We start from the raw sequence: 57,671 nt of genomic DNA, 5'->3' as shown, positions 1-57,671 counted from the left end.
TCTGTTGAAGTTACCGTGTGCAACGACGATGGACAAGTCAAGATCAGCTACCTGCAATAACATATGAATGTATAGACAGTACAGGGCTTGCCCTGTACTGTATTTTTTTAAATGCTTATATCGCTCTAAATCAAGCTGAAAACTTCCAGGCCGCTTGCTTGCCGTATAATGCCTTCTGGGGGCCAGGACGCATAACAGGGCGCGATCTGGCGCATTCTAACCGTGTGCAGAGCATCTGCGCTTAAATCGCGCCAGAGAGGAGGGCTTGATCCTGATGAGCAGAAGACGCCGTTCCATCATGTCAGAGAGCTTGAAATATGAGCTGGCCAAGGATCTGGGCTTTTATGATACGGTTCAAAAGGAAGGCTGGGGGAGCATCCGCGCCAAGGATGCCGGAAATATGGTCAAACGTGCAATTCAATTGGCAGAGCAAGCCGCTGCCAAATCGCCTCAGCAATAATCATGTTTCAAAGCTTATATGCAACACCAGGGCTAGGATGATCCGTTCCATGCAAGCTGCGGAATCATCTTAGCTTTTCTTGTGCCCATTTGTTATAATATGTGAAGTTGTAATTGATAACGAGCGGGTGAATAACGATGAAGATCTATGAAAAAGCTCCAGCCAAAATTAACTTGCTGCTGGATGTTCTCCGAAAAAGGGAGGACGGCTATCATGAAGTAGAGATGATAATGACAATGGTTGATCTGGCTGACCGGCTGGAGATGGAGGAACTGCCCCGGGACACCATTATTATTTCAAGTCAGGCGGGATACATTCCGTTGGATGAGAAAAATCTGGCGTTCCAGGCTGCGAGGCTTATCAAGGAAAGATATGATGTGCGCAAAGGCGTCTACATACATTTGGATAAGAAAATTCCGGTTGCAGCGGGCCTTGCAGGAGGCAGCTCCGATGCAGCAGCAGCGTTAAGGGGGCTCAACCGGCTGTGGAAGCTCGGAATATCGGATGAGGAGCTTTGCGAGCTGGGGGCAGAGCTTGGTTCAGATGTCCCTTTTTGTATTACGGGCAGGACTGCACTGGCAACAGGCCGGGGTGAGAAACTGCAGCGTATCGGCAATCCGCCTCAATGCTGGGTCGTGCTTGCGAAGCCGCCGATCAATGTATCTACTGCTGATGTGTACGGCAGGCTGCGCGCCTCTCAGCTGGCGAGCCATCCTTCCACCTCGGACATGCTGTCTGCCATCGAGAGAGGCTCCTTTGGCGACATGTGTGCATCTCTTGGCAATGTGCTTGAGTCTGTTACGCTTCCGCTCTATCCCGAAGTAGAGCAGCTCAAGGAAAGCATGCAGCGGCTCGGAGCGGACGGCGTGCTGATGTCCGGAAGCGGACCGACTGTATTTGGCCTTGTATCCAAGGAATCCAAGGTCGCCCGTATTTATAACGGGTTGCGCGGGTTCTGCAAAGAAGTATACGTGGTAAGAATGCTGACATGAAAATGACGTACTTCTTGTAAAAACCCGTATAAAAATGTTATATTGACATTATAATATTCGGGTTCTCTGGGGGAGAGGTAATGAAAAAGTTAAAGAGAAGTGCCAGGCTAGTTGAAATGACACAATACTTGTTAGCCCGCCCCCATACACTAATCTCGCTTACAGCTTTTGCTGACCGTTATCAGTCTGCCAAATCTTCGATTAGCGAAGACCTTGCCATCATTAAGGAAGTATTCGAAGATGAAGGCTTGGGGCAGCTGCATACTCTGGCAGGAGCAGCAGGCGGTGTAAAGTATATTCCGATGATGGAGAAGACTGCTTCACTCACGATTATAAAAGAGATTTGCCGCCACTTGGAACAGCCTGAAAGAGTGCTTCCCGGCGGTTATTTGTATATGACGGATATGCTGGGCCAACCTTCAATCATGAATGATGTGGGCCGGATGTTTGCTACAATATTTGCCGACCGCGAGATCGATGTCATTATGACGGTGGAGACGAAGGGAATACCTTTGGCTTATGCTACGGCAACCTATCTGAATCTTCCGGTCGTCATCGTCAGAAGAGACAATAAGGTCACCGAGGGGTCTGCTGTAAGCATCAATTATGTATCCGGGTCCAACAAGCGCATCCAAACGATGTCGCTGGCACGGCGGGCACTTAAGGAGCAATCCCGCGTGCTGATTATCGATGATTTCCTGAAAGCAGGAGGTACGGTTCAGGGAATGATGGACCTGCTGTATGAGTTTGATGCTACTGTGGCTGGGGTAGGCGTCTTCGTCGAATCCGGAGAGATTGGCAGCGAGGAGCGGCTGTTTGATGATTACGTATCCTTGGCCAAGTTGACCGCTGTAGATATGAAGACCAAGAACACTTCTGTTGTCCCGGGAAATTATTTTCTGTAGGCTGTAAAATTCACTTTTAAGGGGGATTTAATCATGTCAAATCTTAAGATCGTCGCTACAAATCAGGCGCCTGCTGCAATCGGCCCTTATTCCCAGGCAGTCCGGCTTGGCAATTTGCTGTTTACCTCAGGACAAATTCCGCTGGATGTGAATGGACAAGTCGTGGAAGGCGGCGTTGAGGAACAGACCCACCAGGTATTCCGCAATCTGAAAGCTGTGCTTGCGGCAGAGGGAGCTGAGCTGAAGAATGTTGTGAAGGCGACAGTTTTCATTAAAGATATGAATCAGTTCGGTGCAATTAATGAAGTGTATGCCTCCTACTTTGGAGAACACAAGCCAGCCCGTTCGACCGTTGAAGTTGCCAGGCTGCCGAAAGATGTTTCTGTCGAAATCGAACTGATCGTAGCGATACCTGTCGAATAGAATCGAAAAACCTTTGTATGGAAAAATAAATATAAAATTGGAACTTTATTTTCCAGAAAAAAGAAGGATATTGCGCTGCTTTGTGGAATTATACACCAAGTCTTTGATAGGCAAAGGTGGTGAACACAAGTGCAGATTACCGATGTCAGACTTCGCCGTGTGAACTCTGAGGGGAGAATGAAAGCGATCGCTTCCATTACTATTGACAATGAATTTGTTGTTCATGATATTCGTGTCATTGACGGCAACAATGGAATGTTTGTAGCGATGCCGAGCAAGCGGACTCCAGATGGAGAATTCCGTGATATCGCTCACCCGATCTCCTCAACCACCCGCGAAAAGATCCAGGCCGCTGTATTAGCTGAATACGAGCGCGCGGCTGTGGAGGAAGAAGAAGTAATTGAAGAAGGTGCATAATGTAACAGAACAAGCGAATGATGACTGCCGTATTCTGCAGATACGGCGGCATTCGCACCAATGGGCAATCTAATTCAAGTACTAGTATTAACATTATACTTTCAAAGATGTTAGAGAAGGGGAGCCCAGGCTCTCCTTTCTTTATTTTATAGCAATTGTGGTTCCGCAGCCTCCAAACTGCCTCAAGAATAGCTGTCTGGAGAAGAGGATGGCAGGAATTTAATAATTCAGCCAGGTGGCATATCCCGCTGGCATTGTCATGATTACGCTGGGCTGGTGGACATTTACACATGGCTGTGGATACGATATAGTAATCTCGACATAAGGTTTTTAGGAGGAGTCGCAATTGAAGAAGATGGCGATCGTTCTTGCCGCTGGCCAGGGCAAGCGCATGAAATCGAAATTGTATAAAGTGCTTCACCCGGTATGCGGAAAGCCGATGGTGAGCCACGTTCTGGATATGGTGCAAGAAGCAGGCTGTGAGCGGTCTGTTGTCATTGTGGGACATGGTGCGGAAAAGGTACAATCGGTACTCGGCAATCAGGCGGAATTCGTGCTTCAGTCCGAGCAGTTGGGAACCGGACACGCGGTTTTGCAGGCCAAGGACCTGCTTGCGAATGAAGAAGGCACGACAATCGTTATTTGCGGCGATACGCCTCTCGTATCCAAGGAGACGGTGCTGGCTATGCTGCAATTGCATGAAGGCAGTGCTTCAGCGGCTACTGTGCTTACGGCTGAGCTGCCTGATCCGTCCGGCTACGGACGCGTTATTCGCGGTGAACAGGGGCAGGTAGAGAAGATTGTCGAGCATAAGGACTGTAATATGCAGGAAGCGGCGGTTCGCGAGATCAATACCGGCACTTACTGCTTTAATAACCGCAAGCTGTTCGAAGCGCTCTCCAAGGTAACGAACAGCAATGCCCAAGGCGAATACTATCTGACCGATGTGATCGGCATTCTGCAGCAGCAGGGCGAAATCATTCAGGCTTATTGCGCCGCTGATCCTGCTGAGGCTATCGGTGTTAATGACCGTGTGGCGCTGGCTGAGGCTGAACGCAGCATGAGAGAGCGTATTGTGAGACGTCATCTGCTTGCAGGCGTAACTATTATTGATCCTGCGTCTGTATATATCGAAAGTGACATCATAATTGGAGCGGATACTGTTATTTATCCGGGTACCGTCTTACGCGGCAAGACGGTTATCGGCGAGGATTGCGTTATCGGGCCACAGGCGGATATATCCAATTGTGAGATTGCCTCCCGAACGGCGATCAAGCATTCTGTGCTGAACGATTCTGTCATAGGCTCCTCGTGCTCTATAGGTCCGTTCGCTTATTTGCGTCCAGGATCAAAGCTTGGCGATAATTGCAAGGTGGGCGACTTCGTTGAGCTGAAGAACGCATCGCTGGGTGATGGCAGCAAGGTGTCTCATCTCAGTTATGTAGGGGACGCTGCCGTCGGCAAGGATGTCAATATCGGTTGCGGAGCCATTACGGTCAATTATGACGGATTCAATAAATCGAAGACGGAGATTGGCGACGGAGCCTTCATCGGCAGCAATGTCAATCTGATTGCACCTGTCAAAATCGGCGACGGAGCCTACGTTGTGGCGGGCTCTACCATAACGCATGATGTGCCGGATAATGACCTGGCCATTGCCAGAGAGCGCCAGGTGAACAAGCCGGGCTATGCAGAGAAGATCCGTAATCGCGCCAAGGCGAAAAAAGAGCGTACTCAGCAATAATAGCATCCCTATGGTTTATTCAAGGCTTGTATGGGTAAAAATATAGGAAATCCCAAGCTTTATCATAAGGAGGTTTCCTAGCATGAGTACAATGCTGCAAGTCGAGAGGCGTCAAACCAAAACCAAGGGTGAGCTGCGCAAATTAAGACAAGAAGGAAAAATTCCGGGTGTTATATATGGAAAGCAAGTAAAAGAGGCAACTCCGCTGGCTGTGGACGAGAAACAGGTGATGCATATTTTGCGTCACCATCCAAATGCTGTTTTGGAGATTCAGGTGCCAAGCGGCGGAACGCAGCCGGTCATGCTCGGAGAATTGCAGCGTGATCCGCTTTCCAAGCAAGTCATCCATATTGATTTTCACCAGATTAGTATGACTGAAAAGGTCAAAACAGCCGTAAGGGTGGAATTGTCCGGCGATGCGCCAGGGGCCAGAGAAGGCGGTATTCTGCAAATTTTGCAGCATGAAATCGAAATTCAATGTCTGCCGAGCCGTATCCCGGAATCGGTTGTGGTGGATGTATCCAATTTGCAGATAGGTGAGAACGTACTGCTTGAAAATCTGGAGCTGCCGGAGGGCGTGGAGGCCAGAGCGGATTCCGATCTGGTGATTGTCACCATTCTCGCACCTCAGAAGGAGCTGTCTGAAGAAGAGGCAGTGGAAGAAGAGAAAGCTGTCGATGCTGCGGAAAAGCGTTCTGAGGAAGCCAAGATGGAGGACATTAGTACATCGGTGTAAAAGAGCAGCACAAACAGGAGCTGGCCCCTTAGTTGGAGGCTGGCTCTTTTTTTGAGATAAGCTATGTACTTCACTCACAGGGTGCCGCCTAGGGGTTCATCTCTCCAGGCGAACGACGTTGCCGCTGCCAAGGGTTCGCAGCTGTTGGTGCTTGTGCTGTCAGAAGCGGCAACGTCTCCTAAGATGAAGGAAATTAAAAACCCGGGCGGGAAACGAAGGTAAACTGGGTCCGGTCGTAGAAAATATGATTAACCTTGACATAATCCCCGCAGTATTGTTCAATGAACCCAATGTCCTTGTGACATCCAATGGAGTACACCTGAATCGGTATGCGATGGTCCATATGATCCTCAAAATGACGGTCGTCAAATAACATTTGTCCGTGCAGGTAAAGTTCTTCTTTTTGATCGAATTCGTATATAGGCATATTGGCCATGAATATCACCTCATATAGAAGACAAATTAAAAGGTCAAATCGTTGCATCAGAAAAAAATTTAAAGGAGAATTTTGGAGATGAAATGGATCGCAGGTCTCGGAAACCCCGGAATGTCGTATCAGGGGACGCGGCACAATGTAGGCTTTCTGGTAGTGGATGAGCTGGCCAAACGCTTTGACATCAAAGTCAACCAGAGCAAATGCAAGGCTTTAATGGGAGAAGGAAATGTGAATGGGACCAAGGTCGTCCTGATCAAACCGATGACCTATATGAATTTGTCAGGAGAATCGCTGCGCGCATTTATGGATTATTATAAAGCTGATTTGTCGGATGGCATCGTCGTCTATGATGATCTGGATACGGAGCTTGGACGGATCCGCCTCCGCTATCAGGGCAGTGCCGGCGGGCATAACGGCATCAAGTCCATTATCGCGCATACAGGGACTCAGACCTTCAATCGTGTCCGTATGGGGATTTCACGGCCGCAGCCTGGTGAAATTATATCCGACTATGTGCTCTCCAACTTCCCTAAGCGTGATCAGGTGCCGCTAGCTGAAATGATCAGCTACGCCTGCGACAGCATTGAATATGCGCTTACGCATCCGTTCGAGGAAACGATGGGCAAATATAACCGCTAATGTCTTTTAATCCTCCGAAAAATGGGCATACTGAAGGTATAACCTATCTGCAGGAGGAATAAAATGGCTGTAAACTATGTATGCCGTCATTGCAAAACAGATCTTGGCACCCTTTCCGGAGCTGCTGCATCGGAAGCGCGGCTTGGCTTTCATTTCTTGACCCCTGAGGAACGCAGCGATATAATAGCGTATAGCCAAAATGGAGATGTGACGGTCAAAGTCGTCTGCGATTATTGCAGTGAAGCCATTGAAGCAAACCCCGAGCTGCTGCTTGTGGTGAACCCGCTTCAATAGGCAGGGGAATAGTTGGATGCGTCAATCGTCCTGGCGAATGCAGAGTCTTTAGGGATTTAAAGTAGTACAGGTATTAGGTTTAACTATATATGGCTTTATTCACCGCGTAATACGAGCTTTGCCCGGAAAGAGAGGCAAAGCCGTTTTACGCTTGAACTATAAGATTCGATAAGCATCAGCTGCTTATAAAGAGCTTATATTTCACGTGAAACGACCGCTGCCCCTGTCCATGGCGAGGCAGCTGTTTACGCTTGGAACAGGAATGCATAGGTCGGTACAAGAAATGAGGTGCCACAAGGTTGAAAGCGTTAATTGAGGCTTTTGCAGCGGATCAGGACGTACAGAATATTATGACGGGGATTCGCAAGGGCATGAAGGAACAGATGGTATCGGGTCTGGCAGGATCGGCACGCCAGGTGATGTCCGCGGTTATTCGGAATGAGCTGGACCGGCCGCTGTTGATTATGACCCATAACATGTTTGCTGCCCAGAAGATTGCAGAGGATCTGCAAGAAAGCCTGTCCGTTGATCAAGTTTTGCTGTATCCCGCCAATGAGCTGGTGGCGGCCGAAGCGGCGATCTCAAGTCCAGAGACGCTCGCAGAGCGAATTAATGTTCTTGTTCGGCTGTCCCAGGGGTTCCGCGGGGTTGTTGTCATTCCTTTCTCCGGCGTGAGAAGGTATCTGCCAACCCGTGAGGTGATGGCAGAAGCGCAGATCGCGGTCAAGGTTGGCATGGAGCTGCCAATGGAGAGCTTCCTCGCCAAAATGGTGGAGCTAGGCTATGAGAGAGTGGACCGTGTAGAGTCCAAGGGAGAGATGAGTGTAAGGGGCGGTCTGGTAGACTTCTTCCCGCTCACTGAGCCGCATGGCTTCAGGCTGGAATGGTTCGATGATGAGATTGACTCGATCCGGACCTTCGATCCGGCGGATCAGCGGTCGATTGACAAGAAGGATGAATACGTGGTTCCGGTCTGCAAGGAGATTCTTGCGGACAAACGCCGCCAGCAGGCAGCTGCGAAGCACGCAGCCGAGCTGCTGGAACTTCAGCTTGAGAAGATGACCGACCGTGTGGCCAAGGATCGCATGCGGGAAGAGATCGGATCTGAGATCGGTAAGCTGGAGGAGCAGATCTATTTTTCCGAAATCTATAAATATATTTCCTTGCTGTATCCCGAACGGCAGACCATTCTGGATTACATGCCGGAAGATACGATTTTGATTATTGATGAACCGACACGCATTATTGAGACTGCACGCCAGTTGGAGCGCGATGAAGCAGAATGGGCAACCCATTTGCTTCAGAACGGCAAATCGCTTACGGGCTTTGTATTGTCCCGCAATACGGATGATATTTTATATGCGCGTACGTTCTCTACGGTATTCTTATCGCTCTTCCTTCGTCAGATTCCGCATACACAGCCGCAGAATATCGTAAACTTCACCTGCCGCGCCATGCAGAACTTCCATGGTCAAATGAATGTGCTGAAAGCCGAGATGGATCGTTGGAAAAAAGCGGGTGCAAACGTTATCATGCTAGCCGGAAATCCGGAGCGCATGGAGCGGATGCGAAGGGTGCTTCAGGATTATAATATTGAGCCGCCAACAATGCTGGAAGGCAACTTGCAGACCGGTTTTGAGCTGCCCTCTGTGCATCTGGTTGTCATCACCGAAGGCGAGATGTTTTCCCAGAAGCAGCGCAAGGTGCGCCGCCTGGACAAGAAGATCGATAATGCCGAGCGGATCAAGAGCTATACTGAGCTGAAGGTGGGCGATTACGTCGTTCACCAGAATCACGGGATTGGCAAATATTTAGGGATCGGCACATTGGAGATCGGCGGTATTCACAAAGACTACCTGCATATTATGTATGCGGCTGGCGACAAGCTGTCCGTGCCGATTGACCAGATTGACCTAATCCAGAAATATGTCGGGTCCGAGGACAAGGAGCCGAAGGTATACAAGCTGGGCGGCAACGAGTGGACGAGAGTCAAGAACAAGGTCAAATCGTCAGTACAGGATATTGCCGATGATCTGATCAAACTCTATGCCCAGCGTCAGGCTTCACCAGGCTACGGTTTCGGCAAGGATACACCGTACCAGCAGGAATTCGAAGAAATGTTCCCTTACGATGAGACAAGGGACCAGCTCCGGGCTATTGAAGAGATCAAGAAGGATATGGAGACGCCAAGACCAATGGACCGGCTGTTATGCGGTGATGTCGGCTATGGCAAAACGGAGGTTGCGGTGCGTGCGGCATTCAAGTCGGCCATAGAAGGCAAGCAGGTAGCTGTCCTGGTGCCGACGACGATTCTTGCCCAGCAGCATTATGAGACGTTCCGCGAACGGTTCTCCGGCTATCCGTTCAATATCCAGGTGCTCAGCCGTTTTCGTTCCCGCAAGGAGCAGAATGAGACCATGAAAGGTCTCAAGGCAGGTACTGTCGATGTCGTTATCGGAACGCATCGTCTGCTTTCGCAGGATGTCATCTTCAAGGATCTGGGCATACTGATTGTCGATGAGGAACAGCGCTTTGGGGTGTCTCACAAGGAGAAGCTGAAAAAGCTGAAGAACAATGTCGATGTGCTGACACTGACAGCGACGCCGATTCCGCGGACACTTCATATGTCAATGCTTGGCGTACGGGACTTGTCTGTTATCGAGACACCGCCTGAAAATCGCTTTCCGGTCCAGACCTACGTCGTAGAGTACAGCCCTTCTTTGGTGCGTGAAGCCATCGAACGGGAGCTGGCCCGCGGCGGACAGGTGTATTATTTGTACAACCGGGTACAGGGCATCTACCAGATGGCTGAACAGATCGGGGCGCTGGTGCCGGGCGCACGTGTTGCGGTGGGGCATGGGCAAATGTCCGAGCAGGAGTTGGAGAAGACAATTCTTGATTTCCTGGACGGCGAGTCCGACGTACTGGTAAGTACGAGCATTATCGAGACGGGTGTTGACATTCCGAATGTGAACACGCTTATTGTGCATGATGCGGATAAAATGGGCTTGTCCCAGCTGTATCAGCTCCGTGGACGGGTTGGACGCTCGAACCGGATTGCGTATGCGTATTTTACCTATCAGAAGGACAAAGTTTTGACAGAGGTAGCGGAAAAGCGGCTCCAGTCCATCAAGGAATTTACAGAGCTTGGCTCCGGCTTCAAAATCGCGATGCGCGATTTGTCCATACGTGGAGCGGGTAACCTGCTTGGCGCAGAGCAGCACGGCTTTATCGCCTCCGTCGGCTTCGATCTGTACTCACAGATGCTGGCAGAGGAGATTGCCAAACGCAAAACCGAGATGTATGGCGGAGAAGCGGAAGTGGTCAAGGAGATCCAGACGCAGATTGATATCAGCATGGACGCCTACCTCCCGTCTGATTATATTTATGATAGTATCCAGAAGATTGAGATTTACAAGAAGGTGGCTGTGGTCCGTTCCGTAGAAGAGAGCGAGGACCTTCGTGAAGAGCTTGTCGACCGCTTCGGCGATTTGCCTGCTGCTGTCCATAATCTGCTGACGGTAGCCAGACTCAAGGTGTACGGCAGACAATACGGCATTGAGCAGATCAGCCAGCGCGGGGATGATTTGACCGTCAAATTTGCCGGATCAGACAGCCATAAAATCGACAAGAAGAAAATGGATCAACTTTGCGGCACGTATGATAACCGGATCAAACGGGCAATTCAACCGCAGGAGGTGGGCGTGATCGTCCAGCTTCGCGGACAAGGTCTGGAAGATGAGGCTAAATTGGCAATGTTGGAACGGTTTCTGATACAATGTAGTGAAGCCATTAAATCGAAAGGGGAACTACAGGATGTTGCACAATAAACGCAAATCGTCATGGCGCAGTCTCGTACTGCTGATTGCAGCAGTGCTGATTGTAATGACGGTTGCAGCAGGCTGCGGGAAGAAAAGTGAGTCAAATGGAGAAGGTACTGCTCCAGGAGCAAGCCAAGGTGATAAAGGCAAGGTTATCGCCACTTATAAAGGCGGTCAGGTCACAGAAGGCGAATTTGACAAATATGCGGGCTTTTTCGGCCTCATGAACCCGCAATACGGCATGCTGCTGAGCATACCGCAATACAAGGAACAGTTCCTCAAGGAGTATATTGGCTACAAGCTTTTGGCTGACAAAGTTTCAGACAAAGCCAAAGAAGAGACAGGCAAGCAGGCGGATGAGTTTGAGAAACAGCTTGCAGATGCGATTAAAAATCAGCCGGAACTGAAAAAGACACTCGAAACTTCCGGATTGACAGAGAAGGAAGCCAGAGATTTCTATGTGCTCGTATTCTCCGTTATGAAAAATGCTGAGGATAGCGTAACTGACGCCCAGATTAAGACAGAATTTGATAAAGATCCGGAAGGCTTTACAAAAGTAGAGCTTCGTCATATTCTGGTGAGCTTCGATAAAGATGAAAAAACAAAACGTACGGATGAAGAAGCGTTGAAACGCGCCAATGAAGCGAAGGACAAGCTTAAGGGTGGCGCATCATGGGACGAGATCGCCAAGGAATATTCCGATGATCCGGGTTCCAAGGATAAAGGCGGCCTGTACGAGCTGAAGGAAGCCAAAACCTATGTAGCAGAGTTCAAGGATGCTTCCTTGAAGCAGCCGTTGAATGAAATTGGCGATCCGGTAAAAACTGAATTTGGCTATCATGTCATTAAAGTGGAAAAGCGTGAACCGCAAACTTTTGACAAGCTTTCTGCTGATACCAAAGAGCAATTGAAGCAGCAGCTTTCGAATGTTCAAATTCAGGATTTCATGAGCAAAGAGCTGCCAGGCCTGATCGAGAAGATCGATTTGCCGCAGCCTCCGGCTGAAGACGAGAAGGCGCCAGCGGACTCCGAGAAGGACAGCAAGGATAACGCAGCTAAAAACAACAGCGGTAAATAATCAAATAAGATGAATTCGAGGAGAGGCCAGGGAAACCTGGTCTCTCCTTTTTTGTATGGGCGCTCTTTTGAAAAAGAACTAGAATAAAAATTGATGTAATAATATATAACGTATAAGAATGAAAATCAGATCAATTCGATTTGAAATTAATGAGAAATCGTATCGAATCTTTAAATCGAGTGACCTTTTTCCTAATTTTCAATTATATATGTTAATTTAGTTGACATTAAATTACGCTAACCCATATAATGAAAACACGAATAAACAAATATCCAGCTTTACCAATGTTCGGCATTAGATAAAAAGAATAGGGGAGTGGGCAGATGAAACGGAATCGTCCTTGGAAGTTTGCCGTATGTGCGGTTGTGCTGTGTGTCGTGCTTGCAGGCTGCGGAAGTGGCGGAGGTGCGGGCGGCAAAGGTACAAATAAGCCTGCATCGAGCGGCAGTTCGGAGACAGGGGGAGATACTGCTGCCCCAGGGGACGGCGATGTTATTAAAGTCGGTATTCTCCATTCCCTGAGCGGGACCATGTCGATCAGCGAGGTATCAGTGAAGGATTCGGAGCTGATGGCGATCCAGGAGATTAACGCCAAGGGAGGCGTGCTCGGCAAGCAGCTCGTTCCGGTGATGGAGGATGGCGCGTCGGATTGGCCGACTTTCGCCGAGAAGGCAAGGAAGCTGATTTCCGAGAATAAGGTGGTGACCGTGTTCGGAGGATGGACTTCAGCAAGCCGCAAGGCAATGCTTCCGGTATTTGAAGAGCTGAACGGTCTGCTTTGGTATCCCGTCCAGTATGAGGGACTGGAGGCTTCGCCAAATATCTTCTATACAGGGGCTACAACCAATCAGCAGATTGTACCCGCCGTATCGTGGCTGCTGGAGAACCGGGGCAAGCGCTTCTTCCTGCTCGGCTCGGATTACGTCTTTCCACAGACGGCCAACAAGATCATCAAGGAGCAGCTCAAGGCGGAGGGAGGGGAACTGGCCGGCGAGGAATACACGCCGCTTGGCCATACGGACTACAGCACGATGATTGCCAAAATTCAAAAGGCGAAGCCAGATGTCATCTTCAATACGCTCAATGGCGACAGCAACGTAGCCTTCTTCAAGCAGCTTAAGGATGCGGGCATATCGGCGAGCGATATTACAACCTTGTCGGTATCGGTTGCAGAGGAAGAGATCCGCGGCATCGGAGTCGATGTCCTGCAAGGCCACCTTGCGGCCTGGAATTACTATCAGACAACGGATACGGAGGCCAATCAGGCATTTGTGGACCATTACAAGAAAGCATACGGGAAGGACCGGGTAACGGCTGATCCGATCGAAGCCGGGTATATTGCCGTATACCTGTGGGCTGCCGCAGTCGAAAAAGCGGGCACAACCGAAGTTGGCGCGGTCAAGGAAGCAGCCAAAGGGCTGGAGCTTGATGCACCTGGAGGAAAGGTGAAAATCGATGGCGATAATCAGCATCTCTATAAGACGGTCCGGATCGGAGAGGTTCAGGCGGACGGACAGTTCAAGGAGCTGTGGAACTCGGGCGAACCTGTCAAACCAGACCCGTATTTGAAGGATTATGCATGGGCGGCAAGCCTGAGTACCCCGTAATAAAGCAAAGGGAGCGTAAAGGCCTTCAACTGCCTGGTCCCCCCAAGCTTGTATCTGCAAGAACAGCTTCCAGACCTAAAGAGGTGATGACATGGAAATTACAATCATTCAACTGTTTAACGGTCTTAGCGTCAGCTCCATTCTGCTTCTGATTGCCCTTGGGCTGGCGATTACCTTCGGGCTTATGAATGTCATTAATATGGCCCATGGCGAACTGATCATGATTGGCGCCTACTCCACTTACCTGACACAAACGATCTTTTCAAGTTATCTCCCCTCATCTATGTTTAATGCCTACTTCATCCTGGCCATTCCCATTAGCTTCATGATTGCTTTTGCCTTCGGGCTGCTGCTCGAAGGCACGCTGATCCGCTTCCTCTACGGGCGTCCGCTGGATAGCTTGCTCGCAACCTGGGGAATTGCCCTGATGCTGCAACAGCTTGCCCGGACAATATTCGGTGCGCCCAATGTGGCGGTGAAAAGTCCGGCCTGGCTGGACGGCGGCTTGAAGCTGATGGATGGCGTCGTGCTCCCTTACAAGCGGCTGTTCATTATCGGGTTGGTCGCCTTAACGCTGATTATCATGTTTTTCTATATTTACCGCAGCAACGCGGGACGCAGAATGCGGGCTGTGATGCAGAACCGGGATATGGCAGCTTGTCTCGGGATATCGACCCGGAGAGTGGATGCCATGACATTCGCGATCGGCTCGGGTATTGCGGGAATCGCGGGCTGCGCACTGACGCTTATCGGGCCGATTGGTCCGGCTTTGGGCACTTATTATATTGTTGATGCTTTCATGGTCGTTGTGCTTGGCGGTGTCGGCAAGCTGATCGGAACGATCTTCGGCGCGCTGGGAATCGGACTGACAAACACGATGTTTGAATATTGGACGACAGCCTCGCTCGGCAAAGTGCTGGTATTCCTCTGTATTGTAGCCTTCCTGCAATGGCGGCCAAAAGGACTTGTCGCCATGAAGACAAGAGCTTTGGACTGAAGTATGAGACAAAAGAGGTGAATCATCATGCGAGAACGTTCATGGACTGCACAGCGCATCTATATGCTGATCGGATATGCAGCTGCCGCTGCGGCGCTGTTCTGTGCACCGCTTTATTTAAGCGATTTTCGGCTGAATCTGCTGGCAAAATTTCTGGCGTTTGCTATTGTGGCGCTCGGTCTTGATCTGATTTGGGGCTACACAGGCATTTTGAGCCTGGGTCATGGCGTATTCTTCGGGCTTGGCGCGTATGCGATGGCAATGTATTTGAAACTGGAGGCCAGCGGGGACAAACTGCCTGATTTTATGGGCTGGAGCGGACTGGCTAATCTGCCGTGGTTCTGGAAGCCGTTTGAAAGCTTCTGGTTTGCGGCTGCAGCGGGAATCGCAATCCCGGCGCTGCTGGCGCTGGTGCTTGGCTTCTTCACCTTTCGCAACCGGATCAAGGGTGTCTATTTCACCATTCTGACCCAGGCGCTCGTCATCATCACAACTACATTATTCATCGGGCAACAGGCACTGACAGGAGGTACAAACGGTTTGACCGGATTTACAACTGTTCTTGGCTACCCTATCGGCTCGCCGGATACGAAGCGGATGCTGTTCTGGGTAACCGGTGCAGTGCTCCTCGCTGTATACCTGATGTGCCGTTATATTGTAGGCAGCAGGCTGGGCAAGGTGCTGCGGGCTATCCGGGACGGGGAGAACCGGGCCAGGTTTATCGGCTATAACCCCGCTTCCTATCAAATCTTCGTGTTTGTGGTATCTGCGGCTCTTGCAGGTATAGGAGGGATGCTGTTCGTCCTTCATGTCGGGATCATCTCTCCGTCGATGATGGCTATTGTACCTTCCATTGAAATGGTGCTCTGGGTAGCAATCGGCGGCCGCGGGACGCTGATTGGGGCCGCCGCTGGCGCGGTTCTGCTCAACTATGCCAAAAGCTCATTCAGTGAAAGCTATCCGGATGCATGGCTGTTTTTCCTGGGAGGATTGTTTGTGGTTGTCGTGGTGTTTCTGCCCAAGGGAGCTGTGGGCTTGCTGGGCAAAATCAAATGGCCAAAGAGGAGGCGAACCGGGCATGAGCAGCAAGTCCGTCATTCTGCAGTGTAAAGAGGTATCGGTCGAGTTCGACGGTTTCAAGGCGGTTACCGGAATGAATCTGGAGCTTGCGAGAGGAGAGCTTCGCTTTTTGATCGGCCCTAACGGCGCAGGCAAAACGACAGTACTTGATGTTATCTGCGGCAAGGTGAAGCCTGTATCAGGCAAGGTGCTGTTTCAGGGAAAAACCGAACTCACCCGGCGCAAGGAGCATCAAATTGCCGAGCTTGGCGTCGGCCGGAAATTCCAGGCCCCGTCGATTTTCCCTTCGCTTACGGTTATGGAGAATCTGGAGATTTCGATGCGGCAGCAGCGCGGTCTGCTGGCTGCACTACGCGCCAGGATGACCCGGGAGGATGAACAGCGGCTGAAGGATCAGCTTCAGATGATTGGTCTTGAACGAAAAGGAGCTTGGCGTGCCGGAGGATTATCCCATGGCGAGAAGCAGTGGCTGGAGATCGGCATGCTGCTGCTGCAGGAGCCTCAAGTGCTGCTGCTCGATGAGCCGGTTGCCGGAATGACGGATAAGGAGACGCACAAGACAGGCGAGCTGCTGCGCCAGATCGCAGCCAAGAGATCGGTTGTTGTGGTGGAGCATGATATGGAGTTTGTACGCAATTTTGCAAGCAAAGTTACTGTTATGCATGAGGGACGCCTGCTCAGGGAAGGCACGATGGAAGAAGTGCAGCGTGATGCCAGAGTGGCGGAGGTGTATCTCGGAAAAAGGCGGGTGGAGCTTGATGTTAGCCGTTCAACAGCTTGAGTCCGGGTACGGGGAGAGCATCATTTTGCGTGAAGTATCGATGCAGATCAAACCGGGGCAGGTCGTGTGCCTGCTCGGACGCAACGGGGTCGGCAAAACGACCCTGATGAGATCAATTATGGGGCTGCTCAGGGCCCGCAACGGCAAGGTGGTTTACAAGAATGCCGATTTGACCAAGGCTGCTCCGGCCAGGCGGGCGCGCAGCGGGATCGGCTATGTGCCGCAAGGCCGGGAAATCTTTGCCCAACTTACAGTCTATGAAAATTTGCTGCTTGGACTTGAAGCATCAACTACACCCATGGCGGTGATACCCGATGAAGCCATTGCCAAATTCCCTGTACTGCCCTCAATGTATAACCGGCGCGGCGGAGACCTGAGCGGTGGCCAGCAGCAGCAGTTGGCCTTTGCCCGCGCTCTGGCTTCAAATCCTGATTTGCTGCTGCTGGATGAGCCGTGCGAGGGTATCCAGCCTTCTATTGTTGAAGATATCCGCGAGGTCATACGCTCTATCAAGCAGGACGGTAAAACAGCAATTCTGCTGGCTGAGCAGAGTCTTGATTTTGTGAAGAGTGTCGGCGATTACTTCTATATTCTTGAGAAGGGGGTGGTCGCCTGGGAGGGCGGCTTGGATGCGCTGAGTGATGATGTCATCCGAAGTTATTTGACGGTATAACCGGCGGATACGATGACCTGCCAATTATGGTCGCAGCCGGATATGACGGTGCCTTGCCGGATGATATATTCGGCAACCAGATCGGCCATATCCGTCAAAATCTCTTGGACGACAGGCTTCCCTTTGTACATCTCGTAGTCACCGCCCCCGTTAGCCCGGTAATTGTTCATCACGACTTCAAATTCCATATGGGGATGGATGTCCGCGCCTTCCATCGTTTGCAGCTTGGATACACGTTCTCCTGCAGGGCGGGCAATGTCAAGCTCATACCGGATGCCTTCCCACATGTCGTAATTGTAATGCTGTGCTTTGGGCGCGAGATATGCCGGATTTACTTCGAGCGTCCCATTCTCCCCGGACCGGAAGTACGCGGCGGTCTGTTCCAGCGCATCCCGAATGTCCTGTCCGGTCAGCCGCAGCACGACAAGCGTGTTCGGATACATAAAGTATGTCAGCACATCACGCAGCGTAATGACAGGGCCGAAGCCTTTGGATGCCTCGTTCAGCAATGCCGCATTGGATACGGACACACCCGCCGACTCCAATTGAACCCGGTTCACGAACTCCATAAACGGATTGTCGGCGATGCGGCAAACGAATGGGTCCGCAACCGTCATATTGCCGTCTACATGACCGATTGTCTGGTCCAGCCACTCCTGGGTTGCCGATTCAATCCCGGAAGCCAGCTCCAGTATGGTTTCATCCGCAGGGATAGAATTCAATGAGGTTAGCAGTTCCGCCCGCTTGCCGGTTATTACCCACCGGCCTCCCTCCCGGACGAAGCTGACCTCAATTTTTCCGAGCGCCTGCCCGCCGGAGCCTGGCTGGACGACAGCTACCCCGCATACCTCATCTGCAATCAGACGGTGCTGATGACCCGTAATCAGCACATCGATGCCTTCTGCCTCCCGGCATATGGCATACGCCTGATTTTCTCCAGTCAATCTCTCCGCAGCTTCTCCCGTCTCCATATCGCGCTCGAATCCGCCATGATAAGCAACGATGAGCAGATCGGGCGCCTCCACCTCCCGGATATGCGCCGCCCACCACTTTACCGATTCCAGTGCATCCCTGAACTGCAGGCCCTGAATATGATGGGCATGCTCCCAATTCGGTATGTAATGTGTCGTCACGCCCAGAATTGCTACCCGAATTCCTTCCCCGGCCTGCTTGATCAGATAAGGCTTGCCAAAGGCAGGCTCCCCTGTAGCAGCATCCACAATCCCGGCAGACAGCCACGGAAAGCTCGAATCCTCTATCGCACCCTTCAATACCTCAAGCCCGTAGTTGAATTCGTGATTCCCGGGCACCGCAGCATCATATTGAAGCGCATTGCAGGCTTCTATCGCCGGATGGATGCCTTCTTTATATTTCACCGCATAGGAGGCCAGAGGTGTCCCTTGTATGAGATCGCCGTTATCAATCAACAGCAGATCTGGATGCAGTTCCCGCTCCTTGCGGATCATAGTGGCAATTTTGGCCAAACCCAGAGGCAGTTCCTCCTTGCTTCGGTAATCCGTCGGATAGAGGTGTCCGTGAATATCGCTTGTTGCCAGAATGGTGCAGGTGATTTCATTCCTTGTCTCTGTCACAGTCGGTTCCTCGATTCTGCTCAAATTCATACTTATTTTGAATACAAGAATTTATAAGTTTTTACTTTTTTAACCGGATTCTGATTCTGCGTGAAACGAGGCTGTGCCTGTTAAAGACAGCATAGTTGTTTATACTTGTTTACGCTCATTCTAGCAAATCAAAATAGGATGTCTATTAAAATTTCAAAATTTTACAAAACCTTTCAATTTCTTTTACATTCCTTTAACAGAACTCCTATATAGTGGAACAAGCAGTTAAATTGATCTGTGGAGGTTATACCGTTTGAGAAAATTAAGTGGCATCATCATACCTTTACTTTTGTCCATTCTGGTCGTGAGCGGTTGTGGGGCCAAGGAACCTGCAAACACGGGCAAAAATAGCAGCGGCGCTGATTCTTCCGGCACAAATACGGCGCAAACAGGGAAAAAACCGGCAGATTCGTCATCTGCGGACGCCGGATTCGTACCGGATAAGCTGACCGTGCAATTTGTTCCTTCGCAAAATGCAGATACTCTTGAAGCCAAGGCCAAACCGCTGGAAAAGCTGCTCACCGACCGTCTCGGCATTCCTGTGAAGGTTAGTGTCTCAACGGATTACAATACAATTATTGAAGCGATGGCTTCGAAAAAGGTCGACGTCGGCTTCCTGCCGCCAACTGCCTACGTGCTGGCGAAGGAAAAGGGTGCCGCCGAGGTTATTCTCCAGGCCCAGCGGTTTGGCGTTAAGGATGAGAGTGGCGAGCCGACCGATCAACTGGTGGATTTCTATAAAGCGATGATTATCGTAAAGAAGGATTCCCCGATTCAGACGATTGAGGACCTCAAAGGCAAACGGATGGCGTACCAGAACGTCACCTCATCTGCGGGTTTTGTATGGCCGGCCGGAAAGATGATGGAAGCCGGGCTCGATCCGCTCAAGGATGTTCAGGCGGTTACGGTCAAAGGCCATGATCAGGGCGTGCTCGCCGTATTGAATGGTGATGTGGATGCTGCTGCTATTTTCCAGGATGCCCGCAATATTGTGAAGAAGGATTATCCGAAGGTATTCGAGGATACACGGGTATTGACGTTCACGGAGAATATTCCGAATGACACGATTACAGTCCGTTCCGACATGAACAAGGAATGGGCAGACAAAATCCAGCAAGCTTTTATCGACATCGGCAAGGATACGGAAGGCCATGCGATTATTAAGGAAATTTACTCCCATGAGGGCTATGTGAAGTCTGAAGACAGCATTTTTGATATTGTCCGCCAGTACGGGGAAAAGGTGAAGACCGAATAGACTGACAGATTTGTGCAGGTAACGAATCTGCCGTAGTCACTCAGGGTTAGTCCTGAAAGAAGTAATAGCATTTTGAGTCCTGCAAGCCAGTCAGAGTGCAGTTGCACTTTGGCTGGCTATTTTAAAATATAAGAAAGTATAAGTTTCACCTTTATCATTGGCTTATATTTCTGCGCGAAATGAAGCTGTTGTCTGTCAAAGGACGGATGTCAAAGCCGTTTGCTCTTGAAAAGGTCTGTTCCCGGCATGCGTCTGCGCTCAAGGTACAGTCACTGCTGAGGACTGCCGGATTCACCACACCATAACGTTCAAAAGGATGAAATCTTGTGATAGAGCTGAAAAATGTATCGAAAACCTACGCCAATGGAACAAAAGGCTTGAACGGAATTAACCTCTCTTTTGATAAAGGAGAGTTTATTGTTATAGTCGGCCTGTCGGGAGCGGGCAAATCAACACTGCTTCGTTCAATTAACCGCCTTCATGACATTACCGAAGGCGACATTATCATCGACGGCAGCTCTATTACCAGCGCGGCGGGGAAGAACCTGCGCAGAATCCGCCGTGATATCGGCATGATTTTTCAAAGCTTCAATCTGGTCAAGCGTACAACTGTCTTGAGAAATGTGCTGGCCGGCCGGGTTGGCTATCACCCGACCTGGCGTACGGTTATGGGGCTGTTCCCGAAGGAAGATATGGAACTGGCCTTTCAGGCGCTGGAGAGGGTTAATATTGTAGAGAAGGCCTACGCCCGCGCGGATGAACTGTCCGGAGGCCAGCAGCAGCGGGTGGCGATTGCCCGTGTGTTGGCCCAGGAGGCCAAAATTATTTTGGCTGATGAGCCGGTCGCCTCTCTTGATCCGTTAACGACCAAGCAGGTCATGGATGATCTCAAGCGGATTAACCAGGAGTTGGGCATTACGACGATCGTCAATCTGCACTTTATTGATCTGGCCCGTCAATATGCCACCCGGATTATCGGCTTGCGTGCGGGGGAGGTTGTATTTGACGGACCCGTAGAGGAAGCAACGGATGAGAAATTTGCTGAAATTTATGGCCGTCCGATCCGACAGGACGAGATGCTGGAGGAGCGGGCGATATGAGCAAGGGCGCAGGATCAGACCAGTCAATCCGTCCGCAGTCTCCCGGCAGGCTCAAGCATTATTTGACAGCCGTACTTGTCTTGCTGCTGCTGTGGGGTAGTGCGGTTCAGACGGATTCGACTTTTGGCGAGCTGATCGATGGGCTTCCGAATATGTTCGATCTGATTAGGGAAATGTTCCCTCCCAAGTGGAGCTATGTCCTTCATATTGCTGATGCGATGCTGGACACGATCCGCATGGCCTTGCTGGGCACGACGATAGGAGCGGTAGCGGCGCTGCCTGTTGCCTTGCTTTGTGCAAGCAATCTGACCCGCACCAGATGGATCTATTTGCCGGTGCGCTTTTTACTCAATCTCGTCAGGACCGTACCGGATTTACTGCTGGCAGCTATCTTTGTTGCCATCTTCGGACTCGGACCTTTGCCGGGAATATTCGCGCTCGGTGTATTTTCCTTCGGTCTTATTGCGAAGCTGACTTACGAGGCACTGGAGACAATTGACCGGGGGCCGCTCGAAGCGATGACCGCAGTCGGTGCGAATTATTCGCAGCTTATTGCCTACAGCGTCATTCCGCAGATTCAGGCCCATTTTGCTTCATATGTCCTGTATACCTTTGAGATTAATGTGCGTGCAGCCGCTATTCTGGGCCTCGTGGGTGCAGGAGGCATAGGCTTGTATTATGAAGTGACGCTTGGGTATCTGGAGTATAACAAGACGGCCGTCATTATTCTGTTTACACTTGCTATTGTACTGGTCATCGATTATATCAGCTCGAAGCTGCGGGAGAAGTTGCTATGAGTAAATCCTGGAACGATACGATTCGAAAGCCCAAGAAGAGCCCTTACCGCTGGATTATAATCACGGTTATTGCAGCTGTATACGTCTGGGCAATTGCCGGAGTGCCGTTTACAGGCATTAAAGAGACTGCCGGGCAAATATCCAAAGCGATTCTGGCAGGCCTCTTCTCCCCGGACTGGGGGTACGTCTATTTGCCGGACGGCGAGGACCTGCTGCGCGGACTGCTGGATACGCTGGCCATTTCAGTGCTGGGAACAGTCATTTCTACTGTGATCTGTGTTCCCTTTGCTTTCTGGGCGGCATCGAATCTGAGCCGTTCGAAGCTAATATCCGGGTCTGGCAAAATGGTGCTGAGTGTCATTCGCACCTTCCCTGAAATTATTATGGCCTTGTTGTTTATCAAGGCGGTAGGTCCGGTGGCTTTTGCCGGGGTATTGGCACTTGGCCTGCACTCGGTCGGGATGCTGGGCAAATTGTTTGCTGATGAGATTGAGAATATGGACAAAGGGCCGGTGGAGGCATTGACCGCGTGCGGCGCCAGCCGGCTGCAAATCCTGTGGTTTGCCGTTCTGCCGCAGGTGCTGCCGGGCTTTCTGTCCTATATGTTGTACCGCTTCGAGATCAATGTGCGTTCAGCGACTATACTGGGCATTATTGGAGCAGGGGGAATCGGGACGCCGCTTATTTTTGCCCTCAGCTCGCGAAGCTGGGACCGGGTAGGCATAATTCTGCTCGGAATTATTGTAATGATTACGCTTATCGACTGGATATCGGGCGCGCTCCGCAAGAAGCTGGTTTAACCGTGAAAGTTGATTTGCGTATTGCAATGCTTATGAGGCTGTATGACAGATGAGTGAGTAGATGTCAGCGGGGGCTGAGAAACAAGTCCCCGCTGTTTCACGTGGAACCGAAATTTGCCCGGACAGGAAATATGGCGCAAATTTGTGTGGGGAAGGGGATGTATAAGAATTTGGGAGCGGATGAATACTATGGTCAGATTCGAAAGGACTTCAATCGGCGTATTGCCGCTGTAGGGCGTCGGTGTGTTGGGACATTCATGATGGCTGCGCACCCGCTTTGGTCTCTTGCATGAATCTTGAGCATAGCTAAAGGACAGCTACGGATGTCTACCAGGCAGCGACCGTCCAGGTTGTCTAATCCCAAGGAATTCAAATTTTGGTGAAAGTGGGGCAACATGAAATGAAAGCAACAGGAATCGTGCGTCGTATCGATGATCTCGGCCGTGTGGTCATCCCCAAGGAAATCCGCCGGACGCTGCGCATACGTGAAGGCGACCCGCTTGAAATTTTTGTAGACCGTGATGGAGAGGTTATCCTTAAGAAATATTCCCCGATTGGCGAGCTTGGCGATTTTGCCAAGGAATATGCCGAGTCCTTGTTTGAGAGCACCAATCATATTACGATGATTTCGGACCGGGACACCATTATTGCTCTGGCCGGAGCTTCCAAGAAGGAATATCTGGATAAGCAGATCGGGCAACTGCTGGAGAGCTGTATGGAGAACCGCAAGACGGTTGCCGAGTCTTCAAGCACATCCCAGGAGCTGGTCAAGGATAACAACGAGACCTATTCTTCCCTCGTTGCTGCACCTATTATTGCAGGGGGCGACCCCATTGGAACGGTAGTCATGGTCAGCAAGGACGAGTCTGTGAAGATGGGCCAGATGGAGATTAAAATGGCTGAGACAGCCGCAGGCTTCCTGGCCAAACAGATGGAGCAGTAATTCCTCCCGTTTGCTTATCACAAATTTTATTTTCGCAAAATGGCTTCCACAGCAAGGGGTGACTGATGCTGCGGGAGCTTTTTGCGTACCTTTGCATCTGCATGGTTTAAGCGCATCCGGCCATTTTAAAGTATAATGGGTATCAGGCTTGATCAGATAGGCAGGTGCTTGTAGTACATATGAGTGTAGTCAAAGATACACAATATACAGCGCCCTCCGGCTCCAAAGCTCCGCCTCGGCGGAATAATTGGCTGCATGGTGCTGCGCTTCTGGCTGGAGCTGCGCTGTTCAGCAAGGTACTGGGTACATTTCAGAAGATTCCGCTGCAAAATCTGGCGGGAGACCGTGTATTCGGCATTTACAATGCCGTGTATCCGCTTTATCAGCTGCTCCTTTATTTGTCTTCTGCCGGTATCCCGGTAGCAGTATCCCTGATGATTGCCCGCTATTATGAAGCTGGTGACAGAGCGGCGATGCAGGGCGTGCTCCGTGCCGGGGTGCTGCTGCTTATGGCCGGCGGGATTCTGGGCTTTGGCGTCATGTGGGTCATTGCAGATCTGGCTGCCGCATGGCTGGGTGATGCAGATACGGCCTGGGCTGTCCGGATGGCCTCGCTCGGTCTTTGGATTGTGCCGGTAGTCGGAGCGCTGCGGGGCTATTTTCAGGGGCAGCAGCAGATGCTTCCCTCCGCGCTGTCACAGGTTATGGAGCAGACGTTCCGCGTAGCGGCAATGCTGTCGCTGCTGCTCATTGGCCTCGCTGCAGGCTGGCCGGAGAGTCATGTAGCTGCTGGAACAATGGCAGGTACTGCCGCAGGAGGCTCAGCCGGATTGGCTGTGCTGCTGCTGTTCTGGCTGCGGGATCCGGCGCGGCGCGTCCGGCCCCGCTATGCCGGGCATACTGCGGACAAGCGCGGCTTGCAGATTTCAGTGGTGCCGCCGCATTCTTCAGAGGAGAATTGTGCACTGGACGCAAATGGTGAATTGAAGCACAAGCCGGCTGGAGCAATGGCGCCAGATGGCGGAGTGCACAGCGGGCTTGCGTTTGCGGGCACTCACGGGTCGAAGGCAAAGTCCTGGAGGGGACTGCTTGCTTCAATGAGCAGTATGGCACGTTTGGCCTTCCCGGTTGCACTCGGTTCCCTGGCCGTTCCGGTAGCGGGCATCGTGGATGCAATCACAGTGCCCCGTTTGCTCGCCGCAGCGGGCTTGGAAAGCACGGAGCTGATGACGTTATTCGGTCTTTACAGCCGCGGCCAGCCGCTGGTACAGCTGGTCGTAATGGTGGCAGGCGGAGCGGCTGCTGCGCTCGTTCCGGCTCTGGCTGCCGCACGCGCACGGGGAGACCTGAAGGAAATGTCGTTACGGGCAGAGCTGACATTGCGCTTTACCTGGTGGTTTGGTGCAGCCGCTACGGTTGGTCTGGTCTGGTTGGCTGAACCGATCAATATATTGCTTTATTCCGATAATCAGTCCACCTGGACATTTATCTGGGTATGCTGTACAGCGCTTGCCGGTTCGCTGAATGCGGTGACCGCCGCCCTGCTGCAAGGCATGGGATCGGTGCGGCTGCCTGCGCTGCTGCTGCTTGTGGCGGCGCTGCTGAAGGGGCTGCTCAATGCCGTGCTTGTGCCTGCATATGGCATCGAAGGCGCCGCCTACGCCGGCGCCATTGCGCTCACCGCAGCCGCCCTGCCGGGCGTTGTAATGGTCGTTCGCACCGCCAGCGTGCGCCTGCCCGCCAGGCCATATGCGGCGGGCACTTTGTTTGCGCTCGCGTGCATGGCTGCGGCGCTATGGCTGATCGGGCGCATGCATGGCGGGCTGCTCGGAATGCTGCCGCTGCAAGGCCGAGGCGCGGCGGCAGTGCTTGCGCTGACGGGTGTAGCCGTCGGCGCGGCGGTATTCGCCGCTGCGCTGATTGCCAGCGGCGGCCTGAGCGCGCGCGAGTTGCGGGCGCTGCCCGGCGGCAGCAAGCTCGCCGGGCTGTTGGTACGATTGCGCCTGCTGAGGCGCACATAACAGAACTAATGTGAAGGAGAGAAGAGGATGGAACCGTTAATTACAATTGTCGGGCTTGGCTCGGGAGATGCTGATCAGCTAAGCCTTGGTGTGTGGCGCAAGGTCCAGCAGACGGAGCGGCGGTATGTCAGAACCGGCAAGCATCCGATGCTGACCCTGTTGGATGAAGAAGGGCTGGGCTACTCCACCTTCGATTACATATATGAGGCATCTGAATCCTTCCCGGATGTCTATGAGGCGATTACAGGGGAGCTGCTGCGGCTTGCAGAGGAACAGGCCACTGAAGGGACGCAGAACGGTTCCGGGCAGCAAAATGGCATTCTGTATGCTGTGCCTGGGCATCCAATGGTCGCTGAGCGTACGGTGCAGCTTCTCCGTGAGCGCTGCCCCGAGCGCGGGATACGGCTTGAGATTGCAGGCGGGCAGAGCTTCCTCGATCAGGCTTTTATATCGCTGGGCTTTGATCCAATCGAGGGCTTCCAGCTGCTGGATGCAGCCGGGATGCAGTCTTCCCAGCTTGATCCGCGTCTCCATACTCTAATCGGACAGGTGTATGATATGTATACAGCCTCCGAGGTGAAACTGACGCTGATGGAGCGCTACCCGGACGAACACCCCGTTGTTGTCGGTCACGCACTGGGTGTGCCTGGCGAGGAGCAGATTGTTACGATTCCTCTGTATGAGCTGGACCGGATGGATGGCTATGGAAATCTGTCGCTGATATATGTGGCTGCGAGCACAGATGACAGTCTGCGCAATCGTTCCTTTGAGCGGCTGCATGAGATTGTCCGTATTCTCCGCAGTCCTGAAGGCTGCCCGTGGGACCGAGAGCAGACACATCAATCCATCCGCAAAAATTTCATCGAGGAAACATACGAGGCTATTGAAGCGCTGGATAATGACGATCCCGAAGGGATGCGCGAGGAATTCGGCGATGTCGTCCTCCAGGTTATGCTGCACAGCCAGATGGAGGAGGAACTGGGCAGCTTCAGCGTTTATGACGTCATTCAATCGCTTAATGAAAAGCTCATCTTCCGTCACCCGCACGTATTCGGCGGCAAGGACGCGGATAATGCCGAGGAAGCGCTGAACAACTGGGAGCAGATGAAGGCGGAGGAAAAAGCCATGAAGGGAAGCCAGCGCAACTCTGTGCTTGATGGCGTTCCGCCGATGCCGGCGCTGATGAAGGCTTACAAACTGCAGAAGAAGGCGGCCAAGGTCGGCTTTGACTGGGACAAGCTGGACGATGTATTTGCTAAAGCCCAGGAGGAACTGCAGGAACTGCGCGAGGCGGCATCCACGGGGGATGGAGAGCAGATGGCTGACGAGCTCGGAGACCTGTTGTTTGCTGCTGTGAATCTATCACGCTTTCTGCATGCCGACCCGGAAGAATCTCTAGAGCGCACCAACCGCAAGTTTGTAAAGCGGTTCTCATATATTGAGGAGCAGCTTCGTATAAACGGCAAAACTTTTGACCAGACTGATTTAATAGAAATGGATCAATGGTGGGAGGAGGCGAAACGGCTGAAATAACAGCCTTTTCAAGGATCAATTCGCAGCATCTTGTTTCTTCTCGGAATATACTTTTCATAAAAAAGTTATGATAGGGGCAGGATTTTTTCAATAGCGGGCAGAATAGTATCCTTCGGAAGTCGTTTCACTCTTTCAAATCAGAGCGGGAGACCGCCACTAAAAAATCAATGAGAACCTATTTAGGAGGCAAAACAATATGAATAAAACAGATCTGATTAATAACATTTCCGCCAAGAGCGGACTTTCCAAGCGTGACGTTGAGACTGTACTGAACAACTTCCTGGGCGAAGTAACAGATGCGCTCTCCAGCGGTGACAAAGTACAACTGATCGGCTTCGGGACATTCGAAACCCGCAAACGCAACGGCCGTATCGGACGCAACCCGCAAACAGGTACTACAATCGAAATTCCGGAATCCAACGTGCCCGCGTTCAAAGCCGGCAATAAATTAAAAGAAGCTGTTAAGTAAAACATGCGTCTTGATAAATTTTTGAAGGTTTCGCGTATCATCAAGCGCCGTACCGTCGCCAAGGATGTATCCGAGCAGGGGCGTGTATGGGTTAACGGCCGCGAAGCCAAGCCAAGCAATACCGTCAAGCCCGGTGACGAGTTGAAAATTCAGTTCGGGCAAAAGATCGTCACCGTGCGGGTTGAGCGACTGGCTGAATCTACCCGTAAAGATGAAGCCGAGCAGATGTACACGGTGCTGGCCGAAGAGGCTATTCCGCGTACTGACCCGCTTAACTGGTAATAACCAGATTCAGTGGCACTGCTTGCGTTATCAGATGAAAGAGGCGGCTGCATCCGTGCAGCCGCCTTTTTTTGTACAGCTGTAATGATTATATATCGCTTCGTCCGGTTATCCCCGTCTCATCCTCTTTGCAAACTCTCTTTCATTTCTAAATTTCTTCCGGCCTATCATGTTCTACTTCCTGTCCATTCGGCATAACCTAATGATGGAAGGGGGGGACCAAGCTATGAATGACCAAGCCAAAACCAAGCGCCAGGAGTTGAAGATGCTAAACCGCAAGCTTCTGGAAATTTCCGGTGTAAGCAATGTGGAGAGCTTTGACAATGAGGAGTTTCTGCTCGACACCGACTGCGGGTTTCTAGCAATCAAGGGACAGAACCTGCATATCAAACATTTGAATCTCGAGCAGGGGCTCGTTGCAATTGAAGGACTTGTCCATTCGCTCGCCTATCTGGATGGCCAGGGAACAACAGTCAAATCCAAAGGGTTGTTCGGAAAGCTGTTCAAGTGAATCTGAGTGTGCAGTTCGGGACCCTAATGATGATGCTGTTGTCCGGAATTGGAATGGGTGTTGCTTTTGACAGCTACCGGGTCGTGTCGAATCGTTTACATATTGGCAGGCTGTGGATTCCAATTTTGGACCTGTTGTACTGGCTTGCAGCAACACTTATTGTTTTTCGGGTTTTAATGGCGAATAATGATGGGGAAGTGCGAATTTATATTTTTTTAGGACTTCTTATAGGTATTGGGTTCTATTTTTGGCTGTTCAGTTCAACAGTGATTGCTTTTGTGGTATGGTTAATAGAAACAATCCGCAAATTGCTGCGGTTTCTTGTACGGTGCTTTGAGCTGCTTGTGATCAAGCCGTTGCTGATGCTCTACAAGCTCGTTCGGGTACTGTTGGGGTTTGCGCTGGCAATCTCCCTGTTTATAGTAAAGTTGACCGGTCAGTTGCTGCGTCCGTTCTGGCTCTTGCTCGCCTGGATGCTCAGGCCGGTTGTCAGACCGCTATGGCGCGTACTGGAGCCGTATTGGAAGAGAATAGATATAATAGGGCGGTTCACCCGTATCAAGACAAGCTGTATCGCATTATGGAAAAGATGGTTTGGGGAGGATTGAATGCATGAGGACAAGCAGTACAGCCAAGAAAACTTCATATGAAGGCTCCAAGAGGCGCTTGAAGTTATGGTTAATCTTCGTCATCCTCTTTATGGGCTGGGCCGCCTACACCATGTTAAATCAGGGCTACAGCAAAGGGGACACATACGAGAGATACCTTGCTGCCCAAAGCAAGCTCGATGAGGTCAAGCAGCAGAAGGAGCAGCTTGACCAGCGTGTGAGTATGCTGAATGATCCGGAATATATTCAGGAGCTGGCGCGCAAGGAGTATGGCATGACAATGCCTGGAGAGAAGCAAATTCAGATTTCAGGCTCGAATTAGCTTTACCTCCGCTTGCGTCTGTTGACCTTGCTTCTTCGGTTCGGTTATAATCACGGTAATGGAGGTTTGCAGTAATTTTTGATAATATAAGGAATTTCGGGATTGCTCCCGGTTTATACTTATATTTGCAAACATGACTATGCACAACCGGCCAGAGCTTTTTTTGTGCGGCCCCGCGGCATGATGCATTATCAGAATTTATCTGTGCACGCTATGGAGACTCTGATTTTGTAAGCGATACGCTCTCTGCCGTTGCCAAGGCGGCAACACTCTATGCCTTGGCTGTTTCAAGGTGCCGTCAAAAGTGTAATTTAGATGTAAATTTCATGACTTATGCGAGCATGTATTCCACTGTGTACCGTCCGCTGGTATAATAGTAAAGGACAGCAGTCGTTTACGTCTGCTTCGCAAAACTTTTAGGGAGGAACATTTTATTCTATGGCAATTGAAGTGGGAGCCAAATTAGAGGGCAAAGTGACAGGCATTACTCATTTCGGGGCATTCGTCGATTTGTCAGGGGGTGTCACTGGGCTCGTTCACATTTCGGAAATTGCCGATAATTACGTCAAGGACGTGAAAGATCATCTCAAGATTGACGATGTCGTCAAAGTAAAAGTGATCAACGTGGACAAAGACGGAAAGATCGGACTTTCCATTAAACAGGCGATTGATCGTCCAGAGGGACAGCAGCCGTCGCCACCACCGCGCGAGCGCTTCGGAGGTGGAGGTGGAGGAGACCGTTCCCCAAGAGGGGGCGGAGATCGTGGAGGACGTCCATTTAAATCAGGCGCTGGAAAACCGTCTTTCGGCAAACCTTCATTCGAGGATAAAATGTCGCGATTCCTGAAGGATAGCGAGGAGCGCATCTCTTCACTCAAGAAAAACACGGAATCCAAGCGCGGAGGCCGTGGAGCCAAACGAGTATAATTAGAACTTTGTCATATAAAAGCAGAACCTATGGTTCTGCTTTTTTTTATGTTGTTTTTCTGCAATCCCCCACAGGTATGCGCGAAACAGCGGTTCCGCTGTCAAGATCAGCTTGAGTCCGCAGATATTGCGGACGGCATAGCGCATGAAACGTCAATTTTAATTTAGAACCAGAACTTTCCCTGAGATATCCTTCTACTCCGACAGGTTCGGACGATGTTCCCCTATTGAATGCCTTGCAGCCAGCCACGCTTTTTGTAGACGGCAGGGCGACAATTGCAAGTGTGGAGGATGCTCCAAACATAGGCGGGGACTGGGTGCGACACGCAATTGTCAGCTGCTTTTGACTGCGCTTGTTTTTGTCGGAAAAAACTTTTGGACAAGCTACGGGTTCTGACAAACTTTATAAAACCCGGCTCCTATAATTAGAGGCACATCAAAAAATCGGAATGGTGGTGCCAAAATCATGGACAAGCAGAATCTGGTGTTGTTGCCTGGCGTAAAACGTACAGGTGCGGTGAATACGGCAATTCAAAAGGGGCTGAACTGGGCGGCGACTCGCAGGTGGGTTCAAATCGTTGCAGCCAAGCGCTGGACATTATTGTTTATGGCCGTCGGTTTCCTGCTTGGACGTGCAACAATTTTGGAATCGTTGTCTCCATTTGCGATTGCCTATTTTGCCGTTATTTATTTCCTTCGCAAGGATGCATACCGGATCGTCGCTATATCACTGGTTGCAGGAAGCTGGCTGGCAGCTTCGCCTGCTCCCGCCTGGATTGCACTGCAGATCGCTATCTTCTTCCTGATCGTCAAAGGACTGGAAGCTTATGAGAAGGCAGAGCTGAATTATGCGCCGCTGCTAGTCTTCATCTCCATACTGCTGGTCCGGCTGTTCAATGTCGTCATTCTGGACACCCTCGGCTGGTACGAGTTAATGATGGTAGGTGTGGAGGCGGGTCTAAGTTTCGTACTGACGCTTGTCTTCATTCAGGCGCTGCCTGTGCTGACGATGACGAAGCGGTCCGCCTCGCTCAAGACGGAGGAGATTATATGTATGATGATAATGCTGGCCTCCATTATGACGGGAGCGGTCGGCTGGGTGGTTTACAGCATGTCAGTGGAACATGTTATGTCCAGGTACCTGCTGCTGCTTTTCGCCCTGGTGGGCGGGGCTCCCCTTGGCGCTTCAGTGGGGGTAGTTGCCGGACTGATTTTAAGCCTGGCGGATATGAACGCTATCGTGCAAATGAGTCTGCTGGCTTTTGCCGGTTTACTGGCCGGTTTGTTGCGGGACGGAGGTAAAACGGCCGTCGCCTTCGGCATGCTGCTTGGTACTTCTATATTATCCATTTATATAGGGAATCAAACCAATATCCTGAGCTCCACCTGGGAATCCGTAGCCGCGGTGCTGCTGTTTCTATGCACGCCTCGCAGTGTTATTCAAACAATTGCCCGATACGTGCCGGGTACGAATGAACATATGAAATCACAGCACGAATATGCCAAGCGGGTCCGGGATGTGACAGCGCAGCGGGTAACACAGTTTTCGGAAGTATTCCGGCAACTCGCCCGCAGCTTCAGTCCGCTTGTTCAGGTGACGGATACAGAGAAGAAGAGAGAGGAGGAAATCAGTCATTTCATGAATGTTGTGGCAGAGAAGACATGTGCCAGCTGCCACCGGAAAAATCTGTGCTGGGAGGGGAAGTTCTATCAGACCTATAAGCTGATGACAGAGATGATGATGTCCATTGAAGAAGGGAGAAGGCCTGGGATCAAAGAAGTTCCCCGGGAATGGTCGACACACTGTGTCAAACCCAAGCAGGTGATTGGCGTGATGCAGCATCAGTATGAGCTGTACCAGCATGATCAGCACTACAAAAGGCAGATTCAGGACGCCCGCCAGCTCGTAGCTGAGCAACTTTCCGGGGTGTCCCAGGTTATGGAGGATCTGGCCAAGGAAATTAAACGGGAGGGACAGGAGCTTCATCTTCAGGAGGAGCAAATCCGCGAGGCGCTGGAAGGGCTTGGCCTTTCCATTCAGAGCGTCGATATTATTTCACTAGAGGAGGGGAATGTGGAAATTGAGATTGCCCATACATTCGGCAAGGGCTATGACGAATGCCGAAAAATTATAGCGCCGCTGTTGAGCGATATACTGGGCGAGCATATTGCAGTAAAAACTGAGCGCTACGCGGAGCAGTCCGGCCATCCGTCTACTGTGCAATTCGGGTCGGCCAAAGAATATGAAGTGGAGACGGGAATCGCCGGAGCAGCAAAAGGAGGGGATTTGTTATCGGGAGACAGCTTCAGCACGGTAGAGCTCGGCAACGGGAAATTTGCCGTCGCCATCAGCGATGGTATGGGCAACGGAGAGCGGGCCCGTCTTGAGAGCAGTACAGCGCTCTCCATCTTGCAGCAGCTTCTGCAATCGGGAATGGATGAGAAGCTGGCGATCAAATCGGTAAATTCAGTACTGCTGCTGCGCTCCTCAGATGAAATGTATGCGACCGTCGATGTGGCCTTAATTGATATGTACACGGCCAAGACTACCTTTATGAAAATTGGTTCGACTCCGAGTTTTATTAAACGGGGAAGCGAGGTCATTATGATAACAGCCAATAATCTGCCGGTCGGCATCCTGCAGGAGATAGACGTGGACTTGATCCGGGTTCAGCTGCAGCCGGGTGATACGCTGATTATGATGACGGATGGCATCTATGATGCTCCCGGACATGCCGTGAACAAGGAGATGTGGATGAAGCGGGTCATTCAGGAGATTCAGGTGGATCAGCCACAGGAGATTGCCGAGCAGCTGCTGGAGAAGGTCGTCCGGCATCATGACGGCCAGATCATGGACGATATGACGGTTGTTGTCGCCAAAATTGAGAAGCATCAGCCGGAATGGGCAACTTTCCGCTGGCCTGGAATGTCCAGGCTGGAGCGGCCAAGGACGGTGAGCTGATCCCGTCCGGGAAGCGGGCATACGTGTGGAGCAAGGCAAGCAGAATCGAAGGATCAGGACGGGCGCGCCTCCTGATCCTTTATTTGTGCCTGAAGTGCCGTTCAGCCTGGTATCCTGTGCACCCAGCGGATTGATATAAAAATTTACGTATGATGTGAAACAAAGCGTTCCCCGACTGTCAGAATCTATTCTTCCATTCTTGTCCGCAGACCGTTTATGATCAGGCCCTTAAGGGAATAATGATAGAGTGCAAGTCATAGATGAGTTTCCAAGGAGGAGAAGGCAATGAAGCAGATTCTATTAATTACGGACGGATGCTCCAATGTCGGAATGAATCCGGTCACGGCGGCTGCCCACGCATATGCAGAAGGTATAACGGTGAACGTGGTCGGTGTGCTGGACCAGGGTGATTTGGGAGAGGCAGGTGCAACGGAAATCAATGAAATTTCCAAGGCGGGAGGCGGCCTGAGCAGGCTGGTCCATACGAAGGAACTGGCACGCACCGTACAAATGATGACAAGGAAGACCGTAATGCACACCATTCAGAATGCGGTCCACAAGGAACTGAAACAGGTGCTCGGCGACTCCTCGCTGGAGAGCTTGCCTCCGGAAAAACGGGGAGAGGTTGTGAGGGTAATGGACGAACTGGGGGAGACCGCCAAGCTTCGCGTTGCTCTGCTTATTGATGCGAGCGCCAGCATGAAGCCCAAGCTGCAGGCGGTCGAGGAAGCGATCAAGGATTTGATGCTGAGCCTGCAATCCCGCCAAGGAGAGAGCGAGCTGAGCGTATTTCATTTTCCGGGCGGAAAGCATGGGGAAGGTGCTGCCCTGGATATGGGATGGACCCGCAGCATGAAAGATATCCCCGCCTTGTTCTCCAGGCTGCAAATGCAGGGAACAACACCTACAGGCCCTGCAATCATGGAGGTCATTGATTTTTATAGAAAAGACGATTATGGTAGAGGACATAGAGATGACATGGATGGGCTGCGGAGTGACTACGTCGTTTGATCTGCGGCTTGCAAGAGGTACGATACTATACGGGAAATGGCATGGCGGGCGTTACGAAGTCCAGCGCCTGCTGGGGGAAGGTGCCAACGGCAAAGTATTTCTCGTCTCTCACCGGGGAAGAAGTTATGCGTTAAAGGTCGGCGCAGACGCTGCGGACCTGCAATCCGAAATTAATGTGTTGCGGGCTATTACCGATACAAAGTCCCGGAGCGGGGAGCCGTTCCTGGTTCATGTCGATGATTTTACGCATTACCCGGGACGGGATTACTGCTTCTATGTTATGCAATACATACAAGGTTCTTCGATGACAGAATATCTGCAGCGTGAAGGGTCTGAATGGTACTCTTTGCTCGGTGTTCATTTGCTGCGCCAGCTTGCCGAGCTTCATCAGGAGGGCTGGGTGTTCGGGGATCTGAAACTGGATAATGTGCTGGTTAGCCAGTATGGCCGTGCGCATCTGATTGACTACGGGGGCGTTACGGCGATTGGCAAGAGTGTGCGCCAATTTACAGAGCTGTATGACCGCGGGTACTGGTCTGCTGGCTCACGCCGCGCCGATCCGGCTTATGATTTATTTTCACTGGCTGTACTGCTTATTCAGGTCATGGAAGACAGGCGGCTTGCTCAGCTTTTGAAGTCCCGCGACCGGTCGGTGAATGCATTGCTGGCGCTGGTCAAAGAAAGTGTGACCCTGGCTCCGTTCGGAGAGTGGTTCGGGAAGGCGCTTAGCGGCGGCTTCAACAGCGCGCGCGAAGCATCGGCCGCATGGCAGAGCCGATATCGGACCAGAAGCTCTGCCCGGCAGCGCAAAAAGTCAGGATCACGATGGCTGTTCAGAGCATTTGCCGTGTCCGTGCTGATGCTGGCAGCAACAGCAATTTGGTATTTAAATGTATAGCTGAATTATAAAGATGGGGTTGGCGCTCTTTAGAATCAGGAATGGATGGGGAAAGAGAAAGGATGGAGCTTATGGAGGAATTATTGGATCGGGTCAGGGAGACTGCAGCAATGTACAAGCTGTGGAGCCCGGGGGATACAATCATGACAGCACTTTCTGGCGGCCCGGATTCGATGGCATTGCTCCATATGCTTCAGCAGCTTGCCGGGGCAGAGCAGCTTGCACTTGCTGCTGCGCATGTAAATCATGGCTTCCGGATTGAAGAATCTGCCCGGGAGGCGGCCCTTGTAACGGAGTGGTGCGCCAGCATCGGTATTCCTTTGCAGACTGTCGTGCTGAACCTGCCGGCTTATATTGAGCAGACCGGCATGAATGCACAGGCTGCTGCACGTGAGCAGCGTTACGCTTTTCTCCAAGAAGCAGCTGCTGCCTGCGGGGCAGGGAGGATCGCGCTCGGGCATCATGCCGGTGATCAGGCGGAGACCGTATTGATGCGTATTATCCGCGGGACAAGCCCCGGAGGGCTTGCGGGGATGCCGATTTCCCGAACGGAAAAAAACGTGGAACTTATCCGTCCCCTGCTTCGTATTAACAAGTCGGAGCTTCTTGCATACTGCGATTATCATAATCTCCCGTACAGTATGGACAGCAGCAACTTCAAGCGTCATTATTTTCGTAACAAAGTCAGGCTGGATGTCATTCCTTATTTGGAGGAGCTGAATCCAAAGCTTGCCGAATCACTGCTTCGCCTGTCGGATATGGCCCGTTCGGATGACGACTATATGAAGCGGGAGGCAGCCGTGCTGTTCAGGGAGAAGGTCCGGCTGTCCGCCGGGAAAGCGGTCATGGACCGCTATGCATTGCTGGAATTGCACGTCGCTTTACAAAGGAGATTGATTAAACTAATATTAAACTATCTTATTCAGGAAAAAGACGCCATCACTTATGAACGGATCGAAGCAGTCCGGGAAGCGGCTGAACAAGGCTCATTATCTGGTGAAAGCCTTGATGCAGGCGGCGGAATCCGGTTTTGCATCGATTATGGGATGCTGTTATGGCGGAAGGGCAATGATACAGATTCATCAGCCCCCTATGAGTATGAGCTTACAGAGCAAGACGGCCGACTGTTTATTGCAGAGACAGGAATGGAATGGTTCGTGGACACCCTGTATGTTCCTGGGGATGATCTGCCTGCAAGACCGGCTTCACGACTTGAGGCCTGGTTTGACAGCGGGGCGCTGGCGTATCCACTCTTCGTCCGGAATCGGCGGCCTGGAGATCGTATGGAGGTGTTAGGACTAAACGGCACAAAAAAAGTGCAAGATATGTTCGTAGATGCGAAATGGCCGCGTTCGAAGCGGGATCATGCGCCGTTACTTTGCGACGCTGATGGAAGAATTTTATGGATTCCCGGCCTGCGCCGGTCTGCCCATGCCCTTGCCGGACATACGGATGCCAAGGTGCTAAGGATACGAGTAGCTGGCCTGCCGGAGTAAGCAAGGATATTTTTCATTCCTACCTGAATGCGGGCCCGATTATAGACATAAGTTGGATTAAGCAATTATAAAACAGGAGGTCGCAGCATTGTTAGACGACATCAAGGAAATATTATACGATGCACAGCAAATTCAAGATAAAATCAAGGAACTGGGCGATACGCTGAGCCATGATTTCGAGGGGCGCAATCCGCTCGTTATTTGCGTCCTTAAAGGCGCGTTTATTTTTATGGCGGATCTGGTTAAAAACATCAATATTCCGCTTGAAATTGACTTTATGGCGATATCCAGCTACGGCCAGTCCACCAAATCCTCGGGTGTTGTAAAAATTATTAAGGATTTGGACGTTTCCGTTGAAGGAAGAGATGTCCTCATTGTAGAAGACATTATTGACAGCGGCTTGACGCTGAGCTATCTAATTGATGTTCTGGAAAGACGCAATTCCAAATCGGTTACCGTGGTGACGCTTTTTGACAAGCCGACCCGCCGGACAGTCGATCTGGAAGCTGATTATACAGGCTTTAGCCTGCCTGATGAATTCGTGGTTGGCTACGGGCTTGACTATGCGGAGAAATACCGCAACCTGCCTTTTATAGGTGTACTTAAACCGGAAGTCTACTCGAAATAAGACAGGTAACCGCCGTACATGCCGATCCTCCGTGCGTTCTATTGAGATGGAATGTCATGCTATGGTAAAATACTTAAAGCGTCTTGAGAGGAGGTAAGGGATGAATCGGATCATCCGTAACACGGGGTTTTATTTGATCATCTTTTTGGTGGCCGTGGGTATTGTCCAGGCAATCAGCAGTTCTGGAGATACCGCAGTCGAACTGAGATATGACCAGTTTCGGAAACAGATGGTAGATAACAATGTTCAAAAACTGACATTGAAGTTCGACAAATACACGTATTATGCGAAAGGCCAATTCCGTACGAAGCCTGCTGATGCAAGTTCCGAACAGTTCTATTCACGCATTAACGTGGAAGAGTTTGCGCTCAAGGAAATTAATGATTTGGCCATTAGTAATGGGGTAGAGTACAAGTTTGATCCGATGGAAGGCCAAAGTTTCTGGCTGACGTTTCTTACGTCCATTGTTCCGTTTGTGATTATTTTCATCCTGTTCTTCTTCCTGATTAACCAAGCGCAGGGCGGCGGAGGCAAGGTTATGAATTTCGGCAAGAGCCGTGCCCGCTTGTATAATGAAGAGAAGAAACGGGTTACTTTCGAAGACGTTGCAGGGGCAGATGAAGAGAAGCAGGAGCTTGTAGAGGTCGTAGACTTCCTCAAAGATCCGCGCAAATTTGCAGCTGTTGGAGCACGTATTCCGAAAGGGGTACTGCTTAACGGACCTCCAGGTACAGGTAAAACCTTGCTTGCGAGAGCTGTTGCCGGTGAGGCCGGCGTGCCGTTCTTCAGCATTTCCGGTTCTGACTTCGTGGAAATGTTCGTCGGTGTCGGTGCGTCCCGTGTCCGTGACTTGTTTGAAAATGCGAAAAAGAATGCACCTTGTATTATCTTTATCGATGAGATTGATGCAGTAGGCCGTCAGCGTGGCGCAGGTCTTGGCGGTGGCCATGACGAGCGCGAGCAGACGCTTAACCAATTGCTTGTTGAGATGGATGGATTTGGCGCTAACGAAGGTATTATTATCGTCGCTGCTACGAACCGTCCGGACATTCTCGATCCGGCGCTTCTCCGCCCGGGACGCTTCGACCGTCAAATTACAGTTGACCGTCCGGATGTGAAAGGCCGCGAAGCGGTGCTTAAAGTCCATGCCCGCAACAAGCCGCTGGCCAATGATGTCAAGCTGGATATTATTGCGAAGCGTACTACAGGCTTCACAGGTGCAGACCTTGAGAACCTCCTGAACGAAGCGGCTCTCCTGGCAGCACGCCGCAACAAGAAAGATATTGCAATGCGTGAGATGGACGAAGCCATTGACCGCGTTATCGTAGGTACAGAGAAGAAAAGCCGCGTGATCAGTGACCGCGAGAAGCGGATTGTTGCTTATCACGAAGCAGGACATACCATCGTTGGATTCTTCCTGGAGCATGCTGATATGGTTCACAAGGTTACGATTATTCCTCGGGGACGTGCTGGCGGATACGTCATCATGATGCCGAAGGAAGACCGTATGCTTGTTACCAAGCAGGAGCTTCTTGACAAGGTTACCGGATTGCTCGGGGGCCGTGTGGCCGAGGAGCTGTTCATTGGCGAAATCGGAACAGGCGCTTACTCCGACTTTAAACAGGCGACGGGCATTGTCCGCAGCATGATTATGGAGTATGGTATGAGCGATAAGCTTGGACCAATGCAGTTCGGCAGCTCGCAAGGGCAAGTATTCCTGGGCCGCGATATTGGCCATGAGCAGAATTACTCCGATGCGATAGCGTATGAGATTGACCAAGAGATGCAGACGCTGATCAATAACTGCTATACTCGGGCCAAGGAGCTTCTGAGCGAGAAGAGCAAAGAAGTTCACCTCATTGCCGAGACACTCCTCAAGGAGGAGACTCTGGAGATGGAACAAATCAAGCGCCTGATCGAGACCGGTTCGCTTGGCGGAGAAGGCCAAGGCTCCGAAGGCAGCACGCCGGAAGAGACCCATGCAGATCCGACGATTGATACAATCGGCGACGTTACGGTTCGCATTCAGCCTCGCAAAGGCGATGAAGAACCAGTCAAAGGCGATATTCCGGAATCGAAGCCAGAGGATAACGACGGCGAAAACAACAAGTCATAAGCTTCTACTAAAGCAGTCCCTTCCTGACAGAAGGGGCTGCTTTTTTAATATAAGAATGTATAACGGACAACTAAAGTTATTCTTATATTTGCATCGTCCCGTACAGGTCTGAAAGTTGCTAACCTTACATAAGATTTGGCTAATAAAACAACATAGCCTTACCATTCAGAAGTTCTAGCCTTGATAAACTGCGCTAAAGCGCCTTTACGCTTGTTGACACCGTAGTCTCTGTTGTGTAAATTAGTTGTAACTTCATCAATTTATTTAGCTTTGGCAACACTAGGGAGAGCGCTGGTTAAGCGCTGCCTGATGACATACAAGGAGAGGGTCTGCCGTGGAAGCATTGGCATTAGAACGCAAAGAGCAGCAAAATCGTGAGCTTCGCGAGCGTCTGATGGAATTGAAGAAAGAACGTAACGCAATTATTCTTGCTCACTATTATCAAAGAGATGAAATTCAAGAGGTTGCCGATTTTCGTGGTGATTCCTTCCTGCTTGCTCAGAAAGCCGCACAAACGGATGCGGATACGATCGTTTTTTGCGGTGTGCACTTTATGGGAGAGAGCGCGAAGATTTTGGCTCCGAACAAAACTGTTATTATTCCGGATGAGCGTGCCGGTTGTCCGATGGCCGACATGGTCAATGTAGAAGGACTTCGTCAGCTGAAAGCGAAGCATCCGAATGCAACCGTTGTAACCTATATTAACTCATCTGCAGAGATTAAGGCAGAGACCGATATTTGCTGTACTTCAGCAAATGCCGTCCAGGTTGTGAACTCTGTAGAAGGCGACGAAGTAATCTGGGTTCCGGACAAGAACCTGGGCCATTATGTACAACAGAAGACAGACAAGAAGATGATTATTTGGGAAGGCTACTGCAATACACATGATATGCTGACTGTGAAGGATGTCGTGGAGATGAAGGCCAAATACCCGAATGCGGAGTTTGTCGTTCACCCGGAATGCCGACCTGAAGTTGTGGAGCTTGGCGATTTTGTAGGCAGTACAACAGCGATCCTTAAATATTGCAAAGAATCTCCGAACAAGGAATTTATTGTCGGCACAGAGGACGGAACAGGCTTCCAGCTTCGCAAGGATAGTCCGGATAAGACCTTCCATTTTGCAACCAAATATTTGGTATGCCCGAACATGAAGGTCAACAACTTGAAGAAACTTGTGAAATGCCTGGAAACGATGCAGCCGCAAATTTATGTTCCGCCTCAAGTTGCAGACAAAGCGAGATTATCTCTGGAGCGCATGCTGCAAGTGAAGTAGCATGCGCTACTTCCTTGTAGGAGGAGAGCGAATTGATTCCAAGATATTTAGTGGATTTTTCCTTGGATCAGCTTCCGGTAGTGGATAAAGATGTCATTGTAATCGGGGCCGGCATTGCCGGTCTTTTTACCGCTATCAAAGCTAGTGAAAATAGTAACGTACTTATGTTAACGAAAAAATCGCTGATGGACAGCAATACGCGGTATGCCCAGGGTGGAATCGCTGCGGTTATTTCCGAGGATGACTCGCCGCTGTACCATCGGCAGGATACCCTTGTTGCTGGTGCAGGACTGTGTGTTGATGAAGCGGTTGAGGCCCTTGTTCATGAAGGGCCAAAAGGTGTTCATGATCTGATACGCATGGGCACGCAGTTCGACCAGGAGAATGGCGAATTTGCGCTGACGAAGGAAGGCGCCCACAGCCAGCGAAGAATTCTGCATGCTAATGGGGATGCGACAGGCTATGAGATCGTGCGGGCTTTGTCGGAGAAAGCAAATGCGCATCCCAACATCGAAGTATGGGACGACCATTTTGTCATTGACCTGATTACGATCGACGGAGAATGCTGCGGGGTACTCGTTCAAAAGCCGGACGGCCAAAAGCTGTTTGTGCGCGGCAAAGCAACAGTATTGTGCTCCGGCGGAACCGGACAACTGTACCGGTATACGACCAATCCGGATGTGGCGACAGGAGACGGGGTTGCCATGGCATTTCGGGCTGGGGCATATATTCAGGATATGGAATTCATTCAATTCCATCCGACTTCGCTCTGTTACCCTGGTGCTCCGCGATTCCTTATTTCCGAGGCTGTTCGCGGAGAAGGTGCGGTGCTGCGGAATATTAGAGGCGAGCGCTTCATGGAGAAATATCATGAGCAGCTAGAGCTTGCCCCGAGAGATGTTGTAGCAAGGGCGATTGTAAGCGAGATTGAAGCAACCAAATCGACCTTTGTCTATCTGGATATTACGCATGAATCTCCGGATATGGTCAAGCACCGTTTCCCGACAATATATGAATTCTGCCTGAACTACGGACTTGATTTGACGACCGACTGGATTCCGGTTGCGCCTGCTGCACATTATATGATGGGTGGCGTCAAGACCGATTTGAACGGGGAGACGAATGTGAAGCGGCTATTTGCCTGTGGAGAAGTATCCTCTACTGGCGTTCACGGGGCGAACCGGCTGGCGAGCAACTCGTTGTCGGAGGCAATCGTGTTCGGACGGCGCATTGTCAAGCAGATTAATAATCTGGAACCTCTCCAAATGCCTGCATTTGATAGAAATCCGGTTTCTGAAGAATCATGGAGAAGCGCGTCCTCTATTCAGGCCTTCGTAGAGAAAAGACTAAAGCTGCAGAAAGTTATGGTCCGCTATGCGGGGCTGAGAAGAGACGGCAGCGGATTAATTAAAGGGCTGGAAGAGCTGAAGCGTCAGCTTCCGATTTTTCAGACGGTACTCACCAAACGGGAGGAATATGAGTTTGCCAACCTTCTGACCTGCGCATTGCTGACAACCGAAGCTGCGCTAGCACGGGAGGAGAGCCGCGGAGCGCATTACCGGGAGGACTTCCCTGAGCGTGATGACTTGCAGTGGCGCAAGCATACAGTTCTACACCGTGAATACGGCTTAACAGAGGAGCGGATACAAGATGCACGAGCTGGGAACCTATAATCAAGCGCTGCGGGAGCAGATTCGGAGCTGGTTGGCTGAGGATGTGGGAGCGGGCGACGTTACGACCGAGACGACTATCCCTGCGGGACACCAGTCCACAGCCGTCATTCATGTCAAAGAGGATGGAATCTTGGCCGGACTTCCTGTTGCCGAGCTTGTATTTGAAATTGTAGATCCTGGTCTGAAGTTCCGCCGCGTTGCTGCCGAAGGCAGCGCTGTGACCAAAGGGACCATTCTGGCTGAAATAGAAGGAAGCACGCACAGCCTGCTGACAGGCGAGCGTCTGGCGCTTAATCTGCTGCAGCGGCTGTCAGGCATTGCGACCAGGACAAGCCAGTACAAGGCTGCGATTGGCAGTCTGCCGGCAAGGCTTGTGGATACGAGAAAAACGACACCGGGGCACCGGATGCTGGAGAAGTATGCGGTGCGGGTAGGCGGCGGTTCAAACCACCGGTTCGGCTTGTATGATGCGGTGATGATCAAGGATAATCATATCAAGGGTGCTGGCGGCATCCGCCAGGCTGTGGAAGCTTCGCGCGCGCGCATTCCGCACACGATGAAAATTGAGGTGGAAGCAGAATCGATTGCTCAGGTGGAGGAAGCGCTGAATGCCGGCGCTGATATTATTATGCTGGATAACATGACGAATGAAAAAATGACAGAGGCAGTGAAGTTCATTCGCGAGCGTGCTCCCCATATTATCATCGAGGCATCTGGCGGTGTGAACCTGAATACAGTGCACAGCATTGCAGCTTGCGGCGTGGATGTGATTTCCGTAGGTGCGCTGACGTATTCCTTCCATTCCCTTGATATCAGTCTTGATCTGGGAGGCAAAAAGGGAGGCGATGCTTCTTGATTCTGGCCATTGACGTAGGCAATACAAATATCGTATTGGGCGTATACCGTGGCAAGGAACTGCTGCATCACTGGCGGCTGAGTACGAACCGTTCAAATACTGTGGACGAATATGGAATGATAATCTTGAATTTGTTCCACTTCGCCGGTCTTGATATTCACAAAGTAGAAGGAGTCATTATTTCCTCCGTTGTTCCGCCACTCATGAGAACTTTGGAGCAATTATGCGTAAACTATCTCAAGAAATCTCCGGTTGTCGTAGGTCCGGGCGTGAAGACGGGCCTGAATATCCGCTACGAGAATCCCCGTGAGGTAGGTGCTGACCGGATCGTCAATGCGGTGGCGGGAATTGAGAAGTATGGCAAGCCGCTCATTGTTGTGGATTTTGGTACGGCTACAACCTTTGACTATATTGACGAGTCCGGTGATTACTTGGGCGGAGCGATTTTGCCGGGCATTGGCATTTCTACTGAGGCCCTGTACCAGCGTGCAGCCAAGCTGCCACGCATTGAGCTTGTAAAGCCGAAGAGCGTGATTGGACGCAATCCGGTCACTTCCATGCAGGCCGGGATCATTTTCGGATATGCGGGCCAGGTGGACGCCATTGTAAGAAGAATTGAACGTGAATTCAAAGTTACGCCATATGTGGTCGCCACAGGCGGCTTGGCGGAGCTGATCGCGAGCGAGTCGGAGACGATCCGTGTCGTAGATCCGCTGCTGACGCTTGAAGGGATGCGCCTGGTGTACGAGCGGAATCAGGATAACTGAACGTAACATATATACAATTGATAATGAAAGGGAGGGTTTATAGTGAGCAGTGAAAAAGACTACCTTGTGCGCGGAACAGCCTTGGGCGGCAAGGTTCGCGTGTTCGCGGTGCGCAGCACGCAGTTGACTGAAGAGTTGAGAAGACGCCACAATACACTCCCTACGGCTACCGCGGCTCTTGGCAGAACTGCTGCTGCCGGAGCGATGATGGGAGCCATGCTGAAAGGCAAGGAGAAACTGACCATTCAGGTTAAAGGCGATGGGCCGTTAGGCCAGATCGTAATTGATGCCAATGCCGACGGTGAAGTGCGTGGCTATGTGGATCATCCGGATGTGCATCTGGCCAGCAATTCGCAAGGCAAACTTGATGTTGCAGGGGCAGTAGGGCGCACAGGTTACCTCCATATTATTAAAGATCTCGGTCTGCGTGATCCTTACCGTGGCAGCATACCGATTATTTCTGGAGAACTTGCAGAGGATTTCACCTATTACTTTGCTACTTCGGAGCAGACTCCATCAGCAGTCGGCCTTGGTGTGCTGGTTAATACGGATGGTTCGGTTATGCAGGCTGGCGGATTTATTGTCCAGTTGCTGCCGGGCCTGACTGATGAGGAGATTACACTGCTGGAGCGGAGATTGTCAATGATGCCGCCAGTGACCTCCTTGTTTGAACAAGGAGAGACGCCGGAGGAGCTTCTGCGCTTTGCAGTGGGTGATGATCTTCAGATTATGGAGACGCTGCCGGTCAAGTTCGCCTGCAAGTGTTCCAAAGAACGCATTGAGTCTACTTTGCTCAGCATGGGTGAGAAGGAACTGAAGCAGCTGATTGAAGAGGATGAAAAAGCAGAGGTTATTTGTCACTTCTGTAACGAAGTATATACGTTTGACCGTAATGATCTTCAGATTTTGCTTGATCAAGCAAAGCCTGATCCGATCCAGTAAGAGAGGATCAGGCGAATGAACAAGCAAAATCTATGGAAAGGATTGATCGCACTCCAGGCTATTTGTATGATTGTTCTGACTGTAGTCGTCGTCGTAAAAGTAGTACCTGTAGGCGATAAGCCGGATGATACGCCAGTTAAGCCCGACCATGGCGGCAGCGAGGCCGTGGATGACAGCGAGATTGCGGCTGTGGTCGGCAAAAAGGTGATCACCGTTAAGGAATTACATCAAGCGCTTGTTCAAAATTACGGGGAAGATATGCTGAACAAATTAATGCTGCGTCAGGCTATTGACCTTGAGACGGATGCTTACGGGCTTGCCGCGACTGAGGGAGAAATAAGGGAAGAGCTAAAGGACAGGATGAATGGCTATGGGAGCGAGTCCGAATTTTATACAGCTATGAAAAATCAACTGGGTTTGTCCAAGCAGGAAGTGCTGACGGATATTAAATACCAGTTGTTGCTGGAGAAGATCGCGACCAGACAGACAGATGTCTCCGACCAGGATATTCAGAATTATATCCGTCTACATCCGCAGGAGTTTGGACCGCAAGTACATATCCGGATTGCCTGGATTGTGACGGGCTCGGAGCATCTTGCCAAGCTTGTGTTGAACAAGCTGGAGGAGGGCGAAGCCTTCTCTGATTTGGCACGGCAGTATTCCGAGGATGAATTTACTTCTTCAAGTGGCGGAGATATGGGATTGGTAGAAGCCCATGATCCTTTTATAGAAGAAAAGGTGCTTAAAGCTGCCAGTTCATTGCAAGTAGGTGCAGTGACCGGACCGATTGCCGTAAGCCAGGGCTTTGCAGTCATTCAGCTCCAGGAGCGTCAAGAAGAGACGGAGCTCGACCATGAGCGGCAAATGGAGCGTGTCCGCCGGCAGATCGCCTTGTCTGTATCGACGCCTTTATCCGAAGTAGAATCATTGTTATTGCATAAATATGGCGCTACTGTATACCAAAGCTAAAGTTCACTATTGACAATTCCTATCGACGATTGTTAATATTAAAGCAGATAAAAACCTACTGAATTAGTCGGAAATGAGGAGGCCTTTAATCATGGCTAGAATTGTACAAAATGTTACTGATCTGATTGGCGATACACCTCTTGTTCGTTTGAACCGTCTTGTTCCAGAAGACTATGCAGAGATTTATGTGAAGCTGGAGTATCAAAATCCGGGTGCCAGCGTAAAAGACCGTATTGCGATCAGCATGATTGAGGTTGCTGAGCAAGAGGGCCTACTGAAACCAGGCGATACCATTATTGAAGCAACGAGCGGCAACACAGGTATTGGACTTGCGCTTGTGGCTGCTGCCAAAGGATACAAAGCGATTCTTGTTATGCCTGAAACGATGAGTATTGAGCGTCGCAACCTGCTTCGTGCCTACGGAGCAGAGCTTGTCCTGACTCCGGGGGCGGAGGGCATGAACGGTGCGGTTCGCAAAGCCGATGAGATCAAGGAAGAAAATCCGGGCTACTTCATGGCGGAGCAATTCAGAAATCCGGCTAACGTCAAAATTCACCGTGAAACGACAGGTCCTGAAATCGTCGAAGCGATCAACTCTCTCGACGGCAAGCTGGATGCTTTTGTTGCTGGTATCGGTACAGGCGGAACGATCTCCGGTGCAGGGGAAGTGCTGAAGAACAACTTCCCGAATATCAAAATCGTAGCAGTTGAGCCTTCTGCTTCTCCGATTTTGTCCGGGGGCAAGCCAGGTCCTCATAAAATTCAAGGCATCGGTGCCAACTTCGTACCGGACATCCTGAATCGTGAAATCTACGATGAAGTCATCACCGTAGAAAACGAGGAAGCTTTTGAATATGCGCGTCGTGCAGCTAAAGAAGAAGGTATTCTATGTGGAATTTCTTCCGGTGCTGCTATCTATGCAGCATTGAAGGTTGCGAAGGAGCTTGGTAAAGGCAAACGCGTTATCGCGGTTGTACCAAGCAACGGGGAACGCTACCTGAGCACACCGCTGTTCAATTTTGAGAACTAATTGATTGCATTATACAAGGACTGTCTTTTGCGAGTAATCGCCAAGGACAGTCCTTTCTGAATTTATCTCCGAATGCCCTCTGTAGCTATAAAGTGTTCCAAAGGTTAGGCCGGCCATTAAAGGCTTGCCTTTTTGGGCAGGCTTTCATTATACTAAGTGGAACCGTTAATGCAGGGGGACCGGAAATGATATGTACTTCTTATGAGCAATGGAAGCAATGGCAGGCAGAGAATCATACGATATTGCCCCTGCTTTACAAACAACCTTTGGAATTAAGCCGTGATAAGGTCGATAGCTGGACGAAGGCGTGGAGCATTGCCAATCCTTATGCCATCATAATGGAGAGCGGCAAGGATGGCCGATATACCTATGTTGGCTTGCGGCCGTCGGAGGTTGTAACCGGTAAAGGAGAAAGTGCAGAACTGTTAAATCTGGGTTCCGGTGAGAAACAGAAACTGAACGGGAACCCTCTGGAGGTCGTCCGGGCATGGATGCAGCCTTTTCGTGCGCCGCGGCTTGCGGAAGGGCCCAAGTGGGTTGGCGGCTGTGCAGGCTTATGGAGCTATGATGTAGCCCGCTATATCGAGCGGCTGCCAGAGCTTGCTGCTGATGATCTGGGTTGGCCGGATTATGTATTCATGCGGCTTAATGAGCTTTGGATTATCGATCATCAGACCAAAGAAATCTATTGCGCAGTTCATTCGGCTGTAACCAATGGCGGGTCTGACGAATCCCTGAGGGATACTTATGACCGAGCGCTGCATCACGCGGAAGAAATGGCAGCTATCTGGCGAAAGCTGACGGAAGTGGACAACAGCCCGGATGCTGTACGGAAGCGGGAACGCCAGTTGGAGCTGATTGCAGAGGATCAGAATTTTCATATCGATGTGGAGTCAATTCCGGGCAGAACCTCGCCTTTTTCCAAAGAAGGCTTCATGGATGCGGTTCGTACGATTCAGAGGTACATTTCCCAGGGAGATGTATTCCAGGTCAATTTGTCGCTGCGTCAGAGCCTGGAGAGCGATTTGTCCCCTGAGGAGCTGTACGAATGGCTAAGATTATTCAACCCTTCTCCTTACATGGGATTTTTGCGTACTCCTGATTTTCAACTGGTGTCCGCTTCCCCCGAGCTGCTGGTAGAATCCAGAGCGGGCAGACTGGTCGCAAGACCGATAGCGGGAACACGCCGCCGCGGTCGGACGGCCGGGGAGGATCAAGTGCTCGCTGAGGAGCTTCTTAACAACGAGAAGGAGCGTGCGGAGCATATTATGCTGGTAGACCTTGACCGCAACGATCTGGGCAGAATATCGGAGTTCGGTACGGTCCGGGTAAAAGAGCTGATGGTTATCGAGCAGTATTCCCATGTCATGCATCTGGTCTCCCAGGTCGAGGGGGAACTGAAAGCTGGCAAGGATGCTTTTGATGTGATTGCAGCCAAATTTCCGGGCGGTACGATAACAGGGGCTCCGAAGATTCGGACGATGGAAATTATCGAGGAAGTGGAGCCTGCCAGACGCGGCCCGTATACAGGCTCGATGGGCTGGATTGACTATAACGGGGATATGGAATTTAATATTATTATCCGCACGATGGCGGTCAAGGACGGACAGATACACATTCAGGCAGGAGCGGGCATCGTGATTGATTCCGACCCCGAGCGTGAATATTATGAATCGCTCAACAAAGCCAAGGCTCTATGGAAGGCGATTCAATACAGTGAGAAATTTCACGGACAAGCAATTCAAGTATAGGGGGAGTCTTCCATGATTCTGGTAATTGACAATTACGACTCATTTACGTACAACCTGGTACAGTATTTGGGTGAGCTTGGAGAGGATATCGTCGTCAAGCGCAATGATGAGATTGATCTGGACGGTATCGCTGAATTGGCACCGGACCATATTCTGATCTCTCCAGGTCCATGTACACCTAATGAAGCTGGGGTGAGCCTGGCGTTGATTGACCGGTTCAAAGGGCAGATTCCGATTCTTGGCGTGTGTCTGGGACATCAGGCAATCGGACAAGCTTTTGGCGGGGACGTCATACGTGCAGAGCAGCTTATGCATGGCAAGACGTCGCCGATTTTGCATGATGGCCGTACGATCTTTGAGGGCATTCCGTCTCCTTACACGGCTACGAGATATCACTCCTTGATTGTAAAGCGTGAGACACTGCCGGATTGCCTGGAAATTAGCGCCGAGACAGCGGAAGGCGAAATTATGGGCCTGCGGCATAAAGAATATTTAATTGAAGGGGTTCAGTTCCATCCGGAATCGATTATTACGGAGCATGGTCTGACTCTGCTGCGCAATTTTTTGAAGCTTAAGGCCGGAGCGGTGCGATGAAGGTTGGATTAAACGGCACCATTTTGGATGCGCAGGAGGCCGTGATCTCGGTATATGATCACGGCTTTTTGTATGGACTAGGCTTATTCGAGACGTTCCGTACCTACGGGGGCGGGCAGCCATTCCTGCTGGAGCGGCATCTGGAACGGCTGAAGTGTGCGTGTATTGAGCTTGGTATCCGGTATAAACCGGATGGGGAGCAATTGAGGAACTGGCTGCGGGGACTGATGGATGCAAACGGGCTGGAGGAAGCCTATGTACGCCTGACAGTGAGCGCCGGCGAGGGAGAGCTTGGCTTGCCTGTAGGAGACTATACACGGCCGAATGTACTGCTGCTGGTTAAGCCGCTTCCTGCACATTCGCCACAGCTTGACCGGACGGGCAAGGAGCTGCGGCTTCTGCGGACACCACGCAATACGCCAGAGGGCGAGACCCGGTACAAGTCCCTCCACTATATGAATAATATCCTTGCAAAGCGGGAGTTGTCCGCTACAGATGCACCAACGGGTACAGAGGGACTCATGTGTACGCGGGAGGGTTATCTGGCTGAGGGTATTGTGAGCAATTTGTTTTTTGTCCGTGATGGAAAGCTGTTCACTCCCGCGGTTCAAACCGGTATTTTGCCGGGTATAACAAGAAGGAAAGTGCTGGAGGTGGCTTCCTCACTGGGCATTCCCATGGAGGAGGGACTGTACCGATGGCCGGATCTGCTGCAAGCGGAGGAAGTATGGCTCACTAACTCCATTCAAGAGCTGGTCCCGGTAACAAGACTCGCAGATACGAAAGGTACAACTTCAATTATTGGCGGAGGAGAAAGCGGCAGGCTGACGCAGCAGCTGCTCACTGCATACCGTCAGGAGGCTTATGGCAGGAAGGCGGAAAGACATGTATAAACGAGTTTGGCAGCGATCTTATACATTGCGTAGCGGCAGCCGGCTGAAGCTCGGGGACCGCACGCTCATTATGGGGATTTTGAATACAACGCCGGATTCCTTCTCAGATGGCGGACAATATATAGAACCGGCCAAGGCGGTCGAGCATGCCCGCAAGCTGATAGCTGAAGGGGCGGATATAATTGATATTGGCGGCGAATCTACACGCCCCGGAAGCCAGTCTGTGTCTCTGGAGGAAGAGCTGCGCCGTGTAATTCCGGTAATTGAGGCTGTGCGCAGAGAATTTCCAGAGGTAGTCATCTCCATTGATACCTATAAAGCAGAGACCGCGCGCCGGGCCTTGGACGCAGGCGCAGACATCATTAATGACGTCTGGTCCTTGCAGGGTGATCCGGATATGGCGGCTGTAGCGGCAGCATACGATTGTCCGGCGATCCTGAGCCATAATCGATCTGGAACGGTGTACAATAATCTGGTAAATGAGGTCATTAGTGACTTGCAAAAGAGCATTGAACTTGCAATACGGGCAGGAGTCCGTTCCCATAACATCTGGCTTGATCCGGGCATCGGCTTTGCCAAAACCCAAAATCATAATTTGGAGCTGATGGGTGCTCTGGATTCGCTGGTGGCAATGGGGTATCCGGTTTTGCTCGGTACCTCCCGCAAGTTATTCATTCGCAACGTACTGAATTTGCCTGCTGCTGATGTCGTGGAAGGGACCGCGGCTACGGTCACGCTCGGCATTGCCCAGGGCTGCCAGGTTGTCCGGGTACATGATGTTGCAAGCATTGCCCGTAGTGTACGAATGACGGATGCAATTGTATACCATAATGCCGCAAAGACGGATCGAGAGGTGTAAACATGGATAAGATGACACTCAAAGGGATGCAGTTTTACGGATATCATGGGGTATTTTCAGAAGAAAACAAGCTGGGCCAGAAATGGATCGTCGAATTGGAACTTGATATGGACCTGAGAAAGGCTGCCCGGACTGATGATCTGGAGGCGACGGTTAATTATGCAGAGCTGCATGCGCTCACGAAGAAAATTGTGGAAGGGCCGCCGTTTAGGCTGGTTGAGGCTTTAGCGAATGACATTGCAACGAAGGTCCTGGACACTTATACTATTATAAACGAAGTTGCGGTTCGGGTTACAAAACCGAATCCGCCGTTTGAGATATACTTTGACGGTCTTGTCGTGGAGCTTCGCAGAAAGCGGGATGAATATGGAAAGATCGTTGCCGCATGGGAATAACGGGCGGCTGGCTATAGACAATCAGCCCAAGGCTGCTTTTATTGCGCTGGGCTCTAATATGGGGAACCGGGATGAATTATTGCTTCAGGCTCTGCAACAGCTGGATCGCCATCCGGGAATTACGATTCGGAAGGCATCGGCTATGTATGAGACTGACCCGGTTGGATTTACGGAGCAGCCGGCATTTTTAAATATGGCTGCACGGATAGAGACCTTTCTGGCTCCTCTTGATCTGCTGCATGTGATGCAAGAGATTGAGAAGGAACTCGGCAGAGTGCGGCTGGAGCGTTGGGGACCGCGGACTATTGATCTGGATCTTCTTCATTATGAAGGTGAGACAATGGATACCGAGGAGTTGATGCTTCCCCATCCCCGCATGATGGAGCGCGGTTTTGTTCTTGTTCCGCTTAATGACTGCATGTCCGGTTACGAAGCTGAAAGCAAGCTTCGCCAGGAAGTGGCTGCGGGAGTGGACCGTGTGCAAAGGGAACGAAAGGAAGGCATTTCTTTATGGAACATCACCAACTGGCCCAGCGTCTGAGAGCGTTTCGCAAGCTGAAGGGCCATACACAGCAGGGATTAGCAGAGCGCCTTAACATTTCGGTTGCGGTGCTTGGATCATTGGAGCGGGGGACCAGGAAGCCGGAAGCAAAGCTTCTTGAGAAGATAGCCCAGTCACTTGAAGTCAGCTATGAGGAATTGACAGGCGAACAGAAATCCGAGTAGAAGTACGTAATAAAGGAGCATGGTGTAGCATGCTGAAAATCGGCGATATCGAAATGAAAAATAATGTAGTGCTGGCTCCAATGGCGGGTGTCTGCAACCCTGCATTCCGGCTTATTGCCAAGGAATTTGGCACTGGCCTTGTATGCGCAGAGATGGTGAGCGATAAGGCAATCCTGCATGGCAACAAGCGGACAATGGAAATGTTGTATGTTGATGAGCGCGAGAAACCGCTTAGCCTGCAAATTTTTGGCGGCGACCGGGAGTCGCTTGTCGAGGCTGCGAAAGTCGTAGACCGTCAGACCAATGCGGACATTATTGATATTAATATGGGTTGTCCGGTACCGAAGGTCACGAAGTGTGATGCCGGAGCCCGCTGGCTGCTTGATCCGAACAAGATTTATGAGATGGTATCTGCTGTCGTAGATGCTGTCGACAAACCTGTCACGGTGAAAATGCGCATCGGCTGGGATAGCGAGCATATATATGCTGTTGAGAATGCTCAAGCCGTAGAACGTGCCGGGGGAAAGGCTGTCAGCGTACATGGCAGAACACGCGAGCAGTTGTATACCGGAGTAGCGAATTGGGATATTATTAAGGAAGTCAAAGAGGCGGTGGGCATTCCGGTAATCGGAAATGGCGATGTATTCTCTCCGGAGGATGCCAAGCGATTGCTGGAGCATACGGGCTGTGATGGTGTTATGATCGGCCGGGGAGCGCTCGGAAACCCATGGATGTTGTATAGAACCATTCAGTATTTGACAAAAGGCGTAATGCTGCCAGACCCGACACCTGCCGAGAAGATGAGAATTGCGATCGTTCATATGGACCGTCTGGTAAACCTCAAGGGTGAATCCACCGCGGTTAGAGAAATGCGCAAGCATCTGGCTTGGTATTTGAAGGGCTTGCCGGGAGCTGCCCGTATTAAAGACAACATTATGGAAGAGAGCAGCCGGGACAATATGGTTCAAATTTTGGGCGCATATATTGATTCGCTGGGTGAGGCCGCGCAGCAGCCTGCGACCGGAGAATCTGCTGAGGATCAGGGAGCGGCTGTTCATTAAGTTTTAGTCACTTTGCGTGCCGCCAGGTATTGCGGCACGCAAAGCGCTGGTTTTAAACCCTTGTTTCGGCCTCATTTCCCTGTCATTGACATTTGGGGTCGAATTGCAATATAATCATGCAATAGAATTCTGACCTGATGTGAAGTGTTGTTCAAAGGTCTGGTTTTCAGAAGCTCATATACGCCTTGCGGATATCCGTACGATAACGTATTTGATTCTTTGCAAACCTATTTTCGTAAGCGCATGCTTTGCCTGATGCATTTCATTTATGGAAGATATTTGGTTTTTTGATTAGGCTTCGTAACCGGGATCAGAACTTTTTGACTAACCTCTTAATGCAGCCAACATATAGTAATGATTAGTGATTCATACATACGGGTATGAAAATATGTCACGCGACAGGAGAATTGGTGAGATGAGCGATAAGGAAATCATCTTGACTCAAGACGGACTGAAGAAACTGGAAGAAGAGCTGGAGAATCTTAAGTCAGTGAAGCGACGTGAAGTGGCAGAGCGGATCAAAATTGCTATTGGTTATGGCGATATTAGTGAAAACTCCGAGTATGAGGATGCCAAGAATGAGCAGGCGTTTATCGAAGGACGTATTATTACGCTGGAGAAAATGCTTCGCAACGCCCGCATCATTAACAATGATGAGATTGATATAGATACCGTGAGCATCGGCTCGATTGTTACGGTGGAAGACCTTGAGTTTAAAGATACGATGGATTATGCCATTGTCGGTACGGCAGAGTCTGATCCGCTGCAGAACAAGATTTCCAACGAAAGCCCTGTCGGTAAAGCCATCTTGGGCAAGAAGAAGGGCGCAGTTGTAGAGGTCAATGTTCCTGCGGGCGTTATTCAATATAAGATTCTGGATATTAAGAAGTAATTGTTGCATTCCAACCGCTGATTGGGCATAATCAGATTGCATGCTGCGTTCATTTGTTGCTGTATTGGCATCGGCGGCGCAGTCGGATAAGTTTGGCGAATCAAGCTTCCTCAGGGAAGCTTTTTTTTCAAAATTAAAAGGCACCATACTTGTATCTATCATGAACGAGGGATGCAGGACATAAGGAGATGAAGCAATTGAGTAACGAGATTCAGGAGCAGGACACACAGGAGCTTAGCGAGCTTTTGCAGATCCGGAGGGACAAGCTGGACCAGCTTCGCGGTCTGGGTATTGATCCGTTCGGCAAAAGGTTTGTCCGCACCCATCAAGCCAAAGAAGTTCTGGATGCTTACGGCGAATTGTCCAAGGAGGAACTGGAGGAGAAGTCTCCTGAGGTGAGTCTGGCTGGACGTATTATGCAAAAACGCGGCATGGGCAAAGCTTCCTTCGCCCATATTCAGGACCTGAGCGGCAAGATTCAAGTGTATGTACGCCAGGACGCACTGGACGCTGCAAAATATGAAGCGTTCAGCATGCTTGACTTGGGCGACATTATTGGCGTGCGGGGCACAGTCTTCAAAACCAAGACCGGGGAAACTTCCATTAAGGTACTTGAGCTTGAAGTGCTGACCAAATCACTGCTGCCTTTGCCTGAGAAATATCATGGCCTGAAGGATGTAGAGCTGCGCTACCGTCAGCGCTATGTGGACCTGATTATGAATCCGGATGTTCAGCAGACCTTTGTGACCCGTTCACGTATTATCCAATCGATGCGCCGCTATCTGGATTCCAAAGGCTATCTGGAGGTTGAAACGCCAACCCTTCATGCGATTGCAGGAGGAGCAGCGGCAAGGCCGTTCATTACCCATCACAATGCGCTCGATATGCAGCTTTATATGCGTATTGCAATCGAGCTTCACTTGAAACGTCTGATCGTCGGCGGCCTGGAGAAGGTGTACGAGATTGGACGAGTATACCGTAATGAGGGAATCTCGACACGTCACAACCCGGAATTTACGATGATTGAGCTGTATGAAGCCTATGCGGATTACAAGGATATTATGGAGCTGACTGAGAACCTGATCGTCCATATTGCACAAGAAGTTCTGGGCACAACGAAGATTCAATATCAGGATTACGAGGTTGATCTCGGCAAGCCTTGGCGCCGTGTCTCTATGGTGGATCTGGTTAAAGAGGCGACTGGTGTGGATTTCTCCGAACAGCTTAGCGATGAGGATGCCCATCGTTTGGCGAAGGAACATAAAGTTCAGGTAGAGCCGCATATGAGCGCAGGCCATATTCTGAATGCCTTCTTCGAAACATTTATCGAGGAGACGCTTATTCAGCCTACGTTTGTAACCGGACATCCTGTAGCGATTTCTCCGCTCGCCAAGAAGAATGATGAAGATCCAAGATTTACAGACCGTTTTGAGCTGTTCGTTGTAGCGCGCGAGCATGCCAATGCCTTTACCGAGCTGAATGATCCGATCGATCAGCGTCAACGTTTTGAGGCACAGCTCCTTGAGAAGGAGCAAGGCAATGACGAGGCTCATGAGATGGATGATGATTTCATCCGTGCCCTGGAATACGGCCTGCCGCCAACAGGCGGACTCGGTATTGGTGTGGACCGTCTCGTAATGCTTCTGACAAATGCGCCATCGATTCGTGACGTTCTGCTGTTCCCGTTAATGAGAGAACGTGCAGACGATTAATATCATTTCTTTAATGAGCTGTCTTTTATCCTAATGGATGAGAGACAGTTTTTTTAATTTTATAAGCTCAGATTTATTTTCGCTATCTAGTTTGCTTTTTATGTGAAACGAAATCCTCCCCTAGGGCTACGGCTGGATTGGTGATGTTTTCCGTTTTTGTAATAAGCGAAACTTATTTGCAGTCCGAACCGTCTAGGGCAACAGGAGGTGATTATAATGCGAATAGCAACGCTGACGGTATCTATGCTTCTGGCGGCAATCCTCATAAGTCCGGCGGCTTATGCTTCCACGGCAGTATCCAAACTGTCTGGCCATCCGGCAGCTGCGGATTACGCAGTGGTTCGTGTGGATCAACATCAGCTTATGATGAGCAGAGATGAAGCCAAGTCGACATTTGATGGCAAGCCCCTGTTCAGTGACCCTATTTTGATCCGCAATCAGATGGTGTATTTCCCTGTCCGCACGCTGGAGAAGCTGGGAGCGGCTCAAATAGACTGGGTGCCGGAGCAGCAGCAGGCCAATATTATTTCCGTTCAAGCACTGCAAACGTCAGTGAAGGACCTGGGTGTGCGTGCCCGGACCAAGCTGCTGTATAACCTTGATGGTGCGAAGCTGAATACAATGAAGGCAAGTCAAGAACCGTTCATTCAAAAGGGACGGATGTATGTGCCGATTGATCTGCTTTCGACGATCGGATTTCAAGTCCGTTACAATAAAGGGAAGCTAACAGCGGAATGGAGCAATAAGCGTATTGAGATTGGAGAAACAAGGCTGCATACGGATGAGAGCACAGCGCACATTGATATCCTCTATGAGAAACAGCTTATTAAACCCGTACTCTTAAAATCCGGAGCAGAGGGGACTGCAATCGCCCTGGCTGGTGAAATTAAGGACATTGATGTCAAGAGCGGGAACAAATACTACAATAGAATCCGTTTCGAGCTGGAATTGGAAGCAGGGCTGAATGCGTACGAGCTAGGTTTGATCGGAGAACGGGTATTCTTTACTATAGAGAGAAATGTAATTCCCGCCATGGAAATCAAACCGCGTCTAACTGAAGAGGGGCAAAATTATCTTTCTCTTCACCCGTCCGCTGAGCCGGCAAAAACACTGCATGCGGGGGATAGCCTGAGAGTTTCGGGGGAGATAGCGACTGCAGCTCCTGCCATGACCGTGCTGCAACTCCATATAAGCCGATATAATGGAAAGAGCTTTGAACTTGCAGAAAGCTATAGCATCCCAGTGAGGGACAGGAAATTTGAATACGAATATGCATTGAAGAAGAAAGGGGATTATATTGTTCAACTCATTAGCTCCCCTTATACAAAGCCAACCGGTCAAGAGCCAGCATCTGTGGTTTGGGCCGAGTGGAAGACCGCCGTTCAATCCTAAAGGGCTGTCTTCTTTTTTTTTGCGAACAAAGCATTCCGGGCTGATTTGCAATGCCATAAGGCTTCAAAACTTTTTTAAAAAAGTACTTGCAATTAACTCGTTAATCATGGTATATTATTTCTTGCCGCTTCTGAGGCGGTACGAAATACAACACAGTTTTTGTTCTAGCGAGAAGGGCTTTGAAAGACTTCGAAAAAAAAGTTTTAAAAAAAGCTTGCCAAGACATAGTAAACTGTGATATATTATAAAAGTCGCCGCTGAGACATGGCGGTAACGAAAACGAAGTAATTTGTTCTTTGAAAACTGAACAACGAGCGAAATGCCCTGTGACTTGAAAGAGTCGCAGAACAGCAACAAAATGTAATGAGCTAACAAGCTTATCTATAACTTTTATGGAGAGTTTGATCCTGGCTCAGGACGAACGCTGGCGGCGTGCCTAATACATGCAAGTCGAGCGGACTTGAAGAGAAGCTTGCTTCTCTGATGGTTAGCGGCGGACGGG

At 50.7% G+C, this 57,671-nt stretch carries 56 protein-coding genes and 1 rRNA gene (1 of these 57 running past the window's edge); 55 read left to right on the top strand and 2 right to left on the bottom strand.

Annotated features, from left to right (window positions below):
* The 8 genes from veg to H583_RS0112300 all read left to right on the top strand — a co-directional run.
* Positions 1-60 carry the end of a biofilm formation stimulator Veg gene (gene veg, locus H583_RS0112335; protein ID WP_028560742.1) on the top strand. 213 nt of this gene lie to the left of the window's left edge, so 60 of the gene's 273 nt are visible here — the last part of the coding sequence; its start codon lies beyond the left edge, outside the window; it ends in the stop codon at positions 58-60.
* Between the two features lie 214 nt (positions 61-274).
* Complete coding sequence (locus tag H583_RS0112330; protein WP_028560741.1) at positions 275-460, top strand: small, acid-soluble spore protein, alpha/beta type; 186 nt, start codon at positions 275-277, stop codon at positions 458-460.
* Positions 461-597: 137 nt separating this feature from the next.
* Positions 598-1,452 (top strand): 4-(cytidine 5'-diphospho)-2-C-methyl-D-erythritol kinase, encoded by an 855-nt coding sequence (gene ispE, locus H583_RS0112325; protein ID WP_028560740.1) that lies wholly within the window; start codon positions 598-600, stop codon positions 1,450-1,452.
* An 80-nt stretch (positions 1,453-1,532) separates the two neighbouring features.
* Positions 1,533-2,357: a pur operon repressor gene (gene purR / locus H583_RS0112320; protein WP_028560739.1), complete on the top strand. Its 825-nt coding sequence runs from the start codon at positions 1,533-1,535 to the stop codon at positions 2,355-2,357.
* Positions 2,358-2,390: 33 nt separating this feature from the next.
* Positions 2,391-2,780: a RidA family protein gene (locus tag H583_RS0112315; RefSeq protein ID WP_028560738.1), complete on the top strand. Its 390-nt coding sequence runs from the start codon at positions 2,391-2,393 to the stop codon at positions 2,778-2,780.
* A 129-nt stretch (positions 2,781-2,909) separates the two neighbouring features.
* A complete protein-coding gene (gene spoVG, locus H583_RS0112310) occupies positions 2,910-3,197 on the top strand; it encodes a septation regulator SpoVG (RefSeq protein ID WP_028560737.1) in 288 nt (95 codons plus the stop codon).
* Positions 3,198-3,552: 355 nt separating this feature from the next.
* The gene (gene glmU, locus H583_RS0112305) at positions 3,553-4,941 is read left to right on the top strand and encodes a bifunctional UDP-N-acetylglucosamine diphosphorylase/glucosamine-1-phosphate N-acetyltransferase GlmU (protein ID WP_036709428.1); all 1,389 of its coding nucleotides are present in this window, start codon (positions 3,553-3,555) and stop codon (positions 4,939-4,941) included.
* A gap of 82 nt (positions 4,942-5,023) precedes the next feature.
* Positions 5,024-5,677 (top strand): 50S ribosomal protein L25, encoded by a 654-nt coding sequence (locus tag H583_RS0112300; RefSeq protein ID WP_028560735.1) that lies wholly within the window; start codon positions 5,024-5,026, stop codon positions 5,675-5,677.
* A 193-nt stretch (positions 5,678-5,870) separates the two neighbouring features.
* On the opposite strand, the gene H583_RS0112295 is transcribed toward H583_RS0112300, so the two are convergent.
* On the bottom strand, positions 5,871-6,113 hold the full coding sequence (locus H583_RS0112295; RefSeq protein WP_081667172.1) for a hypothetical protein: 243 nt from the start codon (positions 6,111-6,113) through the stop codon (positions 5,871-5,873).
* 78 nt (positions 6,114-6,191) lie between these two features.
* Between H583_RS0112295 and pth the strand changes: the two genes are divergently transcribed.
* From pth to urtE, 9 genes are all read left to right on the top strand, one after another.
* A complete protein-coding gene (gene pth, locus H583_RS0112290; protein ID WP_028560733.1) occupies positions 6,192-6,752 on the top strand; it encodes an aminoacyl-tRNA hydrolase in 561 nt (186 codons plus the stop codon).
* Between the two features lie 63 nt (positions 6,753-6,815).
* A complete protein-coding gene (fin, locus tag H583_RS0112285; protein ID WP_028560732.1) occupies positions 6,816-7,046 on the top strand; it encodes an anti-sigma-F factor Fin in 231 nt (76 codons plus the stop codon).
* Between the two features lie 299 nt (positions 7,047-7,345).
* Positions 7,346-10,876 carry a transcription-repair coupling factor gene (gene mfd, locus H583_RS0112280; RefSeq protein ID WP_028560731.1) on the top strand — a complete coding sequence of 1,177 codons (3,531 nt, stop codon included), beginning with the start codon at positions 7,346-7,348 and terminating at the stop codon, positions 10,874-10,876.
* Positions 10,863-11,945, top strand: coding sequence for a peptidylprolyl isomerase (locus H583_RS32720; protein ID WP_051236371.1), 1,083 nt, complete (start codon positions 10,863-10,865; stop codon positions 11,943-11,945). Before mfd ends, H583_RS32720 begins: the two co-directional genes overlap by 14 nt.
* A gap of 323 nt (positions 11,946-12,268) precedes the next feature.
* On the top strand, positions 12,269-13,552 hold the full coding sequence (gene urtA, locus H583_RS0112270) for an urea ABC transporter substrate-binding protein (RefSeq protein WP_028560730.1): 1,284 nt from the start codon (positions 12,269-12,271) through the stop codon (positions 13,550-13,552).
* 91 nt (positions 13,553-13,643) lie between these two features.
* Entirely contained in the window at positions 13,644-14,549 is a 906-nt protein-coding gene (gene urtB, locus H583_RS0112265; protein ID WP_028560729.1) for an urea ABC transporter permease subunit UrtB, read from the top strand.
* Positions 14,550-14,576: 27 nt separating this feature from the next.
* Complete coding sequence (urtC, locus tag H583_RS0112260) at positions 14,577-15,659, top strand: urea ABC transporter permease subunit UrtC (RefSeq protein ID WP_051236368.1); 1,083 nt, start codon at positions 14,577-14,579, stop codon at positions 15,657-15,659.
* Complete coding sequence (gene urtD / locus H583_RS0112255; RefSeq protein ID WP_028560727.1) at positions 15,628-16,410, top strand: urea ABC transporter ATP-binding protein UrtD; 783 nt, start codon at positions 15,628-15,630, stop codon at positions 16,408-16,410. Before urtC ends, urtD begins: the two co-directional genes overlap by 32 nt.
* Entirely contained in the window at positions 16,388-17,083 is a 696-nt protein-coding gene (gene urtE, locus H583_RS0112250; protein ID WP_028560726.1) for an urea ABC transporter ATP-binding subunit UrtE, read from the top strand. The genes urtD and urtE overlap by 23 nt, the downstream gene beginning before the upstream one ends.
* Here the strand turns inward: urtE and H583_RS0112245 are convergent.
* Positions 17,068-18,675, bottom strand: a complete 1,608-nt coding sequence (locus tag H583_RS0112245; protein ID WP_028560725.1) for a bifunctional metallophosphatase/5'-nucleotidase — start codon at positions 18,673-18,675, stop codon at positions 17,068-17,070. The genes urtE and H583_RS0112245 overlap by 16 nt on opposite strands.
* Before the next feature lie 283 nt (positions 18,676-18,958).
* Between H583_RS0112245 and H583_RS0112240 the strand changes: the two genes are divergently transcribed.
* The 38 genes from H583_RS0112240 to H583_RS0112050 form a co-directional block, all read left to right on the top strand.
* The gene (locus H583_RS0112240; protein WP_028560724.1) at positions 18,959-19,960 is read left to right on the top strand and encodes a phosphate/phosphite/phosphonate ABC transporter substrate-binding protein; all 1,002 of its coding nucleotides are present in this window, start codon (positions 18,959-18,961) and stop codon (positions 19,958-19,960) included.
* Between the two features lie 326 nt (positions 19,961-20,286).
* Positions 20,287-21,060 carry a phosphonate ABC transporter ATP-binding protein gene (gene phnC, locus H583_RS0112235; RefSeq protein ID WP_028560723.1) on the top strand — a complete coding sequence of 258 codons (774 nt, stop codon included), beginning with the start codon at positions 20,287-20,289 and terminating at the stop codon, positions 21,058-21,060.
* Positions 21,057-21,857, top strand: coding sequence for a phosphonate ABC transporter, permease protein PhnE (phnE, locus tag H583_RS0112230; protein ID WP_028560722.1), 801 nt, complete (start codon positions 21,057-21,059; stop codon positions 21,855-21,857). The genes phnC and phnE (H583_RS0112230) overlap by 4 nt, the downstream gene beginning before the upstream one ends.
* The gene (gene phnE, locus H583_RS0112225) at positions 21,854-22,657 is read left to right on the top strand and encodes a phosphonate ABC transporter, permease protein PhnE (RefSeq protein ID WP_028560721.1); all 804 of its coding nucleotides are present in this window, start codon (positions 21,854-21,856) and stop codon (positions 22,655-22,657) included. Before phnE (H583_RS0112230) ends, phnE (H583_RS0112225) begins: the two co-directional genes overlap by 4 nt.
* A 400-nt stretch (positions 22,658-23,057) precedes the next feature.
* Entirely contained in the window at positions 23,058-23,600 is a 543-nt protein-coding gene (gene spoVT, locus H583_RS0112220; protein WP_028560720.1) for a stage V sporulation protein T, read from the top strand.
* Between the two features lie 179 nt (positions 23,601-23,779).
* A complete protein-coding gene (locus H583_RS0112215) occupies positions 23,780-25,621 on the top strand; it encodes an oligosaccharide flippase family protein (protein WP_036709410.1) in 1,842 nt (613 codons plus the stop codon).
* 27 nt (positions 25,622-25,648) lie between these two features.
* Positions 25,649-27,154 carry a bifunctional methyltransferase/pyrophosphohydrolase YabN gene (gene yabN / locus H583_RS0112210; protein WP_028560718.1) on the top strand — a complete coding sequence of 502 codons (1,506 nt, stop codon included), beginning with the start codon at positions 25,649-25,651 and terminating at the stop codon, positions 27,152-27,154.
* Positions 27,155-27,350: 196 nt separating this feature from the next.
* Entirely contained in the window at positions 27,351-27,623 is a 273-nt protein-coding gene (locus tag H583_RS0112205) for an HU family DNA-binding protein (RefSeq protein ID WP_028560717.1), read from the top strand.
* A 3-nt stretch (positions 27,624-27,626) separates the two neighbouring features.
* Positions 27,627-27,905, top strand: a complete 279-nt coding sequence (locus H583_RS0112200) for an RNA-binding S4 domain-containing protein (RefSeq protein ID WP_028560716.1) — start codon at positions 27,627-27,629, stop codon at positions 27,903-27,905.
* Between the two features lie 226 nt (positions 27,906-28,131).
* Positions 28,132-28,416: a sporulation protein YabP gene (gene yabP, locus H583_RS0112195; RefSeq protein ID WP_028560715.1), complete on the top strand. Its 285-nt coding sequence runs from the start codon at positions 28,132-28,134 to the stop codon at positions 28,414-28,416.
* Positions 28,413-29,024 (top strand): spore cortex biosynthesis protein YabQ, encoded by a 612-nt coding sequence (yabQ, locus tag H583_RS0112190; protein ID WP_028560714.1) that lies wholly within the window; start codon positions 28,413-28,415, stop codon positions 29,022-29,024. The genes yabP and yabQ overlap by 4 nt, the downstream gene beginning before the upstream one ends.
* Positions 29,025-29,028: 4 nt before the next feature.
* Entirely contained in the window at positions 29,029-29,346 is a 318-nt protein-coding gene (locus H583_RS0112185; protein ID WP_028560713.1) for an FtsB family cell division protein, read from the top strand.
* A gap of 438 nt (positions 29,347-29,784) precedes the next feature.
* Positions 29,785-30,273 carry a S1 domain-containing RNA-binding protein gene (locus H583_RS0112180; protein ID WP_028560712.1) on the top strand — a complete coding sequence of 163 codons (489 nt, stop codon included), beginning with the start codon at positions 29,785-29,787 and terminating at the stop codon, positions 30,271-30,273.
* A 466-nt stretch (positions 30,274-30,739) separates the two neighbouring features.
* Positions 30,740-33,235, top strand: a complete 2,496-nt coding sequence (gene spoIIE / locus H583_RS0112170) for a stage II sporulation protein E (RefSeq protein WP_028560711.1) — start codon at positions 30,740-30,742, stop codon at positions 33,233-33,235.
* A gap of 285 nt (positions 33,236-33,520) precedes the next feature.
* Positions 33,521-34,246 (top strand): vWA domain-containing protein, encoded by a 726-nt coding sequence (locus H583_RS0112165; RefSeq protein ID WP_028560710.1) that lies wholly within the window; start codon positions 33,521-33,523, stop codon positions 34,244-34,246.
* Entirely contained in the window at positions 34,230-35,144 is a 915-nt protein-coding gene (locus H583_RS0112160; protein WP_028560709.1) for a serine/threonine protein kinase, read from the top strand. Before H583_RS0112165 ends, H583_RS0112160 begins: the two co-directional genes overlap by 17 nt.
* Positions 35,145-35,215: 71 nt before the next feature.
* The gene (gene tilS / locus H583_RS0112155; protein ID WP_028560708.1) at positions 35,216-36,640 is read left to right on the top strand and encodes a tRNA lysidine(34) synthetase TilS; all 1,425 of its coding nucleotides are present in this window, start codon (positions 35,216-35,218) and stop codon (positions 36,638-36,640) included.
* A gap of 88 nt (positions 36,641-36,728) precedes the next feature.
* Positions 36,729-37,268, top strand: a complete 540-nt coding sequence (gene hpt, locus H583_RS0112150; protein ID WP_028560707.1) for a hypoxanthine phosphoribosyltransferase — start codon at positions 36,729-36,731, stop codon at positions 37,266-37,268.
* Between the two features lie 100 nt (positions 37,269-37,368).
* The gene (gene ftsH / locus H583_RS0112145) at positions 37,369-39,384 is read left to right on the top strand and encodes an ATP-dependent zinc metalloprotease FtsH (protein WP_028560706.1); all 2,016 of its coding nucleotides are present in this window, start codon (positions 37,369-37,371) and stop codon (positions 39,382-39,384) included.
* Between the two features lie 334 nt (positions 39,385-39,718).
* Positions 39,719-40,657 (top strand): quinolinate synthase NadA, encoded by a 939-nt coding sequence (nadA, locus tag H583_RS0112140; RefSeq protein ID WP_028560705.1) that lies wholly within the window; start codon positions 39,719-39,721, stop codon positions 40,655-40,657.
* A gap of 32 nt (positions 40,658-40,689) precedes the next feature.
* Positions 40,690-42,330, top strand: a complete 1,641-nt coding sequence (gene nadB / locus H583_RS0112135; protein WP_028560704.1) for an L-aspartate oxidase — start codon at positions 40,690-40,692, stop codon at positions 42,328-42,330.
* Entirely contained in the window at positions 42,308-43,186 is an 879-nt protein-coding gene (gene nadC / locus H583_RS0112130; protein ID WP_028560703.1) for a carboxylating nicotinate-nucleotide diphosphorylase, read from the top strand. Before nadB ends, nadC begins: the two co-directional genes overlap by 23 nt.
* A complete protein-coding gene (locus tag H583_RS0112125; protein ID WP_028560702.1) occupies positions 43,183-43,953 on the top strand; it encodes a type III pantothenate kinase in 771 nt (256 codons plus the stop codon). The genes nadC and H583_RS0112125 overlap by 4 nt, the downstream gene beginning before the upstream one ends.
* A gap of 42 nt (positions 43,954-43,995) precedes the next feature.
* Positions 43,996-44,895 carry an Hsp33 family molecular chaperone HslO gene (gene hslO / locus H583_RS0112120; protein WP_028560701.1) on the top strand — a complete coding sequence of 300 codons (900 nt, stop codon included), beginning with the start codon at positions 43,996-43,998 and terminating at the stop codon, positions 44,893-44,895.
* A 15-nt stretch (positions 44,896-44,910) separates the two neighbouring features.
* The gene (locus tag H583_RS0112115; protein WP_028560700.1) at positions 44,911-45,864 is read left to right on the top strand and encodes a peptidylprolyl isomerase; all 954 of its coding nucleotides are present in this window, start codon (positions 44,911-44,913) and stop codon (positions 45,862-45,864) included.
* A gap of 91 nt (positions 45,865-45,955) precedes the next feature.
* Positions 45,956-46,894 (top strand): cysteine synthase A, encoded by a 939-nt coding sequence (gene cysK, locus H583_RS0112110; RefSeq protein WP_028560699.1) that lies wholly within the window; start codon positions 45,956-45,958, stop codon positions 46,892-46,894.
* Between the two features lie 185 nt (positions 46,895-47,079).
* Complete coding sequence (locus H583_RS0112105) at positions 47,080-48,645, top strand: anthranilate synthase component I family protein (protein ID WP_028560698.1); 1,566 nt, start codon at positions 47,080-47,082, stop codon at positions 48,643-48,645.
* A 12-nt stretch (positions 48,646-48,657) separates the two neighbouring features.
* On the top strand, positions 48,658-49,239 hold the full coding sequence (gene pabA, locus H583_RS0112100) for an aminodeoxychorismate/anthranilate synthase component II (protein WP_028560697.1): 582 nt from the start codon (positions 48,658-48,660) through the stop codon (positions 49,237-49,239).
* A complete protein-coding gene (gene pabC / locus H583_RS0112095; protein WP_028560696.1) occupies positions 49,236-50,132 on the top strand; it encodes an aminodeoxychorismate lyase in 897 nt (298 codons plus the stop codon). Before pabA ends, pabC begins: the two co-directional genes overlap by 4 nt.
* A complete protein-coding gene (gene folP / locus H583_RS0112090; protein WP_028560695.1) occupies positions 50,125-50,991 on the top strand; it encodes a dihydropteroate synthase in 867 nt (288 codons plus the stop codon). The genes pabC and folP overlap by 8 nt, the downstream gene beginning before the upstream one ends.
* 2 nt (positions 50,992-50,993) lie before the next feature.
* Positions 50,994-51,386, top strand: a complete 393-nt coding sequence (gene folB, locus H583_RS0112085) for a dihydroneopterin aldolase (protein ID WP_028560694.1) — start codon at positions 50,994-50,996, stop codon at positions 51,384-51,386.
* Positions 51,358-51,927 carry a 2-amino-4-hydroxy-6-hydroxymethyldihydropteridine diphosphokinase gene (gene folK, locus H583_RS0112080; protein ID WP_051236362.1) on the top strand — a complete coding sequence of 190 codons (570 nt, stop codon included), beginning with the start codon at positions 51,358-51,360 and terminating at the stop codon, positions 51,925-51,927. Before folB ends, folK begins: the two co-directional genes overlap by 29 nt.
* On the top strand, positions 51,897-52,112 hold the full coding sequence (locus H583_RS0112075; protein WP_028560692.1) for a helix-turn-helix domain-containing protein: 216 nt from the start codon (positions 51,897-51,899) through the stop codon (positions 52,110-52,112). Before folK ends, H583_RS0112075 begins: the two co-directional genes overlap by 31 nt.
* A gap of 29 nt (positions 52,113-52,141) precedes the next feature.
* The gene (gene dusB, locus H583_RS0112070) at positions 52,142-53,173 is read left to right on the top strand and encodes a tRNA dihydrouridine synthase DusB (RefSeq protein ID WP_028560691.1); all 1,032 of its coding nucleotides are present in this window, start codon (positions 52,142-52,144) and stop codon (positions 53,171-53,173) included.
* Between the two features lie 415 nt (positions 53,174-53,588).
* Positions 53,589-54,065 carry a transcription elongation factor GreA gene (greA, locus tag H583_RS0112065; RefSeq protein WP_028560690.1) on the top strand — a complete coding sequence of 159 codons (477 nt, stop codon included), beginning with the start codon at positions 53,589-53,591 and terminating at the stop codon, positions 54,063-54,065.
* 197 nt (positions 54,066-54,262) lie between these two features.
* Positions 54,263-55,777, top strand: a complete 1,515-nt coding sequence (gene lysS / locus H583_RS0112060) for a lysine--tRNA ligase (protein WP_028560689.1) — start codon at positions 54,263-54,265, stop codon at positions 55,775-55,777.
* A gap of 216 nt (positions 55,778-55,993) precedes the next feature.
* Positions 55,994-57,169 carry a stalk domain-containing protein gene (locus H583_RS0112055; RefSeq protein ID WP_028560688.1) on the top strand — a complete coding sequence of 392 codons (1,176 nt, stop codon included), beginning with the start codon at positions 55,994-55,996 and terminating at the stop codon, positions 57,167-57,169.
* A 389-nt stretch (positions 57,170-57,558) separates the two neighbouring features.
* Positions 57,559-57,671 (top strand): 16S ribosomal RNA (locus H583_RS0112050); the annotation flags it as partial.

Source organism: Paenibacillus pinihumi DSM 23905 = JCM 16419 (assembly GCF_000422505.1).
Taxonomy (GTDB): Bacteria; Bacillota; Bacilli; order Paenibacillales; family Paenibacillaceae; genus Paenibacillus_D; species Paenibacillus_D pinihumi.
Note: the sequence above shows the minus strand (reverse complement) of the source record. Positions and strands in the feature narration are given on the sequence as shown.

Excerpts from the sequence above, each read along its gene's own strand:
- cysK (WP_028560699.1), top strand. The coding sequence starts at position 45,956 with ATGGCTAGAATTGTACAAAATGTTACTGATCTGATTGGCGATACACCT.
- H583_RS0112330 (WP_028560741.1), top strand. The coding sequence starts at position 275 with ATGAGCAGAAGACGCCGTTCCATCATGTCAGAGAGCTTGAAATATGAG.
- tilS (WP_028560708.1), top strand. The coding sequence starts at position 35,216 with ATGGAGGAATTATTGGATCGGGTCAGGGAGACTGCAGCAATGTACAAG.
- urtE (WP_028560726.1), top strand. The coding sequence starts at position 16,388 with ATGTTAGCCGTTCAACAGCTTGAGTCCGGGTACGGGGAGAGCATCATT.
- pth (WP_028560733.1), top strand. The coding sequence starts at position 6,192 with ATGAAATGGATCGCAGGTCTCGGAAACCCCGGAATGTCGTATCAGGGG.
- nadC (WP_028560703.1), top strand. The coding sequence starts at position 42,308 with ATGCACGAGCTGGGAACCTATAATCAAGCGCTGCGGGAGCAGATTCGG.
- pabA (WP_028560697.1), top strand. The coding sequence starts at position 48,658 with ATGATTCTGGTAATTGACAATTACGACTCATTTACGTACAACCTGGTA.
- H583_RS0112180 (WP_028560712.1), top strand. The coding sequence starts at position 29,785 with ATGGCAATTGAAGTGGGAGCCAAATTAGAGGGCAAAGTGACAGGCATT.
- H583_RS32720 (WP_051236371.1), top strand. The coding sequence starts at position 10,863 with ATGTTGCACAATAAACGCAAATCGTCATGGCGCAGTCTCGTACTGCTG.
- H583_RS0112200 (WP_028560716.1), top strand. The coding sequence starts at position 27,627 with ATGCGTCTTGATAAATTTTTGAAGGTTTCGCGTATCATCAAGCGCCGT.
- purR (WP_028560739.1), top strand. The coding sequence starts at position 1,533 with ATGAAAAAGTTAAAGAGAAGTGCCAGGCTAGTTGAAATGACACAATAC.
- H583_RS0112295 (WP_081667172.1), bottom strand. The coding sequence starts at position 6,113 with ATGGCCAATATGCCTATATACGAATTCGATCAAAAAGAAGAACTTTAC.
- fin (WP_028560732.1), top strand. The coding sequence starts at position 6,816 with ATGGCTGTAAACTATGTATGCCGTCATTGCAAAACAGATCTTGGCACC.
- H583_RS0112075 (WP_028560692.1), top strand. The coding sequence starts at position 51,897 with ATGGAACATCACCAACTGGCCCAGCGTCTGAGAGCGTTTCGCAAGCTG.
- folB (WP_028560694.1), top strand. The coding sequence starts at position 50,994 with ATGGATAAGATGACACTCAAAGGGATGCAGTTTTACGGATATCATGGG.
- dusB (WP_028560691.1), top strand. The coding sequence starts at position 52,142 with ATGCTGAAAATCGGCGATATCGAAATGAAAAATAATGTAGTGCTGGCT.
- spoIIE (WP_028560711.1), top strand. The coding sequence starts at position 30,740 with ATGGACAAGCAGAATCTGGTGTTGTTGCCTGGCGTAAAACGTACAGGT.
- pabC (WP_028560696.1), top strand. The coding sequence starts at position 49,236 with ATGAAGGTTGGATTAAACGGCACCATTTTGGATGCGCAGGAGGCCGTG.
- folP (WP_028560695.1), top strand. The coding sequence starts at position 50,125 with ATGTATAAACGAGTTTGGCAGCGATCTTATACATTGCGTAGCGGCAGC.
- ftsH (WP_028560706.1), top strand. The coding sequence starts at position 37,369 with ATGAATCGGATCATCCGTAACACGGGGTTTTATTTGATCATCTTTTTG.
- yabP (WP_028560715.1), top strand. The coding sequence starts at position 28,132 with ATGAATGACCAAGCCAAAACCAAGCGCCAGGAGTTGAAGATGCTAAAC.
- H583_RS0112105 (WP_028560698.1), top strand. The coding sequence starts at position 47,080 with ATGATATGTACTTCTTATGAGCAATGGAAGCAATGGCAGGCAGAGAAT.
- phnE (WP_028560721.1), top strand. The coding sequence starts at position 21,854 with ATGAGTAAATCCTGGAACGATACGATTCGAAAGCCCAAGAAGAGCCCT.
- ispE (WP_028560740.1), top strand. The coding sequence starts at position 598 with ATGAAGATCTATGAAAAAGCTCCAGCCAAAATTAACTTGCTGCTGGAT.
- H583_RS0112165 (WP_028560710.1), top strand. The coding sequence starts at position 33,521 with ATGAAGCAGATTCTATTAATTACGGACGGATGCTCCAATGTCGGAATG.
- urtD (WP_028560727.1), top strand. The coding sequence starts at position 15,628 with ATGAGCAGCAAGTCCGTCATTCTGCAGTGTAAAGAGGTATCGGTCGAG.
- H583_RS0112115 (WP_028560700.1), top strand. The coding sequence starts at position 44,911 with ATGAACAAGCAAAATCTATGGAAAGGATTGATCGCACTCCAGGCTATT.
- urtA (WP_028560730.1), top strand. The coding sequence starts at position 12,269 with ATGAAACGGAATCGTCCTTGGAAGTTTGCCGTATGTGCGGTTGTGCTG.
- folK (WP_051236362.1), top strand. The coding sequence starts at position 51,358 with ATGGAAAGATCGTTGCCGCATGGGAATAACGGGCGGCTGGCTATAGAC.
- yabN (WP_028560718.1), top strand. The coding sequence starts at position 25,649 with ATGGAACCGTTAATTACAATTGTCGGGCTTGGCTCGGGAGATGCTGAT.
- glmU (WP_036709428.1), top strand. The coding sequence starts at position 3,553 with ATGGCGATCGTTCTTGCCGCTGGCCAGGGCAAGCGCATGAAATCGAAA.
- H583_RS0112215 (WP_036709410.1), top strand. The coding sequence starts at position 23,780 with ATGAGTGTAGTCAAAGATACACAATATACAGCGCCCTCCGGCTCCAAA.
- urtB (WP_028560729.1), top strand. The coding sequence starts at position 13,644 with ATGGAAATTACAATCATTCAACTGTTTAACGGTCTTAGCGTCAGCTCC.
- greA (WP_028560690.1), top strand. The coding sequence starts at position 53,589 with ATGAGCGATAAGGAAATCATCTTGACTCAAGACGGACTGAAGAAACTG.
- H583_RS0112300 (WP_028560735.1), top strand. The coding sequence starts at position 5,024 with ATGAGTACAATGCTGCAAGTCGAGAGGCGTCAAACCAAAACCAAGGGT.
- phnE (WP_028560722.1), top strand. The coding sequence starts at position 21,057 with ATGAGCAAGGGCGCAGGATCAGACCAGTCAATCCGTCCGCAGTCTCCC.
- spoVT (WP_028560720.1), top strand. The coding sequence starts at position 23,058 with ATGAAAGCAACAGGAATCGTGCGTCGTATCGATGATCTCGGCCGTGTG.
- H583_RS0112205 (WP_028560717.1), top strand. The coding sequence starts at position 27,351 with ATGAATAAAACAGATCTGATTAATAACATTTCCGCCAAGAGCGGACTT.
- urtC (WP_051236368.1), top strand. The coding sequence starts at position 14,577 with ATGCGAGAACGTTCATGGACTGCACAGCGCATCTATATGCTGATCGGA.
- H583_RS0112055 (WP_028560688.1), top strand. The coding sequence starts at position 55,994 with ATGCGAATAGCAACGCTGACGGTATCTATGCTTCTGGCGGCAATCCTC.
- H583_RS0112185 (WP_028560713.1), top strand. The coding sequence starts at position 29,029 with ATGAGGACAAGCAGTACAGCCAAGAAAACTTCATATGAAGGCTCCAAG.
- H583_RS0112315 (WP_028560738.1), top strand. The coding sequence starts at position 2,391 with ATGTCAAATCTTAAGATCGTCGCTACAAATCAGGCGCCTGCTGCAATC.